53 protein-coding genes, 2 tRNA genes and 1 pseudogene (1 of these 56 cut by a window edge) are annotated in these 57671 nt (G+C 33.2%); 26 read left to right on the plus strand and 30 right to left on the minus strand.

Annotated features, from left to right (window positions below; genetic code table 11):
- The 6 genes from atpG to ACFELW_RS02090 form a co-directional block, all read right to left on the minus strand.
- On the minus strand, positions 1 to 855 hold the 5' portion of the coding sequence (gene atpG, locus ACFELW_RS02065; protein WP_341759784.1) for an ATP synthase F1 subunit gamma. Its footprint begins 27 nt before the window's first position; 855 of the gene's 882 nt are visible here — the first part of the coding sequence; its start codon is at positions 853 to 855; the stop codon falls past the left edge of the window.
- Between the two features lie 2 nt (positions 856 to 857).
- Positions 858 to 2417, minus strand: a complete 1560-nt coding sequence (gene atpA, locus ACFELW_RS02070; RefSeq protein ID WP_341759785.1) for a F0F1 ATP synthase subunit alpha — start codon at positions 2415 to 2417, stop codon at positions 858 to 860.
- Positions 2418 to 2518: 101 nt separating this feature from the next.
- Positions 2519 to 3154, minus strand: coding sequence for an ATP synthase F1 subunit delta (gene atpH, locus ACFELW_RS02075; RefSeq protein WP_375330282.1), 636 nt, complete (start codon positions 3152 to 3154; stop codon positions 2519 to 2521).
- Between the two features lie 328 nt (positions 3155 to 3482).
- Positions 3483 to 4871 carry a dihydrolipoyl dehydrogenase gene (gene lpdA / locus ACFELW_RS02080; RefSeq protein WP_375330283.1) on the minus strand — a complete coding sequence of 463 codons (1389 nt, stop codon included), beginning with the start codon at positions 4869 to 4871 and terminating at the stop codon, positions 3483 to 3485.
- A 501-nt stretch (positions 4872 to 5372) separates the two neighbouring features.
- The gene (locus ACFELW_RS02085; protein ID WP_375330493.1) at positions 5373 to 5666 is read right to left on the minus strand and encodes a transposase; all 294 of its coding nucleotides are present in this window, start codon (positions 5664 to 5666) and stop codon (positions 5373 to 5375) included.
- Between the two features lie 283 nt (positions 5667 to 5949).
- Positions 5950 to 7938, minus strand: a complete 1989-nt coding sequence (locus tag ACFELW_RS02090) for a sulfatase-like hydrolase/transferase (protein WP_375330284.1) — start codon at positions 7936 to 7938, stop codon at positions 5950 to 5952.
- Between the two features lie 491 nt (positions 7939 to 8429).
- Between ACFELW_RS02090 and ACFELW_RS02095 the strand changes: the two genes are divergently transcribed.
- The 4 genes from ACFELW_RS02095 to ACFELW_RS02110 all read left to right on the plus strand — a co-directional run bounded on the left by ACFELW_RS02095 (position 8430) and on the right by ACFELW_RS02110 (position 11447).
- Positions 8430 to 8633, plus strand: a complete 204-nt coding sequence (locus ACFELW_RS02095; protein WP_341759791.1) for a hypothetical protein — start codon at positions 8430 to 8432, stop codon at positions 8631 to 8633.
- 80 nt (positions 8634 to 8713) lie between these two features.
- Positions 8714 to 8788: transfer RNA gene (locus tag ACFELW_RS02100), tRNA-Ala, on the plus strand.
- Positions 8789 to 9114: 326 nt separating this feature from the next.
- Positions 9115 to 11169 carry a PEP/pyruvate-binding domain-containing protein gene (locus ACFELW_RS02105; protein ID WP_375330285.1) on the plus strand — a complete coding sequence of 685 codons (2055 nt, stop codon included), beginning with the start codon at positions 9115 to 9117 and terminating at the stop codon, positions 11167 to 11169.
- Positions 11170 to 11204: 35 nt separating this feature from the next.
- Positions 11205 to 11447, plus strand: a complete 243-nt coding sequence (locus ACFELW_RS02110) for a hypothetical protein (RefSeq protein WP_375330286.1) — start codon at positions 11205 to 11207, stop codon at positions 11445 to 11447.
- Between the two features lie 22 nt (positions 11448 to 11469).
- On the opposite strand, the gene pnp is transcribed toward ACFELW_RS02110, so the two are convergent.
- The 9 genes from pnp to ACFELW_RS02155 form a co-directional block, all read right to left on the minus strand.
- On the minus strand, positions 11470 to 13713 hold the full coding sequence (gene pnp / locus ACFELW_RS02115) for a polyribonucleotide nucleotidyltransferase (RefSeq protein ID WP_375330287.1): 2244 nt from the start codon (positions 13711 to 13713) through the stop codon (positions 11470 to 11472).
- Positions 13714 to 13778: 65 nt separating this feature from the next.
- Entirely contained in the window at positions 13779 to 14048 is a 270-nt protein-coding gene (gene rpsO / locus ACFELW_RS02120) for a 30S ribosomal protein S15 (protein ID WP_375330288.1), read from the minus strand.
- 20 nt (positions 14049 to 14068) lie between these two features.
- A complete protein-coding gene (gene truB, locus ACFELW_RS02125; RefSeq protein ID WP_375330289.1) occupies positions 14069 to 14962 on the minus strand; it encodes a tRNA pseudouridine(55) synthase TruB in 894 nt (297 codons plus the stop codon).
- 441 nt (positions 14963 to 15403) lie between these two features.
- Positions 15404 to 15478, minus strand: a tRNA-Thr gene (locus ACFELW_RS02130).
- A 257-nt stretch (positions 15479 to 15735) separates the two neighbouring features.
- Positions 15736 to 17718: an excinuclease ABC subunit UvrC gene (gene uvrC, locus ACFELW_RS02135; protein WP_375330290.1), complete on the minus strand. Its 1983-nt coding sequence runs from the start codon at positions 17716 to 17718 to the stop codon at positions 15736 to 15738.
- A complete protein-coding gene (locus ACFELW_RS02140) occupies positions 17702 to 19099 on the minus strand; it encodes a sodium:solute symporter (RefSeq protein WP_341758838.1) in 1398 nt (465 codons plus the stop codon). Before ACFELW_RS02140 ends, uvrC begins: the two co-directional genes overlap by 17 nt.
- A 15-nt stretch (positions 19100 to 19114) precedes the next feature.
- Positions 19115 to 19878 (minus strand): IS5 family transposase gene (locus tag ACFELW_RS02145; protein WP_375329714.1). Its coding sequence is split into 2 segments (ribosomal slippage): positions 19115 to 19543 and positions 19546 to 19878, totalling 762 coding nucleotides; the frame shifts between segments, so codons are not numbered across the junction.
- A 388-nt stretch (positions 19879 to 20266) separates the two neighbouring features.
- Entirely contained in the window at positions 20267 to 20701 is a 435-nt protein-coding gene (tsaE, locus tag ACFELW_RS02150) for a tRNA (adenosine(37)-N6)-threonylcarbamoyltransferase complex ATPase subunit type 1 TsaE (RefSeq protein ID WP_094649111.1), read from the minus strand.
- Positions 20702 to 20819: 118 nt separating this feature from the next.
- Positions 20820 to 21590, minus strand: a complete 771-nt coding sequence (locus ACFELW_RS02155; RefSeq protein ID WP_375330291.1) for a LicD family protein — start codon at positions 21588 to 21590, stop codon at positions 20820 to 20822.
- Positions 21591 to 21678: 88 nt separating this feature from the next.
- Here ACFELW_RS02155 and ACFELW_RS02160 point away from each other — a divergent pair, with 88 nt between their 5' ends.
- From ACFELW_RS02160 to ACFELW_RS02220, 13 genes are all read left to right on the plus strand, one after another.
- Entirely contained in the window at positions 21679 to 22752 is a 1074-nt protein-coding gene (locus ACFELW_RS02160) for a mannose-1-phosphate guanylyltransferase (RefSeq protein ID WP_375330292.1), read from the plus strand.
- The gene (locus ACFELW_RS02165; protein WP_375330293.1) at positions 22749 to 23393 is read left to right on the plus strand and encodes a palindromic element RPE2 domain-containing protein; all 645 of its coding nucleotides are present in this window, start codon (positions 22749 to 22751) and stop codon (positions 23391 to 23393) included. Before ACFELW_RS02160 ends, ACFELW_RS02165 begins: the two co-directional genes overlap by 4 nt.
- A gap of 4 nt (positions 23394 to 23397) precedes the next feature.
- Positions 23398 to 23712 carry an RNHCP domain-containing protein gene (locus ACFELW_RS02170; protein ID WP_375330294.1) on the plus strand — a complete coding sequence of 105 codons (315 nt, stop codon included), beginning with the start codon at positions 23398 to 23400 and terminating at the stop codon, positions 23710 to 23712.
- Positions 23713 to 23983: 271 nt separating this feature from the next.
- Positions 23984 to 26047 carry an NADH-quinone oxidoreductase subunit NuoG gene (gene nuoG / locus ACFELW_RS02175; RefSeq protein WP_375330295.1) on the plus strand — a complete coding sequence of 688 codons (2064 nt, stop codon included), beginning with the start codon at positions 23984 to 23986 and terminating at the stop codon, positions 26045 to 26047.
- The gene (nuoH, locus tag ACFELW_RS02180) at positions 26044 to 27060 is read left to right on the plus strand and encodes an NADH-quinone oxidoreductase subunit NuoH (protein WP_094649104.1); all 1017 of its coding nucleotides are present in this window, start codon (positions 26044 to 26046) and stop codon (positions 27058 to 27060) included. Before nuoG ends, nuoH begins: the two co-directional genes overlap by 4 nt.
- A 253-nt stretch (positions 27061 to 27313) precedes the next feature.
- Positions 27314 to 27868, plus strand: coding sequence for a hypothetical protein (locus ACFELW_RS02185; RefSeq protein ID WP_375330296.1), 555 nt, complete (start codon positions 27314 to 27316; stop codon positions 27866 to 27868).
- Positions 27869 to 27889: 21 nt separating this feature from the next.
- Entirely contained in the window at positions 27890 to 28819 is a 930-nt protein-coding gene (locus ACFELW_RS02190) for an Rpn family recombination-promoting nuclease/putative transposase (protein ID WP_375330297.1), read from the plus strand.
- Positions 28820 to 28902: 83 nt separating this feature from the next.
- Entirely contained in the window at positions 28903 to 29382 is a 480-nt protein-coding gene (gene nuoI / locus ACFELW_RS02195; RefSeq protein ID WP_250312165.1) for an NADH-quinone oxidoreductase subunit NuoI, read from the plus strand.
- Positions 29383 to 29398: 16 nt separating this feature from the next.
- Positions 29399 to 30118: an NADH-quinone oxidoreductase subunit J gene (locus ACFELW_RS02200; RefSeq protein WP_375330298.1), complete on the plus strand. Its 720-nt coding sequence runs from the start codon at positions 29399 to 29401 to the stop codon at positions 30116 to 30118.
- Positions 30111 to 30425 carry an NADH-quinone oxidoreductase subunit NuoK gene (nuoK, locus tag ACFELW_RS02205; RefSeq protein WP_250310654.1) on the plus strand — a complete coding sequence of 105 codons (315 nt, stop codon included), beginning with the start codon at positions 30111 to 30113 and terminating at the stop codon, positions 30423 to 30425. The genes ACFELW_RS02200 and nuoK overlap by 8 nt, the downstream gene beginning before the upstream one ends.
- A 14-nt stretch (positions 30426 to 30439) precedes the next feature.
- Positions 30440 to 32359, plus strand: a complete 1920-nt coding sequence (gene nuoL, locus ACFELW_RS02210) for an NADH-quinone oxidoreductase subunit L (protein ID WP_375330299.1) — start codon at positions 30440 to 30442, stop codon at positions 32357 to 32359.
- A gap of 319 nt (positions 32360 to 32678) precedes the next feature.
- Positions 32679 to 33809, plus strand: a complete 1131-nt coding sequence (locus ACFELW_RS02215) for a hypothetical protein (RefSeq protein WP_375330300.1) — start codon at positions 32679 to 32681, stop codon at positions 33807 to 33809.
- Between the two features lie 10 nt (positions 33810 to 33819).
- Entirely contained in the window at positions 33820 to 34134 is a 315-nt protein-coding gene (locus ACFELW_RS02220; RefSeq protein ID WP_375330494.1) for a hypothetical protein, read from the plus strand.
- A gap of 253 nt (positions 34135 to 34387) precedes the next feature.
- Here ACFELW_RS02220 and mrdA read toward each other — a convergent pair whose 3' ends face one another.
- From mrdA to dapF, 6 genes are all read right to left on the minus strand, one after another.
- Positions 34388 to 36169, minus strand: coding sequence for a penicillin-binding protein 2 (gene mrdA, locus ACFELW_RS02225; RefSeq protein ID WP_341758850.1), 1782 nt, complete (start codon positions 36167 to 36169; stop codon positions 34388 to 34390).
- 152 nt (positions 36170 to 36321) lie between these two features.
- Positions 36322 to 36843, minus strand: a complete 522-nt coding sequence (locus tag ACFELW_RS02230; RefSeq protein WP_375330301.1) for a hypothetical protein — start codon at positions 36841 to 36843, stop codon at positions 36322 to 36324.
- Complete coding sequence (locus ACFELW_RS02235) at positions 36840 to 37796, minus strand: NAD(P)H-dependent glycerol-3-phosphate dehydrogenase (RefSeq protein ID WP_341758851.1); 957 nt, start codon at positions 37794 to 37796, stop codon at positions 36840 to 36842. Before ACFELW_RS02235 ends, ACFELW_RS02230 begins: the two co-directional genes overlap by 4 nt.
- A gap of 170 nt (positions 37797 to 37966) precedes the next feature.
- Positions 37967 to 38887, minus strand: a complete 921-nt coding sequence (locus tag ACFELW_RS02240) for an Rpn family recombination-promoting nuclease/putative transposase (protein WP_375330302.1) — start codon at positions 38885 to 38887, stop codon at positions 37967 to 37969.
- A 66-nt stretch (positions 38888 to 38953) separates the two neighbouring features.
- Positions 38954 to 40216 carry a tRNA (N(6)-L-threonylcarbamoyladenosine(37)-C(2))-methylthiotransferase MtaB gene (mtaB, locus tag ACFELW_RS02245; protein WP_375330303.1) on the minus strand — a complete coding sequence of 421 codons (1263 nt, stop codon included), beginning with the start codon at positions 40214 to 40216 and terminating at the stop codon, positions 38954 to 38956.
- A complete protein-coding gene (gene dapF, locus ACFELW_RS02250; RefSeq protein ID WP_375330304.1) occupies positions 40209 to 41018 on the minus strand; it encodes a diaminopimelate epimerase in 810 nt (269 codons plus the stop codon). The genes mtaB and dapF overlap by 8 nt, the downstream gene beginning before the upstream one ends.
- 347 nt (positions 41019 to 41365) lie before the next feature.
- On the opposite strand from dapF, the gene ACFELW_RS02255 reads away from it, so the two are divergent.
- On the plus strand, positions 41366 to 41713 hold the full coding sequence (locus tag ACFELW_RS02255; RefSeq protein ID WP_341758855.1) for a hypothetical protein: 348 nt from the start codon (positions 41366 to 41368) through the stop codon (positions 41711 to 41713).
- Between the two features lie 15 nt (positions 41714 to 41728).
- The gene (locus ACFELW_RS02260; RefSeq protein ID WP_375330305.1) at positions 41729 to 42556 is read left to right on the plus strand and encodes an IS4 family transposase; all 828 of its coding nucleotides are present in this window, start codon (positions 41729 to 41731) and stop codon (positions 42554 to 42556) included.
- Between the two features lie 218 nt (positions 42557 to 42774).
- Here ACFELW_RS02260 and ACFELW_RS02265 read toward each other — a convergent pair whose 3' ends face one another.
- The 5 genes from ACFELW_RS02265 to ACFELW_RS02285 all read right to left on the minus strand — a co-directional run bounded on the left by ACFELW_RS02265 (position 42775) and on the right by ACFELW_RS02285 (position 46172).
- Positions 42775 to 43164: a carboxymuconolactone decarboxylase family protein gene (locus ACFELW_RS02265; protein ID WP_341758926.1), complete on the minus strand. Its 390-nt coding sequence runs from the start codon at positions 43162 to 43164 to the stop codon at positions 42775 to 42777.
- Positions 43165 to 43370: 206 nt separating this feature from the next.
- Positions 43371 to 45188, minus strand: coding sequence for an AAA family ATPase (locus ACFELW_RS02270; RefSeq protein ID WP_375330306.1), 1818 nt, complete (start codon positions 45186 to 45188; stop codon positions 43371 to 43373).
- Between the two features lie 139 nt (positions 45189 to 45327).
- Entirely contained in the window at positions 45328 to 45546 is a 219-nt protein-coding gene (locus ACFELW_RS02275; protein ID WP_375330307.1) for a hypothetical protein, read from the minus strand.
- A gap of 147 nt (positions 45547 to 45693) precedes the next feature.
- Positions 45694 to 46068 (minus strand): IS5 family transposase, encoded by a 375-nt coding sequence (locus tag ACFELW_RS02280; RefSeq protein WP_375330308.1) that lies wholly within the window; start codon positions 46066 to 46068, stop codon positions 45694 to 45696.
- Entirely contained in the window at positions 45984 to 46172 is a 189-nt protein-coding gene (locus tag ACFELW_RS02285; RefSeq protein ID WP_375330309.1) for a hypothetical protein, read from the minus strand. The genes ACFELW_RS02280 and ACFELW_RS02285 overlap by 85 nt, the downstream gene beginning before the upstream one ends.
- A 124-nt stretch (positions 46173 to 46296) precedes the next feature.
- Here ACFELW_RS02285 and ACFELW_RS02290 point away from each other — a divergent pair.
- Positions 46297 to 47060, plus strand: a protein-coding gene (locus tag ACFELW_RS02290; protein ID WP_375329687.1) for an IS5 family transposase whose coding sequence is annotated in 2 segments (ribosomal slippage) — positions 46297 to 46654 and positions 46654 to 47060 — 765 coding nt in all. Because the reading frame shifts where the segments join, the coding sequence is not laid out codon by codon here.
- A gap of 24 nt (positions 47061 to 47084) precedes the next feature.
- Positions 47085 to 47492, plus strand: coding sequence for an RpiB/LacA/LacB family sugar-phosphate isomerase (locus ACFELW_RS02295; RefSeq protein WP_375330310.1), 408 nt, complete (start codon positions 47085 to 47087; stop codon positions 47490 to 47492).
- Here the strand turns inward: ACFELW_RS02295 and ACFELW_RS02300 are convergent.
- Both ACFELW_RS02300 and ACFELW_RS02305 read right to left on the minus strand, forming a co-directional pair.
- Complete coding sequence (locus ACFELW_RS02300; protein WP_375329725.1) at positions 47461 to 47958, minus strand: IS630 family transposase; 498 nt, start codon at positions 47956 to 47958, stop codon at positions 47461 to 47463. The two genes, ACFELW_RS02295 and ACFELW_RS02300, sit on opposite strands and share 32 nt — an antisense overlap.
- 20 nt (positions 47959 to 47978) lie before the next feature.
- Entirely contained in the window at positions 47979 to 48464 is a 486-nt protein-coding gene (locus ACFELW_RS02305) for a helix-turn-helix domain-containing protein (RefSeq protein WP_341758975.1), read from the minus strand.
- Between the two features lie 67 nt (positions 48465 to 48531).
- Here ACFELW_RS02305 and ACFELW_RS02310 point away from each other — a divergent pair, with 67 nt between their 5' ends.
- From ACFELW_RS02310 to cydB, 5 genes are all read left to right on the plus strand, one after another.
- Entirely contained in the window at positions 48532 to 49101 is a 570-nt protein-coding gene (locus ACFELW_RS02310) for an NUDIX domain-containing protein (protein WP_375330311.1), read from the plus strand.
- A 230-nt stretch (positions 49102 to 49331) separates the two neighbouring features.
- A complete protein-coding gene (locus tag ACFELW_RS02315; protein WP_375330312.1) occupies positions 49332 to 52022 on the plus strand; it encodes a glycoside hydrolase TIM-barrel-like domain-containing protein in 2691 nt (896 codons plus the stop codon).
- A 65-nt stretch (positions 52023 to 52087) separates the two neighbouring features.
- Positions 52088 to 52363: a type II toxin-antitoxin system Phd/YefM family antitoxin gene (locus ACFELW_RS02320; RefSeq protein WP_375330313.1), complete on the plus strand. Its 276-nt coding sequence runs from the start codon at positions 52088 to 52090 to the stop codon at positions 52361 to 52363.
- Between the two features lie 133 nt (positions 52364 to 52496).
- Entirely contained in the window at positions 52497 to 53879 is a 1383-nt protein-coding gene (locus tag ACFELW_RS02325) for a cytochrome ubiquinol oxidase subunit I (protein ID WP_375330314.1), read from the plus strand.
- A complete protein-coding gene (gene cydB / locus ACFELW_RS02330) occupies positions 53872 to 54891 on the plus strand; it encodes a cytochrome d ubiquinol oxidase subunit II (protein ID WP_375330315.1) in 1020 nt (339 codons plus the stop codon). The genes ACFELW_RS02325 and cydB overlap by 8 nt, the downstream gene beginning before the upstream one ends.
- A gap of 319 nt (positions 54892 to 55210) precedes the next feature.
- Here the strand turns inward: cydB and ACFELW_RS02335 are convergent.
- Positions 55211 to 56773, minus strand: a pseudogene (locus ACFELW_RS02335) (methyltransferase regulatory domain-containing protein); the annotation flags it as partial.
- A 95-nt stretch (positions 56774 to 56868) separates the two neighbouring features.
- Positions 56869 to 57597, minus strand: a complete 729-nt coding sequence (locus tag ACFELW_RS02340) for an outer membrane protein (RefSeq protein ID WP_375330316.1) — start codon at positions 57595 to 57597, stop codon at positions 56869 to 56871.
- Positions 57598 to 57671: the final 74 nt, after the last annotated feature.

Here is a 57671-nt window from a genome sequence, read left to right on the forward strand (position 1 = left end):
TTCAATTAAATCCCGAGTAATTAAATCTTGCCTAGATCTATTAAGTGTTAGTGTTAACTTATTAATAAGCTCATTAGCATTTTTTGTGGCATTATCCATCGCTGTCATTCTAGCTCCTTCTTCACTAACTCTACTTTGTAGTAGAGCATAATTAATTTGTGCGGTTACATAAAGATTAATCATATTCAAAATAAGCCCTTCACCTTCATATTCATAGCTTGAATATTGCTTATTTGAAGATATTTGTTTTTCAATTGGTAATATTTGCTGTTTAGTGGCAATCTGTGTCATAGCATTTTTACATTTATTAAAATATATTTGACAATTGCTAATTTTAGAACTACCTACCATCTCCATTAGTTTATCTTTAACCTGAAATGCCAAATTATTATTATGATATTTAGGAAAATCAAAATAATTGTCAATATAATGGGAATATTGCCATTTTAATAGATCATAACCCTTTTTACCAATAATCATCAGTCTTACTTGTTTACCAGCATTTTCCAAATTTGTAATATCAAATTTCACTTGCTTGGATACTGAAAAATTAAAAGATCCACATAAACCACGTTCCGAGGCAACTACTATCAATAAGTGCGGTCTATTCAAATCACTTGGACATGATTCTTCTGAGAAGAATTTTTTCTCTTCTTCAGCCATATCCTGTAAATTATTTCTAGATGCCATATTAGCCATTATATCTCGTAGAGTCTCAATATAATCTTCTGAGTCCTTAATTTGGCTTTTGGCTTTGGTAAATTTGGTAGCCGAGACTATTTGCATAGCCTTAGTAATTTTTTGCGTTGATTTAACACTTTTAATACGAGATCTTAATTGTTTTAAACCTGACATAGCTACCCAACTTTATTGTCAGTAAGAAAGTTCTGTACAAATTTTTCTAAGAAAATTTTTAACTTTTCTTCCGTTTCTTTAATGATTTGTCCCTGATTTTTAATGGATAATAAAATATCGTTTTCTTTAAGTTTTATTTCTTGGAGTAATTTAAGCTCAAATTCTTTTACTAACTCAACAGGAATATTATCGAGATAATTTTTCACCCCAGCATAAAGACTAACCACTTGCTCTTCAATAGGGAAGGGGGCATATTGATCCTGCTTCAATATCTCGCTTAGTTTTGTCCCATGTGAGATAAGTTGTTTAGTTGAACTATCTAAGTCTGAACTAAACTGAGCAAAAGCGGCTAATTCTCTAAATTGTGCTAACTCAAGTTTGACACTTCCTGCTACTTGCTTCATAGATTTTACTTGTGCAGCTGATCCTACCCTACTTACTGAGATACCAATATTTACCGCTGGTCTAATACCTTTATAAAATAGCTCATTTTCTAAAAAAATCTGTCCATCAGTAATTGATATAACATTGGTTGGAATATATGCGGAAACATCACCTGCCTGGGTCTCAATAATCGGCAAAGCCGTAAGAGAACCACCACCATCTTTATCCGACATATTTGCTGCTCGTTCCAGTAACCTAGAATGTAGGTAAAATATATCTCCCGGATATGCTTCACGTCCTGGTGGTCTTCTGAGCAATAGAGAGATTTGTCTATAGGCAACAGCATGTTTACTCAAATCATCGTAAATCACTAGTGCATGCATACCATTATCACGGAAATACTCGCCTATACTACAACCAGTGTAAGGTGCCACATATTGTAACGCAACAGGATCAGAGGCGGTAGCGGCTACAACTACTGTATATTCCATTGCTCCTGAATCTTCTAATTTTTTTACTACCTGAGCGATAGTCGATTTTTTTTGACCAATAGCTACGTAAATGCAATAAATCTTATTTTTTTCATCATTGTCAAGATGAGCTTGTCTTTGGTTAATAATCGTATCGATAGCAATAGCAGTTTTTCCTACTTGCCTGTCACCAATAATTAACTCCCTCTGACCCCGACCAATAGGAATTAGAGAGTCGATCACTTTAATGCCTGTTTGCACCGGCTCTGTAACGCCTTTTCTAGCAATGATCCCCGGAGCGTTTTCCTCGATATTTCTATAGCTATCGGTTATAATTTCGCCTTTACCATCAATAGGATTAGCCATACCATCAACGACTCTACCAAGCAATGATTTACCCACTGGCACTTGTATAGTCTTACCAGTTCTTTTTACCGAATCACCTTGTTTTACTTTTCGGTCACTGCCAATCAATATGATACTTACAGAGTCTGTTTCGAGGTTAAGAGCAAGACCTTTCACTCCTGAAGCAAATTCAACTACCTCGCCAGCCTCGACATTATCGATACCATATACTCTAGCTATACCATCCCCAACTGTTATAACTTGTCCTACTTCTCGTAAATCGCTAAATTGTTCAATATTAGCAATTTCTTTTTTTAGTACTTCAGCAAGTTCAACAGCTTTTAATTTTTGGGTAGAACCCATAATTATTTACCTCGTAAATCTTATTTAATAATTTTTAATCCAAACGTCATTGCGAGACCATATAGTGGTCGTGGCAATCCATTTCTAACTATCTATATAACCTAAATCTTTGCAGTTTTTAAGGTTTTTGTTATTTTCTCTAACATTCCAGCAATAGAGTAATCCCTAACCATGCTATCATATTGTATAATAATACCACCAATAACTGACTGATTTTGACTAAATTTTATCGCAACTTTCTGCTGGAAATCATCTTCTAAATATTTAGTTAGCCATTGTTTTTCTTTACTATGCAGAATTTTAGCAGAAGTTATTGTTACCATCTTAATATTTTTGTTTCTATTAAGTAGTTGTTGGTATAATACCACTATGCTTGATAAAATAGGCATACGTGAATGCTTTAGCAATATTAACAAAAACCGCTTAACTATAGATTCAACATTAAAGTTTTTGGTAATTAATTCAATTATTTTACATTTATCAATACCCTTTACTATAGGAGAAAATATAATAGCCTTGATTTGTGGATTATCGTTGATAAATTGATCGATAATCGTAACCTGCTCAAATATTTTATCTTCCAAAGCATTAGCTAGTGCATTATCAAATAACGCGGAAGTATAATTTAGTACTAGTTTGTTGTTGTTCATTATGTTGTTATATCCAAAAATTCTAACTAAACCAAGCAATAATAAGCCACGTAAAGCCAGGAAAATAAGCCATGTAAGATTGCCCATAACACAGAATGGTTGATATTAAACGAAATAGCCATAGCCAGTGCCGAACCAAATGATACACCATGCCGCATAACAATATTTATTCGCCGCTTCCGTGGAAAAGCTTCATAATCCTCTACATTCATCTTACTCATTGCCTGTACTCTATATCTAAATAATATTACACGTCATTGCGAGGAGGCGTAAGCCGACGAAGCAATCCAGGAAATCGATAAATTTGGATTGCTTCGTTGTACTAAAGTAGCTCCTCGCAATGACAAAGTAATGTTAGCTATACTTTATAACACAATCTATCCTTACCACTAAGTATATTTTAAAAAAATTTTGCTTAAATATGAATGGACCTACCGTAAGCCTGCAATACTGACTCACCCATCATTTCAGATAAAGTTGGGTGAGGGAAAATGGTATTGATTAAATCAAGCTCTGTACCTTCCATAGTTCTAGCAATTACATAACCTTGAATTAGCTCGGTAACCTCTTCGCCTATCAAGTGTGCTCCTAACAATTCCCCAGTTTTTGTATCAAATATCGTTTTAATCATTCCTTCAGTACAGCCATCAACCAGGGCTTTCCCATTAGCGATAGATGGGAATTTGCCAATTTTCACTTGGTAACCAGCTTTTTTCGCTTGTTCTTCAGTAAGCCCTACACTAGCAATCTGCGGTGAGGAATAAGTACACCCTGGAATATTACGATTTTCTAGAGGATGAGCTTTAAGACCGGCAATAGTTTCTACAGCAATAATACCTTCATGACTTGCCTTGTGTGCAAGCCACGGGGGAGATGTGACATCACCTATTGCATAAATTCCTTGTTCATCAGTTTGCATAAACTGATTGGTAACAATATGACCTCTATCTATTTTTATATTAGTTTTTTCTAAATTAAGATTTTCCGTATTGCCAACTATACCAACTGCCATAAGCAAAGTTTCAGCTTGTATTTTGTGGTTCTTACCTTCTATCTCAACTTCAATCATAACATGATCTTGTGTTTGGCTATGATTTAACAACTTACTATTAGTATGAATTTTTATACCCTTTTTCTCAAAAATTTTTCGTGCCATTAAAGAAATTTCTTCATCTTCAGCTTGTAAAATCCTATTTTGTACTTCAATTATGGTGACGTTTGTTCCTAAAGAGTTATAAAATGAGGCAAATTCTATACCAATCGCTCCTGATCCAACTATAATCATAGATTTTGGTAATTTATCAAAAATCATAGCTTCCTTAGAAGTAATAATTTGCTTACCATCTGGTTTAAATCCATTTAAAATCCTAGCTCTTGCACCTGTAGCAATTATTATATCTTGTGCTTTAATTGAAATTTTTTGACCGTTACTATCAATATTTACCACTTTACCAACTCCAAGTACAGCAGTGCCATCAATGACCGTAACCTTATTTTTCTTTAGTAAGGACTTAATGCCAGATGTTAACTGCGTCGATATATCTCTAGAACGCTGTACTATTTTTTTTAAGTCAAAGCTTGGTTCATTGACTATAATACCATAATCTTGAGCATGCTTAATTTTCTGAAATAATTCAGCTGATTTAAGTAGGGCTTTTGTTGGTATGCATCCCCAATTTAAACAAATCCCTCCTAAATGTTCTTTCTCAATCAACACAACTTTTTTATTTAGTTGTGCCGCCCTAATTGCCGCAACATAACCACCAGGTCCACCGCCAATAATTGCTATATCATAATTTTCCATTAATATTTCCAGCTATTCATTCATTGCTTTTTTAATATAGCCTACTATAACTATAGTAATAAAAATGGCTACTGAAATTTATAATAAGTTTGATTTTTTATACCTCTATAAATTAGATGCTGTTAACAAAGGTGTAATTTAATAGCAGCAAGAGCGATAAAAGAGAGGAAAGAAAGATCATCTTTTTCATATCAAACAGCAAGCCTCCGATTTTCTTTTATTTTTCCAAAGAATCTTTCAATAGCTCCTCTAAGTTTGTATGTTTCTCTATTATAAACTAATTTCTGTTTTTCTATTTTTTCTGCCAGGGACAACGGTAATATTATTTTGAGACTCAAGGTTTATTTTTATTACTATCATATCCACGATCTTGGATAACATCACATCCAACGATGTCTGCAGTTAACTCTTCTGCTACAGCAATATCGTTCCTATTGCCAGCAGTTAAAAATCCTTCTATTATGTGCTATGATGTAGTCATAGCAAGATGTAATTTTGTACTCATTCCTCTTTTACTTTTTCCTTTGCTTTGCATCCCCCTTTTAACCTACCGCTGTGTTGATATAGTTTAAAGGTTGTGCTATCCGTAATTACTATGTTAATTAATAATTTTTTACTTTGTTGTAAGATTATTAAGATTTTCCACCATATTCCTTTTTCGCTACCTCTTTTAAAGCGTTGGTAGATGGTGTGCCAACATCCATAGCATTTTGGTAAATTCCTCCACGGTATCCCGGTTCTTAATACATACATTATTGCACAAAATACCTTATAATGGCTAATCTTTGGGGGCATCTTTTCCAAATATAACTCTTCTCTATGATTGCTTCTATTTCGTTTTCAAAAAATTCTTGTTTTACAGGAAATAATCGCGAATCCATTATATATCTATTCCTTTTTTCTTAATATATCTTAAATAATATCATATCTTCTTCTATATTCATATATCTTTGTTAGCAGTGTCTAGGAAAGTACGGCAACAATAATTTATCTCAACATACATCTATGGAGCTGCTTACAATGACGTTTGGCGAGCAGATTTTTTATTTAGTACAAAAACCGTGAACACTCACAGAATCTATTCTCTCATCTTACCCTGAATATATAAATCATAAGCTATTTGATAAAAACTAATAGCTTCTTCTACTAGACTAGGAATATTATCAATCTCTATTTTATAGTCAATTGATGAGAAATTGGGGACGGTGTCACTCGTCGCTCGACTATTACTTATAGGCGTCGCTCCATCGCTCCTAGCCCCAAATTCTCCTGAATTGACTATATCTTCATTAACTAATTTATAAGTTTTTGGTTGTTCCTGTGGGCGTAAGATAACTAAATGATTATCCTTCATAAACCCAAGCAATTGGTAAGTACTGATAAAAGCTCTGTTTGCCGGCGTATTTAATATATCTTGACCAAAAAACTTACTATTATACGAAAAATTTAATAATCCCAAAATAGTAGGGGCAATATCAATTTGACTTGCTAAATTATCAACTATCTGTGGTTTTAATATATTAGGAGCATATATTAATAGAGGTATGTGATATTTATTAATTGGTAAATCAGTTTTACCAGCACTTGACGCACAATGGTCAGCTGTGATAACAAAGATAGTATTATCAAACCATGGGCGAGTTTTAGCTAATTCAAGAAACTTACCAATAGCATAGTCGGTGTATTTAACTGCTGCATTACGCCCACCACCAGATGCCAGATCAATTCTACCTTTGGGGAAAGTATAAGGACGATGGTTAGAAATAGTCATAATTAATGAGAAAAAGGGTTTGCCTTCCTTATAATTTTGATCAGCTAACTCTAGTGATTTTATTAATATATCCTCGTCAGCTACTCCCCAAATATTAGAAAAACTTATTTCATTTGATTTTAGATTACCTCGATCAACTATATTATAACCATTACCATGAAAATAATTCTGCAAATTATCAATGTAACTATAACAAGCGTTTATGAAGTTAATAACATAACCTTCATTCTTAAAAATAGTACCTATATTAAATAGCGATTGATTCTCAGGTCTACGGATAATGGAAGAACCAGGAGTTGGTGGTACTGATAAAGTAATAGCTTCTAAACCTCTTACTGTTCTAGTTCCTACTGCATATAAATTGGTAAAAAATATGCTTTGATCAGCTAATCTATCTAAATTTGGCGTAATATTTTGTTGATTGCCAAATTTGCCCATGAATTCAGCACTTAAACTTTCCACGGTAATGAAAATAATATTATATTTCTTACTATTAGAAGAATTAGCTTTGATATAACGTGCTATAGTAGAGTCATCTGAGTATAGTTCTTTGTTTTTTGATAAACTAGTGCGAACAGTATCTAAAGCTTGGTTTTTATCAATTACTGGATAAAATTTATTATAATCTAAGCTATTATTAAAATAGGCAGAGAAAAACTCATATGGACCGTTTTTAGCAAGTTCGATAGCATATTTATTAAAATTAAAAGCAATTTTATTAGGATTATAGAAATTAAAAGCAACTAGGCTAAGCAAAAATAGCATTATCGTGCAAAGAATATATTTCTTACTATTTATTATAGTACTTGCTTGGTTAATTATGTATTTTCTAAAGAAAAAAACAATTAATAGTGTAATAACTATAATGGCTAGTAATATTTTTATATAAGGCAAAGATTCCTTTACAGTACCAATAATCTCATGGGTATAAATTAAATAATCTACCGCAATAAAATTAAATCTAACACTGAACTCATCCCAAAAAGTAATCTCGGCAATTGTAATAAATATTAAGAGAGCAATGGTACAGAAATAACTAACAAGGCAACAGCTTAAATACAACAATTTATACCGAGCCAATAATTTATGGAATCCAATGATCAGCAGTAAAATTACCGGTAAAAAATAACAAAGAGATACTAGATCATTGAGACTGCCAATAACAAAAATTGACACTAGATCAGATATGGTTATTTGTTGTTGCCATAAAGCGTATGAGCTTAATAGGCTGCGGGTAATAAACTGAAATATTAGATAAATTCTAACAATAGGAAAATTGAACAATGTTTTTATCATCTAGCAAGGTTTTTTAAATTATCAGAGATAATATCCTAACTTTAATTGCTAGGCAATTAGCAATTAAAGTTAGGAGACATAAATACTAATTAAGTTAGTTATAAGCTAGTACTTTTCAAATCATTTGAGTATATATGTTACAGCTTTTCCTTGACAAATATTAAAGGTGAGATATTTTGTAGTTACATTAGTATACTTGAATGATTTTACTAAATTTGGAATATAATGGCGATGCTAGGAGATAATTAATTAGTTATCGTAGGCAGTCTCCTAAACGTACAAAACATACGTGAGCAAAGTATACTCAAATGCTTTGAAGAATTGTTTTTAATATTAGGGATGAAGTAACATCACATACCTCATGTACGTTATACTTGCTTGCCCCTCATTTTCAAATCCAATTCTCCAAATTACTTTGAGTATATTTACGGAGCCAATTCTTTAAAACATTAGAGTAATATATAGAAAAATATTTGAGGTAATTACATAATATGTCAAAAGCTAAAACAGCGTCTAAAAATAACCCAACTTCCAGAGAGCAAGCTAAAGAGTATTTTCATAATGGACAAAAAATTAGACCAGTAAAACTTATATCCGGTAAATTTTCTTTTTTGGCAGCAGAATATGACGTCTCAGGAGACTTAGTAGTTGGTTCTGATGGTAAGGCATTACCTTGGGACAGAACAAAAATTTAACTTGAGATAGAATTTGGAAATAAGGTTATTGACCTTACATATGAAAAGGTATATAAACTACCTGTTCATTAATACGGTTTGGGGATGTAGCTCAGGGGTAGAGCATCTGCTTTGCACGCAGAGGGTCGGGGGTTCGATTCCCTTCGTCTCCACCATTCGGCACAATTTGCTACTTTTTGCATTTCTGTGAATGGAAAATCCAGAACGTAATGCAGTTTACAGCCCTCGAGTGTTAGGTTCGAAAACATAAAATTTAATAATTCCCTTTTTTCAACAATTGTCGAACCTTTAAAAGTTTCATAGGCGTTTGTGCTGATACATATAAGGTCTGCAAGCTTTTTAGAAAGCTTATCATCTACTTTGTCATAACTCTTAATTAATTCAATTAATTCATATTGTCTTTCCTTTAATATTCTGAGAATTTATATTAGTGAGGGTAAAAAATATGTTATAATAATTAAAAAATAGCAATTGAGGGATTGTGGCAGGAGAAGAGAATAATGAGGTTGTAGATGTTGCAGGTGGAACATCGCGTTACTCGGAGAAGATTGAGGATGATGCTAAATCATTTGGTTATAAAGCAGCGAATTTACTCAATTTGCGGGATGTTGTTAAGGAATTTAATGAATTACTTGCGACAAACCAAGATAGTCAATTAGGGGATAATATTATCAAGGTTCAAGTGCCAACATTTGAGCCAATAAATGGTGATATAATAAAACAGCATTTAGATACACATGCTCCGGAATGGGTAAACCTCTTCCAGGAATTTGCTGATACTTACAAAGCTCAGTCCAATCTAGACACTTTAAGTGAAGCTAGTATTGAATGTTTAAAAAAATTACAAGAGTGTATTATTAATTGTTTTAATCAACATGAGCTAGAACCGGGGTTATTTAACAAGTTCTTAGAAAAAAATAAGATTCAACCTGGTCAATTATTAATGGTACGTAGTACAGGGGTTCATGAGGATAAGGCGGATATGGCTAATCCTGGTGGCAATGAGAGTCTGCCTTGCAAGGCTAATATTCGCGAGATATCTCAGGCACTTGGTCGAGTTGCTGCTTCATATGTCGGTCCTAAATCTTTGGCACAACGTTTGATAGCTCGTGATCAGCACATTACTGACTTTCCAGTAATGCCAGGGTTAATTCAACAAATGATTGGTGAGGGAATGGGTGTTAGCCAAACTGCAGATAGTCAAAATAAAGTACCTGTATCAGGGGTGATCTATAGTAAAGACGGGGCAAGCAGGTTGCAAGTAGCTCCCGGTCATGGTGAATATGTCGTTAATAGTAAAGGACGGGTAGATAATTTTTATATTAGTACCCAAGGGACAGTATATTGTGAAATTGCTGCTAAAGATTTTCGCTTGCAGCCCAAGTTAGATGAGGATAGTCAGAAAATCAGTTTAGAGCGGCAAGAGAATCCAGCTGAGCTAAAATACCAACCATCAATTGCTAGTGATGTGGCTTATTATGCCCATCAGTTTGCCCAGTATTTGGTAGGGAAATATGGCAAGAGGATGGATATAGAATTTGTTTATAATCCTGATGATCATCAAATTAATATAGTACAAGCTCGGGCAATTCCAGAAGGGTCAAGAAAAGGGCTTGAACCATCCGCTATTTCTCCGCAATTTTTGGCTGATAATAAAGCTAATATGACTACCATACAAGGTTTGCAGGTAATTACTCCAGAAATCAATAAGGTGGCAGTTATTACTGATCCAAGTCAAGTAATAATCTGTAATACCATCGAAGAAGCTCTGACTCAATATAATAAGAACCATGATAAGATAGTAGGGGTTATAGTGCAACAACCATCGCCTGATACTTCGCATGAGGCTGGAGTGTTTAATGCTAGTGCTATACCAGTAATGCAAGTGAGTGATATTGTGGCAGTGCAGGAATTATTGAAGAAAAATAATCATTTAATCATCGATCCACAACATAGTAGTGTCTACCAATTATCAGAAGCAAAGTTTCAAGAGCTTGATCAAATAAATATTGAGAAAGCATTATATGATACAGGAATTGTTGCCAAAGGCATATATGCTTCAAGCTTGTCTGGCTATGTAACACCGATTAATTATAGTTTTTCTAAAGAAAATCTAAGTGAAAATCCAGTAACTTTAGATAAAAACCCTGGTATTGGGAAATTAGCAAACGAGGCACAAGCTGGCAATAAGCTTAGTACCGATCAATTATTATCGCTGGCTTACCAAGCTATGAATTTTAGATTACCACAAAATGTTGAAGCGCCATTTCAAGACAAGGCTGAAAAATTACGAGATAATATTGCCGCATTATCGCTACCTAAAATAGGTGAGAGTAATGAGCAAGCTAAAGAGGCACTAGGCTATAATTTAAGAGCTGTAACTGATAGCTATAAGAAAGGGACAATCTCGGCTGATCTATTTAAACAAACTATGATAGCCGGAGCTGAATTGTCGGTACTGCTTGATAAAATGCACCATCTATCTAGGATCGTAAACCTTCTATCAAAAATTTACTTCCAAAGAAGCTTTTTATAACCAAAATTAATTGGCAACTCGCGTTAAATAAGGATTTGACACTGGTTGAGTTTACTCCTCTTACTGGCAGGATGCACCAACTTCGATTCCATGCGAAAATGCTAGCTTGTCCCATATTAGGTGACAGAAAATATGGAACCTTAGAAGCAATAACTTTATCCAAGGAGATGTTACTACATGCCAAAAAAGTAATCTTACCTGAGAAAATATTTGGTAAAGAAATAATAATTGATACATCCTTACCAAGTTATTTCCGACAATATACTAACCTTTCCTGATACGAAAGGTTAGTAGTGTGAGTTAATTAAAGTATTTCCGTTCTTTAGTTACTGTTTCATCTTCATTAGATGGTTTGTTATTTTGCCATTTTTTGGCAGATTCCCGTTTATTGTTATTAATATCAGCGTTATCTTTATAAGGCTCAGATTTATGATTAGTCGTAACGTTTGGAGTAACGGTAGCGTCAATATTTTTTATGGTTAACTTGGCTTTGCCTTTATTGTCAAAACCAATAAGTTTAACTTTTACCACATCACCATGTTTTAAAACACTAGACACAGACTCAATACGTTCCTTCGAGATTTCACTAATATGGATAAATCCATCACGATTACCTAAATAATTGATAAACGCTCCGGATTCTAATATTTTGACAACTGTTCCATTGAATATGCCGCCAATTTCAGGTTCAATGGCAATTAACTTAATCTTGGCAATTGCCATATCTAGCTTTTCTTTGCCTATCGCAGAAACGGTTACATTACCATCGTCACTTATATCAATTTTAGCTGACGTTGTATCACAAATTTCACGTATTACTTTACCACCAGGTCCTATAACATCTCTAATTTTATCTTTATCAATTTTAAAGCTATAAATACAAGGAGCGTATTGGCTAACATGGTTATTGGTTTTATTAATAGCCTTATCCATTTCTTGTAGAATATGAATACGACCACTCTTTGCTTGAACTAAAGCCTGCTTCATTATTTCAAATGTTACGCCAGATATCTTAATATCCATTTGTAGGGCGGTTATACCTTCCGTACCACCAGCTACTTTAAAATCCATATCTCCAAGATTATCTTCATCCCCAATAATATCAGATAAAATTACAAATTTATCGCCTTCTTTTATCAAGCCCATAGCAATACCTGCTATAGGGGTTTTGATCGGCACTCCAGCATCCATAAGTGCCATTGAACCACCGCAAATAGTAGCCATGGATGATGAGCCATTACAGGAGGTAATTTCTGACACTACCCTAATGGTATAAGGGAATTGTTCTTTAGTTGGCAACATGCGGTTAATGGCTCTCCATGCTAGTTTGCCATGACCTATTTCTCTGCGACCAGGAGCCCTTACTGGCGTTGCTTCTCCTACTGAATAAGGAGGGAAAATATAGTTGAGCATAAAACGCTCTTTATATTCGCCGTCTAAACTATCAATAATTTGTTCATCTTGACCAGTGCCAAGTGTAGTAACTACTAAACTTTGTGTTTCTCCTCTAGTAAATAAGCTTGAACCATGTGTTTTTGGCAATATCGCAATTTCACAAGCTATGTTTCTTATGTCGGCAGGCTTTCTACCATCTATACGAGTATTTTTCTTTAATACGTCCTGACGCAGTACTTCTGATTCTACTTCTTTAAGAGCAAATTCAATTTGTGAGTTAGTAAGATTATTATTCGCAATATCTTCTGCAAAGTGCCGCTTAATTATATCATAAATGTTCTTTACCGCTAATAGTCTTTCTTGTTTTAATTTAATAGCAAAAGCCCGCTTAATATCTTCTTGCACTATGCTGCTAATTTGTTCTTTTAAGCTAGCAGGGAACAAGCTAGTAGGCTGTAATTTAGGTTTTCCAGCAATTTTTACTAAGTCATTAATCAATTCGATTACAGGCTGTAATGCCTTGTGACCAAACTCAATAGCTTCTAACATTTGCTCTTCGGACAATAGATCGGCTTCAGACTCAACCATCATAACTGATGTGTCAGTTCCTGCCACTACTAAGTCTAGTTTACTAGTCTTTAACTGGTTAAATGAAGGGTTTAGGATAAAATTACCATCTATCAAACCGACTCTGCTGGCTGCTACTATATGTTGATATGGTGCTGCAGATAAAGCTAATGCAGCAGATGCTCCAATAATTGCTAGTATATCACTATTACACTCAGGGTCATATGAAAGAACAGTACAGATTACTTGCGTTTCATTAAGAAAAGCTGGGTGAAATAATGGTCTAATTGGTCGGTCAATCAAGCGTGAGACTAATACTTCTTTTTCCGATCCTTTACCTTCTCTTTTAAAAAACCCCCCTGGTATTTTACCAGCAGCAAATGCCATTTCTTTATAATGGATAGTAAGAGGAAAGAATCCTATTCCTTCTTTTGGCTCTTTGGCACTTACGGCAGTACATAATAAGACAGTTCCTCCCATTTTTACCATAACTGCTCCATCAGCTTGACGAGCAATTTTACCAGTCGTTAATTCAAGTGTTCTTCCACCTAATTCTATTGTTTTAACTATTTCTTCAAACATTCTTTTTCCTTATTTAATTAACAAAAAAACCCGGCTAATTTTTGATTCTTTAGCCGGGTTTTATTTTACTTTCTTATTCCTAGTTTATTGATCAACGACAAATATCTGTTTAAACTTTGTTTTTTGATGTAATCTAATAATCGACGTCTACGACCAACTAACATTAATAATCCCCTTCTCGAGGAAAAATCTTTGTGATTAGTTTTAAAATGCTCTGTTAAATTGCTGATTCTTTCAGTTAGAATTGCACATTGCACTTCACTAGAACCAGTATCATTTTCTTTAGTAGCATATTCTGCAATTAATTGTTGCTTACGCTGTGTTGTAACCGACATCAGTAATCTCCATGTTTATTTTATAGGTTAAATACTCGTAAAGAATTAAAGCAATTTTCACTCAAGCTACCAATTGCCAACAGAGAGTCTTGATATCGAATCCAAACTAATTCAATCTTTTCAAGACAATCAAAATAACATTTCTGACCATAAATAATTTTTTTAGCTTGGTCAGTAGTAGCATCAAGTACCAGGATGTCGTCCAGTACTGCTTCAATTTTTATACTTCTTTTTTCAATAAATTCTTTTATTCCTTGATTTTGTTCATCAAGTTCTGTTAATTTAATAGCATTACATGCTGTAAATATTCCAACTTTAGTACGCTGTAATTTTAGCACAAATGCTAAACTTTGCAAGGATAAAGCAATATCTTCTGCTAAAGTTCTTACATACGTTCCCTTAGAGCATTCCACCCTATAGGTAGCTTGATTATTTTGATGATCAAAATTAAGACATTCCAAATTATATATTTGGATATTCCTAGGGGTTAATTCTACTGCCAAATTTTCTCGAGCTAATTTATAAGATCTAACACCGTTAACTTTTATAGCAGAAAAGGCAGGAGGACGCTGTTTAATCGTAGATATGAATTTTTTACAGATATTATGACAATCGGTTTCGTTAGGAATATGATCAGTAACAGCTATTACTTTACCTGAGGCATCTGCTGTATCAGTTTGTTTACCAAACTGCACCGTAAAAATGTAGGTTTTTTTTGCATCTACCAGAATTCGTACTAATTTTGTTGCTTCACCAATTGCCAAAGGTAATACCCCTTCCGCTTCAACATCCAAGGTTCCGCAATGACCAACTTTAACTCCTAAAAGGTTTTTTTTAACTATAGAAACAAGCTTTGCTGAGCTGATGCCCTTAGGTTTATAGATATTAAGCCAATAATTATTAAGATGAAACATTATTAGCATCCTTATATTTAGATTAGTAACTCATCTTACGCATAAATCCCGTGGCAATTTAAAAATTGTAGAAAAGTACAAGACGTCTATTAGCGAGACCACGCAAGTAAGTCGTGTCAATCCATGAAGCTTGTTATGTGGATTGCTTCGACCATTACATGGTCTTGCAATGACGATAATACCTGTATACAAGGCGTTATTGCGATGAACGGCTATAGTTAATTCAGGAGAAGTTGGTGACGTCGTCACTCGTCGCTCACCTATTACTTATAGGTGTCGCTCCATTGCTCCTGCTACCCAATCCTCCTGAATTAACTATAGTGACGAAACAATCCAAAAAAGTGACCATAAATTGATTACTTCTTGGCTTAAGCCTTCTCGCTAATAGACGTCTTGTACTTTAACTTTTTTTCTGTGAATGCTCACAAAGTTTGAGATATATGGTGCCGCTAGAAGGAATTGAACCTTCGACCACACCATTACCAATGGTGTGCTCTACCTCTGAGCTATAGCGGCATAGTTTTAGATTCTATAAAATATATGATCTTTTTGACATATTTTGTTTTATTGGTCAAGCAAAAATTTTAAAATTATTGAGCGTTTACGGTTTTTTGCTATTTTCTTATAATGAATAAAAGATCTGCTTGCCAAGTGTCTATTAGCGAGGAGCCGCTTTGCGGCGACGTAGCAATCTACTCACCAAACGTCATTGCGAGACCATGTAGTGGTCGTGGCAATCCATTAATCTTGCTTCGTCGCTACTAAAATAGCTCCTATTTATTATGTAACGATGTAAAAATGTTTTTTGCAAGGGTTTGGCTTATACCATTGACTTTAGATAATTCATCAATAGTGGCATCACATATTGCTTTATATGAGCCAAAATAATGTAACAAGGCTTTCTTTCGGGTGACACCAATTGAACTTATGTCATCTAGACTAGAAACTTTAATGGCTTTGGAACGGCGTAGCCTATGGTTTTTTATAGCAAAATTATGTGCTTCATCCCGCAAAATTTGTAAATATTTCATGACCGGAAGACTCTTATCGATTGTAAAAGCCTCTTTATTAGGCATATGAAATTGTTCACATCCAGCATTTCTGTCAGGTCCTTTTGACATACAAACAACTGGAATTTTAAGATCAAATTCTTTCATTATTTTTTGTACTACAGATAGATGCCCCTTGCCTCCATCGATAATCATTAAAGTTTTATAGTCAATTGATGAGAAGTTGGTACTTGCATGCTCATTTGGTAGATGTTCTTTTTTTAATCTAGTAAATCTTCTTGTTAAGACGATTCTTAACATCTCATAATCATCACCTTGGGAATTCCCTTGGGGAATAGATATATTAAAAATTCTATATTCTTTTTTATCGAAACCTGATTGGTTAGCAACAATCATGCTACCTACGGCAAATGTTCCCATAATGTGACTATTATCATAAACTTCAATTCTATCTGGTATGGTAGGCAGATCGAATAATTGTTGTATTTGTTGAAAGATAATTTGATTTTTAGCAAATTGTTTTAAATGCTGATTAAGTGATAACTGGGCATTAAACTCAGCATTTTCTAATAATCTTATACTCGAATGCTTTGAAGAATTGGCTCCGCAAAACTTCGGGGGATTGGCGTACTTACATACTTCATCTACGCTCCGCTCGCTCACCCCTTGTTTATTGTCCCCATTCTCCAGATCATTCGAGTATAGTCTGATGTTAAATTTACTATTCCCACTCAATTGTCTAATAGCCTTGGTTACTAATTCTAAATCAATGATAGGATGGTTTATAATTATCTCATTCGGAATTTGAGCATTTTGATAAAATTGATTTATAAATTGTGTCAATATTTCTGATTTATTACTACCATCCGTATGAAACGGAAAGTACGCTATATTCCCATAAGACTGACCAAATCTATATACAAATAGCTGAATACAATAACAATTATTCTTTTCAACAATAGCTATAACATCAGCGTTTTTAATAGAATTACTAGATAAAGTTGATTTTAGTTGGATATAACTTAGTGCTTTTATTCGGTCTCGTATTTCGGCAGCTTCTTCAAAACGTAATTGTATACTTAATTCTTCCATTTTGTGAGATAAAGTTTTTTGTAATTCTTTAGTTTTACCATTTAAGAAATTCTTTACTTGGCATACTAGTTCACTATAATTTTCTTTACTAATTTTCTCAACACATGGGGCAGAACATCGACCAATTTGGTACTGTAAACAAGGGCGTTTGCGATTGTTAAAATAATTATCACTACAAGACCGTAATTTAAAAATTTTCTGTAATTCTTTTAAGGTAGTATCGACTTGCTCTGAGGAAACAAATGGACCAAAAAACTCGCCACCAGATAAGTTCTTTCCTCTATATTTAATTAATTGTGGGTAATCAACATCTAAGCGTAATTTAATATAAGGAAAAGACTTATCATCCTTAAGTAATACATTAAACTTAGGTTGAAATTTTTTAATTAACTGGGCTTCGAGCAATAAAGCTTCAACCTCAGAATTAGTAACATTATACTCTAAATAATGCGTTAGAGAGATCATTAATATTGTTTTATTATCAAGATCAGTTTTAATATAGTTAGTAAGACGTTTTTTTAGATTCTTAGCTTTGCCTACATAGATAACTTGCCGATCAGCTTTCAGCATTTTATAAACTCCAGGCAGGCTAGGTGCATTCTCGAGGTGATATCTTATTAAATCACTGCCTATAAGTTTAGAATTTTGTAACATAACCGAGCCTTTTTCTAAGTAATCCTATGCAAAAAACTAACAAACTACACATAGTACCAATAAAGACACCCTTTAGTCGAAAATTACTAGCAAAAAAATATGTCCAAATGAAGAAAGAGGAGGCTCCACTTAATCCGCATAGAATCATCATTCTTTGTGTTATAGTGATGTTGAAAAAGGCAAATATTAGAGGAACTAATATTATTGGTCCCCAAGACCCGGTGATAAACACTACTAGATCAATTACATTATCAAATTTTAAAGCGATGATTATGGCAAAACTTCCGATTACAACATTAGTAATTCTAGTAATTAGCAATAATTTCTTTTGATTCTGTATTTTAAAAATAGGAGTCAACAAGTCTTTCACTAGAGCTATTGAGGTAACATTTAAATCAGAATCAGCAGTAGACATTACTGATGCAAGTAAGCCAATTATCACAAAGCCTTGTAACCCTGAAGGAACTATTTGATCAATTAGGTGTGGCAATGCTAAATTAGAAGAGTAGTCGGGGTAAAGATTATAGGCGATTAACCCATTTAAGGTTATAAATATTAAAAATATAGCATATATACTTGATTTTATATATATAGCATTACTAGTCTTTTTGGCATTATTGTTAATTAAAGCTCTTTGAATAAAAATAGGATATAAGTTCATTACATAAAATCCTAGCATAGCGGTTATCGTATTAATAAATAGCTCACTGGCAAAATTATTATGATGAATAAAATATACTTTTTCAATAGGTAATTGGTTGATAAAATCACTAATACCAATTTTGTTAAGACCACATATTGCAATAATTGGCAAAGCAATTATCATCGCGAAGAATTGTAGTAAATTAGTAAACATAATTGATTGTAACCCACCAATAGTTGTGTAGATAATAACAATCCCATAACTTAATAGAGTTCCTTCTAAGTAGTTAATTTTTAAAATATATTGAAAAATATATCCACTAACACTAATTTGGGCAGCAACAAAGCCTATAGATACCATAATAGTTGTGATGCCGGCAATAAAACGTCCTGTTTTTCCATAATATTTTTCCATTATATCGCCAACACTTTCTGCTCCATAATGTTTAGTTATTTGGGGCACAAGATAAATAGCTATTAGTATATCGACTGGCAGAGAGAGTATCAGTCCATAACTATACGATAAATCACCAGAAAAAGCTTTTTCTGCAATACCCAAAGTAGTAGCTCCGCCAACCGATGAAGTAAAAATAGTTGCAACTAATAATATCCTGCTATTTTTAATCTTGTCTTGAACGGTAGCATAATTGGCAAAACCTCTAAGTCTAGATCTATAGTAGATACCAATAACAAGTATCGATATCAAATATAGTAATACAATAATATTATCAATGGTCATTACTAGGGCGTGTCATCAATTAAGTAATATTACAGAAGAAGCCAAATAAATTGCTCCCAGAAAATTCTGAGCTAGTTTATCATAACGCGTAGCAATGCCTCGAGATTGTTTAAGTTTTGCAAAGAAATTTTCAATTAAATGACGATACTTATAAAGCTCTACATCATATTCTACAGGAAATTTACGATTCTTCTTGGATGGAATTACAGGAGTGCAATTCTTATCTTTTATCTTATTCCTCATTCTTGCCTTAGCATCATAAGCCTTATCTGCAATTACGGTATCCGCTTTTGTCAAAGTTTCCATTAAAGCATCAGAACCTTGTAAATCATGCGACTGACCAGGGGTTAAATAAAAAGCTGTCGGATTTCCTAAAGCATCAACAGTTGCATGAATTTTAGTTGATAAACCACCTTTACTACGACCTATTGCTTGGTCATCTACTATGACTTTTTTTTAGCTCCGGCACTATGTTGATGTGCTCTAACAATCGTTGAATCAATCATACTATATTCATTATCTGCATCTTGTGCAAGTAGTTCAAAAACCTTCTTCCATACATCTTTTTGGCTCCAACGTGTATGTCTTGTATGAATTACTCTAAAATCTCCAAATCTTTCTGGTAAGTCTCTCCACGGTATACCAGCACGATATCTATATAATACAGCTTCTACGAATAATCTATTATCTTTGGCACTTGCTCCTACGTCTCCTTCTTTTCCAGGTAAAATATCCTTTATCCTTTCCCATTGATCATCTCTTAAAGCATATCTGCGCATTGGTCACCTTCTTATTTTTTTACCAATATCTAATTTGCCTCATCCTAATATTTATGTCAACTTAATTGATGACACGCCCTAATTATTTTTTGTTGAATTGAAACTCAAACATACTTCGTATAACCTGAATTAGTGTCGAATAAGTACCCATCATGCTGTCATTGCGAGGAGGCATAAGCCTCCGAAGCAATCCATTTCTACTCGTTTTCTGGATTGCTTCGTTGCTACTAAAGTAGCTCCTCGCAATGACTCTGAGGTTAAATACTAATCAGATTTATAACGTTACCAACTTCTCATCAATTGACTATAACAGATATTTTTGCTCCACTAATAGCTGTATTCATTATTTTTGTGATATTGCTTATTTTTATCCCGAATTGAGGTTAGATTATGAGAAATGATAAATACTACAAGATCGTTTATTATCTTCGAGTATTTGTAGATGAATTTTAGTTATAGGTGGCGGTAATATTTCTTCAATTATTTCTGGCCATTCAATTAGACAAATATTGCCCTGCAAGGCTTCTTCTATACCTAGTTCATAAATTTCTTCTAAATAATTTAAACGGTAGAGATCAAAATGATAAATCATAAATTTTGAAGTCTTGTAGATTTGTAACAAATTAAAAGTAGGGCTGCTGATATTAATATCAGATTCACAAAAATGCTTTATAATCTCTCGACAGATAAATGTTTTTCCACAACCTAAATCACCTGAAAAAGTTATAATTTTATTAGACTCTAAATTTTTAGCGATAGTTTGTGCAAACGATATAGAGTCTTGTTCGTTATTTAAAATAACCGACTCTTTTTGAAACTTCATTAAGCCTTCAAATTTTGATGTTTAATCCACAAGTAAGTATAGTCTAACATATTAATCCTATAACATCAAATATTAACAGTGTTTATTCTAATTCCTCGATTCTGTTGAATTCAACTAACTATTTAATTAATGGTTTGGGAATTACCCGATTTTCTAAAGGGCCAGTTGGTTTAGCTGGTTCTAATAATTTCGGAGTTAAAATAAATTTAGTCTTTTGTTCAATAGGTGAAAGGGTAACATGAAAATTATGCGGTTGTTGAATTACAGCATATTTATCCCATTCCGGATAAGCTCTATCTAAATTTCCTTTAGATTCATTAGGACCATAAATTTCAATCTCACCAAATTGATATTTTTTCAGTGGAAATAATTCATTTATATAAAAGAAATCATTGGGAAATCTATGTAGTGTTCTAAAATTACTATATAAAAATTTGTTACCTTTTTGGCGAAAGATAAATATATCTATACATCTCTTATCACATATTGTGTAAAAATCTTGATGGCGAACTTTATAACCTAACTCTGTGAAATCCGTTAATATGTCTTGTAATCTGATTTCATCAGCATGCATTATGCCAATATCTAAGTCATCATCAAAAGGTATAATACCTTGGTGTCTTACTGCTCCAAGAAGCGTGCCGCCCTCAATCCAATAATTTATGTTATGTTTAGTCAATATTTCATGAGTGTCTTTCATTAATTGGTATAAGTGTAGGGCTGTATCTGCACTAATTGTATATTTCTGTACTTGTTGGTCGGTAGGAGTCACATACCTCCATTGGTGATCATAAAACTCTACATAACCTCGATACAAACCATAGATAATTATAATTATCCCAACTACTTTAAAGAAAAATTTATTAGTTTTTTTATTTTTTTTGTGCATACAGGTTTCTTATATTTATTTTTAGTAGACTTGTCATATATTTTATACTATTAATTGAATTAGTTGGAAATTAATACAATTAATAGCGATGAAAATAAAACCAGTAATTATGGCTGGTGGTCTAGGAACAAGATTATGGCCATTATCGAGACAAATGCAACCTAAACAATTCATCAGAATATTTGATAATTTTAGTTTAATCCAAAAAACTTTGATTACCAATAAAACTTTAGGCAAACCAACTTTAATAATTGCTAAGGATTATGAATCAATAGCACAGGAGCAACTTAGAGAGCTAAATATAGAAGCAGATTTAATAATAGAACCTGTGGCTAAAAATACAGCATCATGTGCGATTATATCAGCTATTCAAGCAAAGAATAATGGCTATGATACGATTATATTGCTGCCTTCTGACCATTATATACACAATGTTAATAACTACTTAGATACTATTAATAAATCTTTGAATTATTTGGCAAAATTTGGTATTTGTACTATTGGCATTAGACCTAGTTTTGCAAATAGCGAATATGGTTATATTAAAATAAAGAAGTTATTAGCAGATGGAATTTATAAAACTGAACAATTTGTAGAAAAACCTACTATTCAACAGGCACAAAATTATTTAGAAGAAAATGACAAATATAAAAATAGCAAATATTTTTGGAATTCAGGAATTTTTATTTTTAATATAGATTTTATTTTAGAGCAGGCTAAATTATGGCAAAAGGAACTATTTAAACATGCATATAAAGCATATTATTCTGCAACTAAAAATTGTGGTAATATAACTCTTGCTTTAGAACCATATCTACATATTACACCAATTTCTTTAGACTATGCTATAATAGAAAATATTAGGCAAATGATTATGATAGAAGCCAATTTTAGTTGGAATGATATTGGTAATTGGCATTCTTTATGGCAAATGCAAGAGAAAGATACAACCAATAATTACTGTGAAGGTGATGTGATCAACATTGATAGTACCAATTCATATATTAGCTCTAATAATAAGCTTACTGCGGTAATAGGAATGGATAATATAATAATTATTAATACTAAAGATGCGTTACTGATCTCAAATAAGTCAGAAATCAGAAAAATAAAGCAGCTGGTAATAGAAATGACCGAAATTGGACGAAAAGAAATATTATGAACTTGCGTGAGAATATAAAAAATTATGTCAGCAATTTTCAAGAAGAAAATGAGTATAAACAAAGGATGTTAGACTTTTTAGATAATTGTGAAAATCCTTTTAGTAGAGAGACAAAAGAAGGGCATTTTACTAGCTCAGGATTTTTGCTTAATTCTAATAAGACAAAATTCTTATTAATGCATCATCGTAAATTGGGTAAATGGTTGCAGCCAGGAGGGCATTGTGATGGTAATAAGAATCTTTTAGCTGTAGCAATTAAAGAGGCTCAAGAAGAGTCTGGAATTTTAGATATTGAGGCAGTTTCTAAACAAATTTACGATATAGATGTTCATTTTATTCCTACTATAGTCAATTCAGGAGAATTTGGGGCTAGGAGCGATGGAGCGACGCCTATAAGTAATAGGCGAGCGATGAGCGACGACGTCCCCAACTTCTCATCAATTGACTATAATGCTAAAGAGCAGGAGCATTATCATTATGATGTGAGATTTTTATTAAAAACCGTTTGTAACGATTGTTTTGTAAAAAATGCCGAATCACATGATTTAAGGTGGCTAGATTTTGCTGGCAATCACCAAGAACTCCTGCTGGATGATTCAGTAAAAAGGATGATTAAGAAATATATCCAAATAATAAGTTAAGTTAATGGTAGCAAAAAAGTTTTATAGAAATAAAGAAGATTTTAATTGCGAGATGTGTGGTGAATTTATCCAAGGCAATGGTTATACTAATCATTGCTCAATATGTTTCTACAGTAAGCATGTAGATATTAATCCTGGCGATAGAGCGTCTGAATGTAATGGGCTAATGCAACCAATTTCTTATAAAATAGATGGTAAAAAAGGTTTGGTCTTAACCCATAAATGCCTTAAATGTCGAGAATATAAAAATAATAAACTTGCTGATACTGATAATGTAGAAAATTTGCTAAATATTTTTAGTTATAAGTTATTTTTGTAAAATTGAAAAATTTAGATTAGTGACTAGTATATAATATGGTATACTTCAAATAGTTTGAATTATAAGGGTAATAAACAAGGGGAGATCGCATAGCGGAATAAACCTTGTCTCACACACGAATATCCCGAAGTTTTGTGAAGCCAATTCTTCAAAATTGTAGTCAATTCAGGAAAATTTGGGGCTAGGATCGACGACGTCACCAACTTCTTATCAATTGACTATAGAAGAATATATAATTTTGACATAATGTAAAACTATAATATGAACATAAATGATAAAACTTACTATAGATGATATTGAAATTGAAGTAGAAGAGGGTACAACCGTATTTCGTGCCTGCAGCAAGCTTGGTATAGAAATCCCCCATTTCTGCTTTCATGAACGTTTGAAAATTGCTGGTAATTGTCGTATGTGCCTGGTAGAGATGGAAAAATCTCCCAAACCTATCGCATCTTGTGCTACGCCTGTTGCCCCAGGTATGGTGATCCATACTAATACTATCGGCGTTAAAAAGGCTCGTGAAGGGGTAATGGAGTTTCTATTGATCAATCATCCTCTAGATTGTCATATTTGTGACCAAGGAGGTGAGTGTGATCTACAGGATCAAGCATTTAAATATGGTGGAGCACGTTCTAGATTTTTGGAGAATAAAAGGACAGTCAAAGACAAATATATGGGACCTTTGATTAAAACCCAAATGACTAGATGCATACAATGTACAAGATGTATAAGGTTTGCCACTGATATTGCTGGAATTGAGGAAATAGGAGCTCTTTATAGAGGAGAGCATATGGAAGTTACCTCTTACCTTGAGCGTAGTCTTGCTTCAGAGTTGTCAGGCAATATTATCGATGTTTGTCCAGTTGGAGCATTAAATTCAAAGCCTTATTCTTTTAAAGCTCGTAGTTGGGAATTAAAGAAAACTGAATCAATAGATGTATTTGATGCCCAAGGTTGTAATATCAGGATCGATAGTAGGGGGGAGGAAGTAATGAGGATATTACCTAGGGTTAATGATGACATTAATGATGAGTGGATATCCGATAAAGCACGATTTGCTTATGATGGTTTGAAATATCAAAGGTTAGATTCTCCGTATATCAGACAAAATGGTAAATTAGTTGAAGCCTCTTGGAATGACGCTATTGCCATAGTAGCACAAAAATTACAATCGCTTGCCGGTGATCAAATGGCGGCGATCGCTGGAACACTCGCCTGTACCGAATCAATGTTTTTATTAAAAACATTGTTACAGAAGCTAGGATGTAATAATTTTGATAGTAATCAATTTAATTATAAAATAGACCGATCTAGTAGAGGAAACTATCTATTTAACACAACGATTTCTGGACTTAAAAAAGCTGATCTTGCTTTGTTAATTGGGGCAAATATTAGGCAAATAGCTCCAGTCCTTAATGCTAGTATTGGTATATTACAAAGAGAGGGTAGGTTAAAAATAGCTCGAATTGGTAATATTAGCGATCAAACTTATTCTATCAATGAATTAGGTGCTAGCCCTGAAATAATTAAAGCAATAATATCAGGAGACCATCAATTTTCTAAGGAGTTGGCAGCCGCAAAAAATCCAATAATAATCATTGGTGATGGAGTATATTCTCGGGAGGATGGTTATGCTATTTTGGCACTCATTCATCAGATGGTGGATAAATATAAGATAGTTAGAGAGGATTGGAATGGTTTTAATATATTGCATAACCATGCGTCAATGGTCGGTAGTTTAGATATAGGTTTTAGCCCTAAAAATTCTAGTGCTAAGGGTGATGGTAATGGGGTTTATGAAATTTTACAAAAGGCAGAAATAGGTGATATCAAATTTGTCTATTTACTAGGTAGTGATGAGATTGATATGAGTAAAATCAAATCATCTTTTGTTGTATATCAAGGGCATCACGGTGATAATGGAGCAAATGCAGCAAATGTTATTTTTCCTGCTAGTAGCTATACAGAGAAAGATGCTATTTACCTAAATTTTGAAGGAAGACCACAATATGCTAGGGCGGCAACTAATCCAGTAGGACAAGCAAAAGAAGATTGGCTTATTATAAATAACCTAGCCAGTGGTTTAGGGCTAAATCTTGGTATGAATAATTTAGTTGAAATAAGAAATAAGTTGGCAGCAGAGTTTCCAGTATTTGACAATATTTCTGAAATAATGAGTGGTGACTTTATAAAATTTACCTCTACAGATAAATTACTTAACTATGATATAGTTACTAAACCGATAAATTATTACATGACAGATTCAATTAGTAGGGCATCTATTACTATGGCAAAGTGTTTGGAATCAAAACAAGAAAGGGAAAAAGTTGCATGATATCGTTATTTCAACAATATCTATTGCCGTTAATTATTGTGGCATTGAAAGTCCTATCTATCACTATTCCTCTTTTGCTGTGTGTAGCATATCTGACCTATGCTGAGCGAAGAGTAATAGGTTTAATGCAGTTAAGAAAAGGTCCAAATGTCGTTGGATATTTTGGGTTGTTGCAACCAATTGCTGATGCAGTAAAACTATTATTTAAAGAAACAATTATACCAAAGCAAGCTGATAAAATATTATTCACCTTGGCTCCTATGGTTACCTTTGTGCTTAGTTTAATTGGTTGGGCAGTGATACCTTTTGATAAAAAACTGGTATTAGCTGACATCAATGTTGGTGTTTTATATATTATGGCAATCTCATCATTGGGGGTTTATGGTATAATCATAGCTGGTTGGGCAAGTAATTCGAAATATGCTTTCCTTGGGGCTATTCGTTCGTCGGCTCAGATGATTTCATACGAAGTATCTATAGGGTTGGTGATTGTTACTGTACTTTTAACGACTGGAACTCTTAATCTTTCAGAAATCATAGAAAGGCAACAATTATTGCCTTGGTGGGTTGATTTGATGTTGTTACCTATGGCAGTAATATTCTTCATATCAGTACTTGTAGAAACTAATAGATTGCCTTTTGATTTATCAGAGGCTGAATCTGAGCTGGTTGCTGGTTATAATGTTGAATATTCTTCGATGGGTTTTGCCTTATTTTTTCTTGGTGAATATGCTAATATGATTTTAGCTAGCGGTATGACCACAACATTTTTCTTAGGTGGTTATTTCCCGCCTTTTGGCATTAAATTCTTGAATTTTATACCAGGATTTATTTGGTTTATAGTAAAAGTTGGGTTGTTATTATTTTGTTTCTTATGGATAAGAGCGACATTACCTAGATATCGTTACGACCAGTTAATGCGTTTAGGTTGGAAAGTATTTTTACCTTTTACTTTATTTTGGGTGGTGTTAGTATCAAGTGTTTTAATGTTTACTGGTAATTTACCAAACTAGCTAAAATAATTCACCTTACGCATGGCATTTAAAAGTCATAGGGAAAACAACCTGACACTATTAGCGAGGTGCCACTGGTGGTGGTGGACAAAGCAATGAATGTGGATTGCCACGACCTACTTGCGTGGTCTCGTAATGGCGTCTTGTACTTAATTCTGCAATTTTTTAATTGCCACGGGGTTTATGCGTAAGGCGAGTAAGTAATGAATACCTTTATTAGTTAATTTATAAATGAATTTTATAGGAGAATTTTATGGGAACATATTTAACCGTTGGCATAGTGCAAAATATTGCAGTCGATAAGAGACGCATAAAGTATCCAGATATAACAGTTGAGCATATTACCAGGCGATTAAACGATGAACTAAATCTTGATTATTATAATTATAGTGAAGATAATGACGTATATTACTGGGAAATTAAACCACAAACTCTTGAAGGAAACCTAGTGGATTTTCTAGATGCTCAATTCCAAATGTACACAAGTAAAAAACATAGCAATATGCAAGAGGTTATTGAAAAATTAACAAAAACTAAGAACGGCGAAGAAATAATAAAATTAGCCGCAGATGAACATTTTGTTAATTTTCAGTTAGTTGAGCAAATAATTGAATATGTAGAGGTAATCCGTGACAACGGCTTTAGCGAGCATATCTGCCTATGTTACAGTTTAATCTCGTATTTTATGGATGGAAAAATCATCATGGAAGGTTACGGTGGGATGTTCAGATATTTTGAACATAATATACGTTTGCAAAGAGAAAAATACCCTTTAGCAGATTGTATAAAAGTCATGATTACTAGTTAAAATAAATATAGAGTTAGATTTATGTCAAATATTAGTCCTAGGGTTGATATTGCTTTTAAAAAAATCTTTGGAGTTGAAGAGAATAAGGATTTACTTATTTCGCTAATCAATTCGATTGTATCTAGAGAAGACCAAGTAACAGAAGTACAACTTCTCAATCCATATAATCCAAAAAATTTCAAGAGCGATAAATTGTCAATTTTAGATATTAAAGCTCAAGGAAAAGATGGCAAAAGATTTAATATCGAAATGCAAATTACTGATGCGGATGATTATGACAAAAGGGCTCTATATTATTGGGCAAAGTTATATACTGAGCAATTAAAGAATGCAGAGGATTATGCTACTTTATCGAAAGCCATTGGTATTCATATATTAAACTTTACCTCTATTTTACATGAAAATAAATATCATAATGTGTTTCATATAGTAGAAAAAGATAGTGGTTTGTTATATTTCAAAGATTTAGAATTGCATACTATTGAGCTAAATAAGTTTACTAATAATCCGAAGGAACAGCTGACAGACATAGTAAAAAAGGTAAAAACCTCTCTTGATAGATGGAGTACTTTTTTAACGAGACATGATTTGCTGAACAAAGATAATTTACCTAAAGAGTTAAATGATGCTAGCCTAAAAAAAGCCCTGACAGTTCTGGATGTGATGAATTTCACTAAAGAAGAACGTGATTCATATGAAGAACACCTGAAATGGCTACGTATTGAAGCTAACACTCTCAAGAAAGCACGGAGGGAAGGCAAAGAAGAAGGTAGAGTAGAAGGTATCCAAATTGGTGAAGTCAGAGGTAGAGAAGAAGGTAAAGCTAAATTAATAAAAATGATGATAGAAAATGGCAGTTCTATTGAGGAAGTAGCGAAAATGACGGGTCTATCTGTTACCAGAATTAATGAATTATTGGAAAATAAAAATGACCCTGGATATCTTTTGTAATTAAATAAATTAACAAACTAACAAGAAAATAAATTGTAAAACATACTTAGTGCTACAAATTTTTGGTGTATAATGAAATGAAAATAATTAATTACCTGAAGTCTTTTTTGTTATTTGAAATACTATCAGGGCTTAGTCTAACTTTGAGGTATTTCTTTAAACCTAAAGTAACGATAAATTATCCCTATGAGAAGGGGCGGATAAGCCCAAGATTTAAGGGTGAACATGCATTAAGGCGTTACGCTAATGGTGAAGAGCGTTGTATTGCCTGTAAGCTTTGCGAAGCAATTTGTCCAGCTCAGGCTATTATTATTGAGGCAAAAGAAAGAGCAGATGGTAGTAGGCGTACTACTAGATATGATATTGATATGACTAAGTGCATTTATTGTGGTCTATGCCAAGAAGCATGCCCAGTTGATGCGATAGTGGAAGGTCCTAACTTTGAATTTGCTACTATTAGTCATCAAGAATTGCTTTATGATAAAGAAAAATTATTGAAGAATGGTGATATGTGGGAGCAAGAATTAGCAATTAAGCTACATAATGATTATAAATATAAATAATTATGGGTAGATAATTATGGAAATGTTTTTTTATTTATTTGCCGGGCTAATGGTTATAAGTAGTGTTTTGGTGGTCATGAGTAAAAATCCTGTTTATTCTGTGTTATGGCTGATCTTTACTTTCTGTAACGGTTCAGGGCTAATGATTCTATTAGGAGCAGAATTTTTAGCAATGATGTTGGTTGTAATATATGTTGGAGCGGTAGCAGTATTGTTTTTGTTTGTTATAATGATGTTGAATATTCGTTTTGTGGATATTATTGTACAATTCAAAAAAAACTTATTGATCAGTATGACTGTAGCACTCATTATGTTTGCTGATCTTGTTTTGATAATTTGCTTAGGTGTACAAGGTATAGTGTTAGATAATATGGACTCTTCAGAGATAGCTAACCATACTATAGTCAATTCAGGAGAATTTGGGGCTAAGAGCGATGGAACGACGCCTACAAGTAATAGGCGAGTAACGAGCGACAACGTCTCCAACTTCTCATCAATTGACTCTAATACTCATGCTATTGGGCAGGTACTATATACTGAATATATGTTACCTTTCCAAATTTCAGGTATTATTCTATTTATGGCAATGATATCTTGTATTACTCTAACTATTAGGCATCGTAGTGGAGTTAGGAGGCAGGATATTGCCAAGCAACATGCTAAAAACAAGGATAATTGTATATTAATGGTTAAACCGCGTTTAAGTGAAGGAGTGGAAGAAATTCAATATGATTAGTACTATTACTTTGGAACATTATTTAATTTTGTCGGCACTGATTTTTAGTATAGGAATGGTCGGTTTGTTTATGCATCGTAAGAATGTCATAACAATTCTGATGTCGATTGAATTGATGCTGCTAGCTGTCAACATCAATTTTGTCGCATTCTCTGCTTATGCCCATGAGATATCGGGTCAAATTTTTAGTATAATAATCTTAACAATAGCAGCTGCCGAGACTTCTATAGGTCTTGCAATATTATTAGTTTATTTTAGAAATAAAGGTTCGATAGAGCTGAGTGATATGAATCAGATGAAAGGGTAATTTTAGGAATTGGTATGGTAAATGCATTAGCAATATTCACGGTAATGTTACCATTAATATCTGGTATGATTAATGGTTTGTTTTGTCAGTGTTTTAGCAAGAAGCAAGCAGCTTGCATTGCCACTATTGCAATAAGTTTAGCGGCAATATTCGCTAGCTTTATATTTTATAATGTGGCAATAAACAAAGCCATTATTCATCTAATTTTAGCAAAATGGCTAGTAATTGGTGAGATGAAGATAGATTGGGCAATTTATGTCGATCAGCTGACCGCTATTATGTTTATAGTGGTTACTTGGATTTCAGCGGTGGTACATATTTATTCTCTTGGCTATATGGCAGATGATCAAGGGTTACCTAAATTTCTATCATTTTTATCATTATTTACCTTCTTTATGCTAGCTTTGGTATCAGCCGATAATTTTGTCCAATTATTTTTTGGTTGGGAAGGTGTTGGTTTATGTTCGTACTTATTAATTGGTTTTTGGTATCAAAAAGAAGCGGCAAATAAAGCAGCAATTAAAGCCTTTATCGTCAATAGGATAGGGGATTTTGCCTTTATAGTGGGGATTATTACCATTATTGTTTATTTTGGGGTAGTTGATTTTGCTAGTGTATTTGATAAAGCCCAATTATTGTCTAATATACAATTGAGTATATGGGGTTTTACAGTATCGATAATTGACATAGTCTGTTTGCTATTATTCCTTGGATGTATGGGCAAGTCGGCTCAAATTGGCTTACATATATGGCTACCAGATGCTATGGAAGGTCCAACGCCAGTCTCAGCACTTATTCATGCTGCAACTATGGTAACAGCTGGAGTATTTTTAGTAGCTAGGTGTTCTTATTTATTTGAATATAGTGTAGGGGTATTGAGCTTTATTGCTATTATTGGCGGTATTACCTGTATATTTGCGGCAACTATTGCCATAGTGCAGAATGATATAAAAAAAATTATTGCCTATTCCACTTGTAGCCAGCTTGGCTATATGTTTCTTGCTTGCGGTGTATCAGCTTATAATGCTGGTATTTTTCATTTAGTTACTCATGCATTTTTTAAAGCTTTATTATTTTTATCAGCTGGTAGTGTTATTCACGCTTGTCATCAGCAAGATATTTTTAAGATGGGTGGTTTGAAAGATAAAATGCCAGTTACTTACTGTAATTTCTTAATCGGCTCACTGGCACTGATCGGTATTTATCCTTTAGCTGGATTTTATTCAAAAGATGCTATTTTAGAGCTAGCATATAGTAGCGGTGGGGTCATAGGTACTACAGTGTTTATTCTTGGAATTGTGGCGGCAATTTTGACTGCTATTTATTCTATGAAAATTATCTTATTAGTATTTCATGGCAAAACTAGATTAACTATAGAGCAATTTAATCACGCTCACGAATCACCCAATATTATGAATCTGCCACTTAATCTTTTAGTGGTAGGTAGTTTTGTTGCGGGGATGATAGGTCATTATATTCTTGCTCTTGACAAACCAAATGGTTATTTCCTTGATAGTATATTCAATATTCATATTTATCAAAGATTAGCAAATCATCCACCTATTTATATAAAATTATTGCCAATGGTTTTGGGATTAATGGGTATTGTTTTGGGTATTTATTTGTATAAGAATATTATTGATAAAGTGAAAATAACATTTATGAGGAAATTGTTGGTACATAAATATTATTTTGATGAAGTGTATGACTTGCTGATAGTAAGATTAGTTGCCAACTTAAGTAAGCTATTGAATTTGATCGACCAAAGAGTCATTGATAGATTTGGTCCAAGTAATTTTGCCAAAACAGTAAATTACTTTGGGATTTTGGTAAGTAGATCGCAAACAGGCTACATATTTAATTACACCATGTATATAGTTTTATTTGTAGTTGCCTATATTACTTTTTTTATAGTTTTACAGCAGATTTATTAAAATATAGTTTGTGTTGAATAGTAATTATGCTACAATATATATTATTAAAATTAATAGTATTGTTATAAAGCCCAAAACGTCATTGCAAGGGAGCGACGATGCGGCAATCCAGGAAAATGATTAGAAAGGATTGCTTCTTGGCTTAATCCTTCTCGCTAATAGACGTTTTTTACTTTAACTTTTTTTTGTGAATGTTCACACCCGATTAGCTATATTTGTACATAGGAACAATCATATGAAAATAATGTTAAATTTCATAAAATCCATAATTTCACTAAGACTCATTACTCCACTATTATTAATTTGTAGTATATTTAATATGCAAACTCACGCAGACACTGTAAAAACAAATGAAAATAATCATTATCTCATTACACGTGATTATTACAATAGTTTAATCACCTCTAATGCTCTTCCTATAGCAGAGCTTGGTATGTTGGTAAATATATTGCCCAAGGGTGGTGATATTCATCATCATTTTATCGGTGCTATTTATGCTGAAACTTTATTAGATTATGTTAAGAAGGAGGGATTTTGTATTGATCCTAACAGTTATGAAATTCTTAAAAAACCTACGAAAAAATGTATGACTGTAGATGAGATACGTGCTGATATACACAAATATAATCAGCTCGTGTCACTTTGGTCAATAGAAAATTTTAACAATCATTATCACAAACAATTATCACCAGATGCTAGATTTTTTGATTGTTTTAACTATTTTGCTTGGTTAGAAGACTATATTATTAAAGATGGTTTGATAGATTTGAAGAATAGGGCAGAAGCAGAAAATGTGCAATATATAGAAACTATATTTCCTTTTGCTCCTATTAGTACAAACGTTGCTTTAGATGAGATTAATAAGTTAACAAGTAATACAGATGATTCTGCTATTAATCAGGTTTTAGCAAAAGCTATGTTATTATTAGAGCAGGATAAAGTTATACACCAAGCTATTACTCGCTATTCAACAATAGTAACAGATGCCTCGAAAGATATTGACAATGATCACTTTACTCTGCGGTTTCAACCATATGTACTCCGTGAAAGTAAGCCATCTATGGTATTTTCTGGTTTGTATTCAGCCTTTTCTTTAGCACAAAATAATCCTAAAATAGTTGGGGTGAATATAGTCGGTACAGAAAACTCAGTTGTTGCGATCAAAGATTATATATTACATATGAAAATGTTTCGTTTTCTTAAACAAAAATTTCCTAATGTTAAATTATCTTTGCATGCTGGTGAATTAGCATTAGGGCTAGTTCCTCCAGAAGGGCTACGTCATCATATTCGGGATGCAATATTTATAGCCGGGGCAAATCGCATTGGTCACGGAGTAGATATTATGCATGAATCTAATCCTTACCAACTAATAAGAACATTAGTGGAAAAGAATATACCTATTGAAATTAATTTAAGTAGTAATGAATTTATTTTAGGAGTTAGGTGATGACCATCCTATCAAGCTATATATGCGTTATGGGGTGCAAATCGCAATCTGCACTGATGATGCAGGAGTATTACGCAATAATTTAACTCAAGAATATTTATTATTTATTAGTCGTTATAAGCCATCTTATGATCAATTAAAACAAGTCGTCTATAATAGTATTAAATATTCTTTCTTAACGGAAGAGGAAAAGAAAAAACAACTTAATTTGCTTGATAAAAAGTTTATTCTTTTTGAAGAAAATATAGCTTTTCATAGCAGTTTTTTGACAGGGAGACTTCAGAACTCATTTGGAGAATTGGAACGTAAAATAAGGGGTGAGTGAACGGAGCGTACAACTAGGTTCTGTGAACAAAATTTTAATTGTCTAGATTTTGACTCTTTTTAGCTGCAAATGATAACATGTAGTCAGTAAAGAAAATTCAATTTTTAGACATTGTACCGCATACTAATCCCGTCTCGTAGCATAATTTTTTCTCCTCTCCATCTGGAAGATAAGACGCGAAGGTAGCAGGCTTCGTTTCTCCTAAAAATCCTGAGGGTTTTTTTAGACTTATGCAGGAAGTCTAATAATTGAGTTAGCTATATTTATCAAGTACCATAGTCATAATTTTTTTAGCTATAGGAGCTGCCACCCTGCCTCCACCTCCGCCATGATCGACAAAGACCAGAATAGAGTAACGAGGTTGTTGATAGGGAGCGAACCCGGCAAATATAGCATGGTTACGCCTTTGCCAAACAACTGATTTACTGCTTAAATCATCATCTATATTAGCTTTTGCTTGCACTTGTGCGGTACCTGTTTTACCAGCTAATTGATGTCCTTCTGCTAAAATCCTACTATAATAGGAAGTTCCTCCTTCAGTATTAACTGCTTTATACATGCCTTCTTTTAAAATATCTAAGTATTTTTGATTGATGTTAACCTGATCAAATACCGATATATCTTTAGCAATTCTAGGATTATACAATTTCCCATTATTAGCAATTGCTGTTACAAACCTAGCTAACTGGATTGGAGTAGCTGATAAAAATCCCTGCCCTATCGATAAGTTAAGAGTATCACCAATTGTCCATTTAGAGTTAAATTTTTTCATTTTCCATTCTTCTGAAGGAAGGAAACCTGAGGCTTCTCCAATCAAATCAATACCAGTTTTTGTACCGAAACCAAAATTTCTTGCCATATCTAATATTTTTTTATGACCTGTTAAGCGAGCTATTTCATACATATAAGAGTTACAAGAATGCTTAATGGAATTATACATATCCACTGTGCCATGACCATGACGACTCCAGCACCGAAAGCTATTAGTACCTAATACCGAATCCCCAGTACAATTAACCGTTTTATCCGGTTTAATTCCACTCTCTAAACCAGCTAAAATTGTAATAATTTTGAAAATAGAACCAGGTGGATAAGTACTTTGTATGGTTTTATTAATTAACGGCTTATAAGGATCATTAATTAAACTTTGCCAATAATCTTGAGACAATTTTACAAAATTATTGGCTTCAAATACCGGCGACATAGCCAGCACTAAAACATTACCGTTATTTGTATCAATAACTATCGCCGAACAGCCTTGTTTAGTTAAATAAGGCTGCACTCTTTGTTGTAACTCTGCGTCAATATTTAGATGTAAGTCCTCTCCTTGTTGACTTGGAAGATTGGTAATTTCTCTGACTTGTTTGCCTAAAGCATTTACTTCTATCTGCTTATAACCAAATTTCCCACGTAACTTTTCTTCATAATATTTTTCTACACCAGATTTACCAATATTAAAATCCCCTAAATTATTGATTTCTAGCTCTTGTTTCTCTTGCTCATTAATCTGTCCAGTGTAACCTATTACATGACAAGCAGCTTCTGAAAAATGGTAAAATCTTACATAACCGACATCTACAAAAATAGAAGTTAAATTTAACTTTTGTTCCTCAATGAGTGACATTTGTTGCCAGCTAAGATTATCTAATATCAGTAAAGGAACACGTTTATTGGCTTTTTTTATTTTTTGATTAATGTAATTTTGTTTTTCTTCAGTTAGTTGCAAGATATTTGCTACTAGAATTAATTCCTGTTTGTAATTAGTAGCCTCATGCATATCCAGTAATAACCTAAAACAAGTTTGGTTGGTAGCTAGAACATTACCGTTAACATCATAAATTTGTCCCCTGAATGGCGGAACTAGAATAAAACTTATACGATTTTTATCAGATAAAGTACGATATTTATCACTTTCAAATAACTGCATGTAAAACATTTTTCCAGCCAATAATGAAAATAATGTTAGTTTTCCTGAACCTATCAGAAAAGACCGTCTTGATATTAACTGGTTATGTAATATTTTATTATTTAGCATATTTTTTTGATAGCGATTCCTATTATGTTTTTGTAGTACTAGATACCAAACGTCATTGCGAGACCATGTAATGGTCGAAGCAATCCATTTCTAATACTTTTCTGAATTGCTTTGTCGCTACTAAAGTAGCTCTGAGCCATGACGTTTGGGGGTTAAACCTCCTCGCAATGACGTTTGGGGAACAATGCCTTATCAAGAGGAATTCGTAGCAAATTATAGGAAAATATCGTAGTAAGATAGTGCATTAACATCGTAAGATACCCTTGGGAATATAGACCTTTAGTTAAAATTAGCAAATATCTAAAATGTAATATAAAAAAATAATATAACCCAAAAATCAGGAAATTTGTTAAATAACTTCTAACTATAAAGAATTTTCCAGCAAATTGTAAAATTATGTGAGCAGTTACAAGAACCAAGGAATTTGTACCAATTGGCATAGAATATAATTGGTCAAAAATTATTCCTACTAAAAATATTAGCCAAAAACCAATATGATAAAATGTAGCAAAATAGTAAAGTAAACTAACTTCAAAAGCTGGAAAAATAACAGTTTCTGTGTTAATTCTAAAATTTTCTAGTGGAAAAATTACTAATAACAAACAACATTCTAATAATATTATTTTACTAACTATTTGTGATAATGTTTGTGGTAATTTGCTAAAGAATTTCATATTATTTTCAGTTCTTTAATTACTGATTCAATAATAGGCAGTACTAGGTCATACTTTCTTATGAGATCCAATACCAGTCTAGCAGATTCTAGCCCTTCCACTAAGTATAAATTTTGATTTAAAAAATTTCCAACATCTAAATGTTTACCAAGCTCATAACCAAATCTAGTATTTCGTGATTCCTTAGAATAACAAGTTAGCACCAAATCCCCTAATATACCTGGAGCACATAAAATAGAAGCATCTCCAAGCTCTCCATCAATAGCCTCAGATAAAATTCTTATTTCTTGAATTGCTTGAGTTATAAGCCCGGCTTTTGCATTTTGTCCGTAACCTTTTGCATCATACCAACCACTCTTTATTGCTATAATATTCTTAACAGCCGATGCCACTTGCATCACTACCATATAGTCAGTTATGGTCAACTTAAATTGTTGAGATGCCAAGCTAATTGCTAGTCGTTTGGCAAGATTAACATCTAAAGAAGCAATGGTTACTGAAGTTAATAAATCTTGAGCAACTTCTTTAGCGAGGTTAGGTCCAGCTATAAAGGCTAAAGGATTAGCTGGTAATATGGCTTTTACTTTATCAGATAATAACTCCGTAGGGTCTCTGCCAAATCCTTTAGTTGCAACTAATAACGCTACGCTTTCAGATATCCCAGCGTTTTTTAATATCTTCAAAGTTTCCTGAAAAACAAAAGATGGTACCGCAATAATTATTACTTCTTTGTCTAGTAAAGCTGACAAATTATCACAAGGAACTAGATTGGTTGGTAATGTAATATCAGAACCAAGATATTTGCTATTAGTTCGATTATTTAATATTTCCTCGATAATATTATTCTCACGTACCAATATCGACACATCCTCATAACACCTTGCCACTTGACAGGCTAGTGCAGTTCCCCAGCTACCGCCACCATAGACAGCAATGCTTTTAAATTTTTTCATAGCAATTATTTATATAGTGAATTAACTTAAATTGGCAACGTTATAAATCCGATTAGTATTTAGCCTTAGCGTCATTGCACATAGGCGGCAACCTAAGGAAATAGTAGTTAAAAAGACGTCTATTAGCGAGTCCTAGTTAGGTGGCGTGGCAATTGTAAGAATACTTATATTTATTCTAATTCTTCAATTTGCTCTTTAGTTAACCCAGTAGATTGAGATATTATCTCAATCGATATTCCAGCTTTCTGAAGATTTCTTGCCACTTCGAAATTTCTTCTAGCTTCGCCTCTAGCTTCGCCTAGCTGGATACCTCTAGCTTCACCTTCCTCAATATATTTTTGTGCAACAGTTCTCATAATGTTCCCTTTTTCTTCTTCTGACAAATACTTAGCTAGTAGCTCTTCTAATTCTGATTGTCTTGCCTTAGGTAATTTTATGTCATTGTACCATAAAAACGATCTTAAGTAAATATAACCATTCTCTTTATCAATTAATATCTCTAATTTAAATCTCTGCAGAAATTCTTCCCAAAGCTTTATCATATCTCGTTGATGGATATGTTTTAGCATATATTCTAACATCCCAATATGCTTCTTCTTCATTATTTCATCATCAGACATGCTTTGTAAATCGACCAATTGATAATCTTCTGTCATCACTTTCTTGGCTATAATTGCATCGGTAAATAAGCTCCATAAATTCCTAGGGGCAGTATAAACTTCTTTACCATTATAAATTACTAAATTATATACTAATGGTAATTTCTTTCTTCCTTTTTTATGCCTTTCACATAATAACAATGTGTATTTCCATAATCGTAGAGCTGTCCAATAATCAACGCCCGACTGAGCCTCAATCAACACATACACAAAAGCCTTACCCTGATTCTTGGTAGCAACTCCATATACTATATCACTATATTTCTTGTTTAAAGATTCTTCTATGTAGCTTTCTTTTTCTACTGTTATTTTTGATAAATCTACTAAACTCTTAAAATCATTCGGCAAATAATATTCCAAAAATTCTTGAGCTGCTACAGGATCAGCCATTATTGTTTTGACTAATGAATCATGCTTTAACTTTTTTGTCATAAAAGAATATTAATTTGATAAAACTACATAATATCTCTATCAGATTTTGACTTATGCTAGGTAAGTCTATACCAAAATTTCTGGAATCATATAATTATCCTCTATAGCAACTAACCGAGCTTTAATAATTTGCCCAACATCAAAATTACCTTGCAACTTTACCGGAATAAAATTTTCTGTATGAGCTATGTTATTTTGTTCTACAAGTAATTCCACTTCATGCCCTATATTCCTTTGGAAAAATTGTTGTAATTGCTGCTCCCCTGTTACTCTTAAAATTTCTGCTCTAGCTTTTCTAACAGATTTTGCTACTTGCGGCATTCTGGCAGCTGGAGTTTCCTCACGCTCAGAATACGGAAAAACATGTAAATATTGCAAATCTGCCTCAGAAATAAGTTTTCTTGTATTCTCAAACATTACCTCATTTTCCGTCGGGAACCCAGCTATAATGTCTGCCCCAAATGATACATTTGCTCTTAAGTTACGCAATTTATGACAAAAATCAATAACATTTTGACGATTATGACGACGTTTCATACGCTTAAGTATCATGTCATCACCAGCTTGTAAACTAATATGAAAATGTGGCATAATTTGTGGAGCATAAGCCATCAAATCAAACAAATCATCATCGATTTCAGCTACATCAATGGAAGATAATCTAAGTCTTTTTAGTTCCGGAACCAACCCTATAATCCGTCTAATCATTTGGGCAAAAGTTGGAGCTCCTGGTAAATCTGGTCCATATGCCGTAACGTCAACTCCGGTAAATACTACTTCATTATACCCATTAGCTACTAATGTCCTTAACTGCTGTACTATCACTCCCATTGGGACTGAGCGACTATTGCCTCTAGCATAAGGTATAATGCAGAAGGTACAACGATGATTACAACCATTCTGTACTTGAATAAAAGCCCGAGATTTGCCATCAAAGCTAGCTACCAGATGATTAGCAGTTTCCGTAACAGACATTATATCATTTACTGCTACTTTTGCGTCAGTAAATTGATAATTGCTAGCAATCAATTTTTCCTCATTACCAAGTACTTTGTCGACCTCAACCATATTAGCAAAAATATCTGGGTTATTTTGAGCAGCACAACCAGTAACAATAATTCTTACCTTAGAGTTATTTTTCTTAGCTTTACGAATTGCTTGACGTGATTGTTTTACAGCTTCCTTAGTGACAGAACAAGTATTAAACACCATGACATTTTCTAAACCAGAAAGAGCTAGGTTAGTTCTAATCACTTCACTTTCATAAATATTTAATCGACAACCAAAAGTTACAACCTTTTGAGTTACCACTTCTTGTGATTCAGTCATAAAAAAACTCTCCACGTACCACTAGAGTGGCAGAACCAACCATTATTATATTCTCACCTTGTTTTGACATTTGCAGACTACCTAATTGAAATACCACTTGACAAGGAGAGCTAACAAAGCCAAGCTTTACCGCCGAAGCAAAACTAGCACATGCTCCGCTACCACAAGCAAGAGTTAAGCCTGTCCCTCTTTCCCAAACCGATAAATAAATTTTATTATCCTTGATTGAAGCAAAACTAACGTTAACCCCATCAGTAAACAACTCTTTTTCTTGTAATTTTTCTCCGATTATTTCTTTATCCTTAGTAGCTAAATCACTAAAAATAATAAAATGTGGATTACCAATATCAGCACAAATAACTTCCTTGATATCAATCATATAACGTTCCATAATTGGCCAAATCTTTTCGGCCGAAGGCATCCAATCTTCCTCAAAACTAACTATCCCCGTATTCACCTCGATCTCGTTGTCACTTAATATCTTACAAGACAATTCTTTTCCGTATATTTTTAAAGTAACTTCTGTTATACCGAAATCAAGATATAACAATTTGGTAAGACATCTTGAAGCATTCCCACATAATTTGGCACTTGAGCCATTCTGGTTATATACAGCCATTTCATAGTAATTAGCTTTTTGATCGTAAATAATAAACTGATCACAACCAATACCAGTACGACGATTGGAGATATTTAGCGATAATTGCTGTAAATCACAATTTATAGGTAAATCACGCTGATTGATAATCACAAAATCATTACCTAATCCATGCATTTTAGCAAAATTGATTTTTTTAAACACGAGAATATCTTTAGATTATACAAAAGTCTATTATACTAAATATATATAAAAATATGTAGTAAATAAATAGACCTCTTGCATAACTGTTGGTAAATGGTTATATTTTTTGTCTGTACTTGATTAGTATTACTGTCATTGCACTCCAATCGTCATTGCAAGGAGACCGTGGATCAACGAAGCAATTCAAATCTAATGAATGATGGATTGCCACAACCTACTTGCGTGGTTTCGCAATGACATATATGGTCAACGTCATTGCGAGCTGATGTATTCCCACGAAATTGTTGCAAAATAGCAAGAATTGATAGAATATCTTCATTATTTAATGATGATGGAGATAGTAGGTTATGGATGTAAAAACAGTATTAAATGAAGTAATAAAAGAACATTGTCCTTTTATACATAATAATCGTTTAAATGCGTTACTTGATGTTGCAGAAGGCTTGCGATATAGTCAGAATTTGTCTTTGAGTGCAATTGGCAGGAACTTGAGTGGTGATAGTAAAGTAAAACATAAAATAAAAAAAGTTGATAGATGCATAGGTAACAAACATTTATATAACGAGGTTGATAGTCTCTATAGTGCTTTATCATATTTCATATTTGAGTTTATCAAGCATTCTAATGATGAAAGCGTTGTGATTGATTTATGTTATCTTAAAGATGATCGCATGGTACAAATGCTAAGTACTTAATTTTGTACAAGAAGGATGAGTTTACCTTTATATCAAGATGTGTTTGAAGAAGGTGAATTAAAGGGCAGAACGGTAGAATTTCTAAATAAATTAAAGAGTATAATACCTGATGGAAAAAGGGTTGTTGTGATTATGGACGCTGGCTTTCATATTGAATGGTTTAAGGAAATAGAAAAACAAGTGTGGAGTTGGGTGTGTCGGGTACGACGAGGAAAAGATTTAAAATTAGCTAAGAATGAGGATTGGATATCAGTTGAAAATTTCATACTATCAATTGGTTCAAAAACGATGGAATGTGGTACGATTCTGCTAACCAAAGCTCATAAATATTCCTGCAGAATGGTTACAACTTGCAAAGTCCCTAAGGGGCGAGTGCAGAAGGTTAGCAGGAATCGTACTAGCAGTAAAACAGCAAATGGTTCATATAACAAAGCTGCAAAAGAACCTTGGATATTGGTAACTAACTTAAGTTCTGATGAATATAAGGGAGCGGAAATAGTGAGGTTATATAGCAAACGTATGCAAATAGAGGAAACGTTTCGAGTGATAAAAAATCATCAAATTGGTCTTGCTGGAAGATATATTAGAACTTTAGATGTGAATAGATGGGGAGTTTTAATGTTACTATCTGCCATTGTTATTATAACATATTGGGTTATAGGTGTGGTAGGCTATAGCCAAGGTATGCAAAGAATTTTCCAACCTAACACAGTAAAAGATAAAAAGATTTATTCGTATTTTACCCTTGGGAAATTTATTATTGAATTTAATTATCTGCATGCCATAAAACCATTGCTAGAACCCCTGGCATCTATTATAAAGACGGAGCTTTGTCGTGCTTAATTTCGTGGGGATATATCAGATTACGAGGAGGGCGTAAGCGTAAACACGATGAAGCAATCCATTTTTAATTATTTTTTGGATTGCCCGTCGCCATTAAAGTGGCTCCTAGCAATGACTCCAGGCTATTTTCCCTATGACTTTTAAACACCATGCGTAAGGTAAGTAAAATACTGATGTTTAAAGACTTCTCTAGGTTTTTTAATCCAGAATTCGGGTTATTAAAGCGTTTTTAAACTTATAGCTATTCTATTTAAAGCGTTCATAATCGAAATACAAATAGTAATATCCACAATTTCCCTCTCAGAAAAATGTTTGAATATGTCATCTTTAATTTCATCAATCTTTTCAAATGAGCTACATGTTATGGATTCACACCACTTTAGAGCTATAATTTCCTTTTTACTAAATACCTCTTTAGTAGAGAACCAAATTGGTAACAAATCTAGTTTCTTTTGAGGAACATCATGCTTTCTGGCGTCTGAAAGATGTAAATTACAACAATAGAAGCAACCATTTATTTGCGATACCCTTAGTTCAATTAAGTATCTTAGCCCTTTATCAAGGGGGGAGTTATCAAGACTTTTATAAGATTCATATAGGCATGACATTGTGTACTTAGAGATTTCTGTATAGTGCATGTTTTTCCTTTTAATTTAGGGCGTGTCATCAATTAAGTTGACATAAATATCTAGCTTTTCCATTCACAGAATTGCAAAAAGTAGCAAATTGTTTCGAATTGGCGGGGCGTAGTGAACAATTTCCGAACCCAGTCAGATACCAAATTGCTCATTATACAAGTGCTTACGTTTTATTATTAGAGCTTCGTTACCTCATATTGCAACTCCATATTTTTTCCACAAAATGCCATCGAAATTTTTAATATTTGTTTTACATGTGAATACTCTTTTATTTTACTATCATATTTTCTATTAATAATTTGTTGTAAGCCTGCTTTGGCTATATCTGCTAGCTCTTCTGAGGATTTAGCGATTTTATACTCGATAATCATCGCTTTATCACCTTTGCCAATTTTTGGAATCATCACAACGTCAGCTCTGCCATCCCCTGATTCTTGTTCACTTGATATTATATAATTAGGAGTTAACATATTAATAAAGCCAAGCATAAAGCCACTATAAAATAATTCGGCTTTTTTCTCTCCTGTTTGATGAAAACTAGTAGAATTAAGTAATAATTCTTGCAGACGCTCTTTGAACGCCTCTATTTTACCATCTGGTAATAGAGTAACAAAAGAATAATAGCCAGAATTATCAATTTTTATTTGTTTAGTAACCCATTGCAGCATTCTCTTTTCATAAATATATTTCACCTCGTAGTTAGGAGCAGATAAATCATAAATGTCTCTTTCTGGCATCTTGGTAGTTGTGTTTAGGTAACCACTAAATAATAATAAGCTAAATAACCCTTCTGGTTGGTTAATATCAGCAAAATTTATATGTTTAGTAATAGAAGAAGTAATCGTTTTTCCTGCAACTAAAGCCTGGATATTTTGTTGCATCTCATCTGAGAGCAGTATATGATCAATCCAATCAGTCCCACCACTATCAATCCAATAGTGATCAAGCTTGCCTTTACTTGCCAAACATTGCATAATTGACCATGGATTATAAATGACTTCTCCACCAAAATTATAGCCATTATACCAATTTTTAATTTCTTCTGGCTTTGTAGTGGTTGGTACTTTAGTTAATAATTCATCAACTTCTGCTTGAGTAAACCCGTAACTGCTAGAAAATCTTTCATCTAGTAAACTACATTCAGTTAAATTATTCAAATCTGAAAACAAATTAGCCTTAGCAACACGCAATATGCCGGTAATGATGCCTTTTTGTAATGAATCATTGGTTTTAAGACTATTACCAAATATTGCCCGGAATAGAGCTAATACTTCCTCAAACTCTTCTAGATTATTGCCAAATTTCATATAGGCACTATTAATTGGCGTATCATACTCGTCAATTAGTATGTAAACTTTTTGATTAAAATGTTTATAAAGTAAATCGCTTAAAAATTTCAAACTATTCTCAAGCTCTACTTTATTAAACTTTCCAGAAAAATATCTAATTAATTGCCCTTTTTCCGCTTCTTCCAATGAATATTCTTTCTCACTTACATAACGTTTTAAATAACGATAATTACTAAATAGCCTAGTTATTTGATAGCTGATTTTACTTTCAATTTCTTCATAACTACTACCCCTAACGCCCTTGAAACTTATAATAATAACTGGAAATTGACCTTGACGTTTCATAGAGTTTACTACATTAGCAATTTTTAATGGCTTTAGTTCTTTAGTCTCATCAAATCCTAAATCTACCTCTCCACCAGCAAATAGTTTATAGTTCACTCTTTGTTCTTGTGGTATAGGATTGCCATGTTGATCTACCTCTATCTCAAAAAATCTCCGCACCATATCCATATTCAAGCTCTTACCCCACCGCCTTGGGCGGGTGATTAAGGTGACATCTCCAGTATCAACCAATAGTTCTTTGATCATTAAACTCTTATCAACAAATACGTTGCTATTAAGCAATAATTTCTTAAAATCATCAGTACCAACTAGCATGGTTGGTTGATCATCAACATTATTTTTGTTTATTTCTTCTACCATTGTTTTCACGTGTTCCTTCCAACTATAATATCCATTATACTACTTTTTTATTCTCCACTAATAGCTAATTAGCAAAATTTTTATAATTTTTTGTTTTTTTATAGTGAATTAACCTGAATTAACACTCAGTACGATATAATTATGCAGCTTTAGAAAATGTTATAATTTCAGTGCCGTTGGCAGTTATTATGTGCAACTCTGCTTTATCCACTTGGCTCGGTATAAAAATCTTTCCGCCCAAATGAAATTTAGCAATATCCGGTAAATGATCGCTATTACTCGCGTAAACATTTTTCATGATTTTTTTAAGGTTTTCGATATCTTGTAACTTGTTAAATTTGACAGCAATCTTTCTCATATAAATCCCCTGTAGTATCTGTATTTTGAGGGAATTATTATACCATAAAAAATCACAATTTGCATCATATTTTGTGATATTTTTACATCGTATTTTTAGTATATTTAGTGATGCTAAAAAAATCACAACTCTTACTAGAGTGTGTCGTCACGAGATTTGAGTCCACATTAGTAAAGCCCTTAAGCAAAGACCCGCCATGTATGATTTTGTATTTTTAGCATATCTTGTTGCTATACCACGCCATTCTTTAAATTTTTGAAATGTATTTTCAATAATGTGCCTTAGCTTATATAGATATTTATCTATCTCTCTTTGAATCTTCCTGTTTCTTTTTGATGGTATTACAGGAATTATGTTTGCATTCACAGCCGATTCTATTATGGCGTTTGTATCGTAAGCTTTATCAGCCATAAGATGTTGTGCCTCCATATTCTGGATTAACTCACAAGCTTGAGTACAATCATTTCTGGAACCTTCTGTAACAATAATTCTGACCGGCATACCATACGCATCCACGGCCATATGTACCTTTGTATTGAGCCCCCTTTTGTGCGACTAACCGTTTGATTCCCGCCTTTCGCTCCAAGTCCTGCTTTGTGAGTTTTTACAAATGTAGAATCTATCATTAACCATTCAAAATCAGGAGCATTTATAAAAATATTTAGGGTATGTCGTCACGAGATTGTGATTGCATAATTTTATGTGATTTGTTATTATAATTGTAGTAATAAAAATAGGCGATAAGAAGCAATGAGTTTAGCACATAGAAGACATGATATAAGCGATGAGCTTTGGAATAAGATAGAAAGTAATTTACCTGGTCAGAAAGGTTGTTGGGGAGGTATTGCAAGAGACAATAGAACTTTTATAAATGCAGTGATGTGGATATTTAGAACGGGAGCTCCATGGAGAGATTTGCCTCCTGATTATGGCAATTGGAAGAATGTACACAGAAGATTCTGTAGATGGCGTGATAATGGGATATGGGAGAATTTGCTAAATATTTTTATAAATGCTCCTGATTTTGAATGGTTAATGATAGATTCTACATTTGTAAAAACTCACAAAGCAGGGCTTGGAGCGAAAGGCGGGAATCAAACGGTTAGTCGCACAAAAGGGGGCTCAATACAAAGGTACATATGGCCGTGGATGCGTATGGTATGCCGGTCAGAATTATTGTTACAGAAGGTTCCAGAAATGATTGTACTCAAGCTTGTGAGTTAATCCAGAATATGGAGGCACAACATCTTATGGCTGATAAAGCTTACGATACAAACGCCATAATAGAATCGGCTGTGAATGCAAACATAATTCCTGTAATACCATCAAAAAGAAACAGGAAGATTCAAAGAGAGATAGATAAATATCTATATAAGCTAAGGCACATTATTGAAAATACATTTCAAAAATTTAAAGAATGGCGTGGTATAGCAACAAGATATGCTAAAAATACAAAATCATACATGGCGGGTCTTTGTTTAAGGGCTTTACTAATGTGGGCTCAAATCTCGTGACGACACACCCTAGGAGAATTTGTAATGAGTAGAAAGTTGGTATATGCTAGCGATTATCGTGGCATAGAATTGCGTAAAGCTCTGATAGATCAGCATAATTTAAGTGGTTTTGAATCTGAGGATTTAGGTATTGATGATGATTCTCCACTAGATTATGTTGATATTTCTAGATTGTTAGCAGATAGGCTCCGAAATACAGAAGACATAGGGGTGATGATATGCGAGAGTGGTCAAGAAGTAGCTATTGCACTCAATAGATTTACCCATATAAGGGCAATTATATCACGATCAACGGAAGACTCTATACAAACTAGGCAAAAGCTTAATGCAAATGTTGTATGTTTAGGTAGCCAAAACTCCTCTTTAGAAGAATCTCAGGATATAATACCAATTCCCGAATTTAATTTAGTAAATGATTCATGCAACAAATAGATTGAATTAGCAAGGTATTTAAATTTTTAATAGAGGAAGATACTACTATTTCTAATTGTTCAATTGTATTGTATACTTTATTCTTTATAGTCTCAGACTTTAAATGTTCCCATAATCGCTCCGCAGGATTTAATTCAGGAGAATATGGTGGCAAATAAAGAATTTCTATATTAGCAGGAACCACTAAGTCCTTAGCCTTATGCCATCCAGCACAATCCATAACAACAATGGCTTTTTGATCGCCTATATGTTTAGACATTTCCGCAAGAAACATGTTCAAAGACATAGTATTAACATTTGGCATCATTAAGCTAAAATCATCTCCTGTTATTGGGTTAACAGCACTGTAAACATAAAAATTCTGAAAACCTATTTTGATTTTAACTTGAGTTCTGATACCTTTGCGAAACCAACCATGACCTAATTTAGAATGAGTTCCAAAACGCGATTCATCAAAGAAATACAAAAAACTTCTTGGATTGCTTGTTATTTTTTCTTGAATTTTTTTTTAAACTGTTCATGAGTTTCTTTATTCTGTTTGTAATGCACTGGTCTTGGAGTAATGTACGCAAACTTAAGCTTGTGCAATGCCCTGTGTACAGCCGATTTACTTACATTAATTCCCAAATTTTCTTTAAGTTTTATGACGATACTTTTTATTGTTATGTTACAATCTTCTTGTATCCATTTGTTTATTGCTTCATAGCAGCTTTCCGTTAAATCGCTTTTCCTTCCCCTACCTTTTTTATATTCAAGATTTTTATCATCGCCTTGGGCAAAGCTTTTTATCCAGTTTCTTAGCGTATTAGTTGTGATATCAAATATTTTAGACACCATACCAATACCATGTTCTTTTGCAGCTACTATAGCTCTTAACCTAATAGCGATCCTATTCTCTTTGTTCGTACTTGCAAGTTGAGCTATAGCCTGTTTGTATAAATCTTCTGTTATTAATTTTTGATGAGTACCCATTACATTCCTAATTTTATCTATCTTTTACATTATAACCTATTTTTCTCATCTTTATACTAAATTAAATTTGGGAATTGGTATTATTGAAAAATTTGTTACAGAAAACTTCACTGGTGAAAAGCATACAGCATGTGTACAAAAATTAGAATTATCACAAACAAAACACATTGATACTGGTATCAATGTAATAGTACGTGGAATAATTATTCATAATAATCACATATTGCTTACTACTGCTACATCTGATAATCCAAATTTTCCACCAAATATTTTTTTCTTGCCAGGTGGGGATGTTGAATATAATGAACCATCTTTACAAGCTTTGAAACGAGAAATATGGGAAGAAATGAATCTAGAGATAGAGGAATCAGAGTTTGCCGGTATATTGGAATGCAGTTGGAAGCGTAAAGGATCAATTTATCATGAATTAAATATTGTATATAATATTGATATTAAGGGGTTAGATTTATCTCATCCACCTGTAGCAATGGATCATAAATTCCATAGTTTCATTTGGAAGCCCATAGACCAAATTGATAATATAGTTATTCTGCCAGAAAGTCTAAAAACTATTATAAAAAATTATGTTGAGCAAGGTTCAAAGATGGATATTTTCTCACAAATCCTAAATGCATAAAAATAAGATAATATAGAGGATGTATGCTTTATAGCTGATCGAGCGATGTTTAGTAAAGCTAATCTACAAGCTCTTAATGAGTCGTTATAGTCAATTGACGTATGTAAGGTGGTTAAGAGGTAAATTTTAGTTTTAACAAAAAAATATAAATTAAATGAGTAGATACACTTAGTGCAGAGATATTATGTGATATAGTATCTTATATTAACTAAAAAATATAAGATATTAATATGTTTAGTCAGATTCTAGGTAACATAGGAAGTAGCATAGGTGGTGTTTTTGGTGGAGGTATATTATCAACTATTGGACGATTTACAGGTAAGACATTAGGTGATTATTTAGAATATTTAAATCATCAACCCGAGGAATATTATCATTTTAAAAATATTAGGGAAAGTTTTGTTCTATCAAAAGCCGTTTATGGACATCCAATAGCGTTAGTTTTTGGTACAGCAAGGGTCAATGGTAAAATAATTTGGGCAAACCAAATTAAGGAAGTGCAGATTACCAGTGTTGCACAGCCAGGCGTATCAGATACTCAGGGAACTGCCGCCATCCATAATTTAACAGAATGCGAATATTATTTATCCTTTGCAGTTGGCATATGTGAAGGTGAAATTGCTGAAATTAGTAGAGTATGGGCTAATGATCAGTTGCTCAATCTTGAACAATATACATTCAGGCTTTATTTAGGGTCAGAAGAGCAAATAGCCGATCCTTTAATTGCTGCAACTGATCCTCAAGGGCAAGTACCAGCTTTCCGTGGGTTAAGCTACGCGGTATTTGAAGAGCTACCATTAGCTGATTTTAATAATTCTATACCAAATTTCTCCTTTGAAGTAACCAGAAAGGCTAATATTCCTGATAATATTGAAGGCAAGAGCGTAGAAGATTTGGTTGAGGCGATTGACATTATCCCAGGTTCAGGGGAATTTGTTTATGATTGCCTAATACAGTATAAAACCATTACCAATTCTTTGGGGGGTATCATCAGTAAAAAACCAATAAATTCCAATAATTATCATAACATTGCTGATAGTGTTTATAGTCTGGATCAAATGAAAATTATATGTCCTAATATCAAATGGGTTGCACCAGTTGTATGCTGGTTTGGCGATAGTTTGGATATTAAAAATTGTATTATCAAACCTGCCGTAGAATTTAATGATCCGCATACCCAATACTCAGAACAATGGCAAGTTAGTAAATATTTACGTGATACGGCAAGATTAGTATCACGAGATGTAGATAATTTCCCTAAATATGGTGGTACAGTCAATGATGCGAGTATCATACGTTACTTACAGGAATTAAAACGTAGAAACTTTAAAATCATGTTTTATCCAATGTTTTTTTTGGATATTTGGCAAAAACCATGGCGGGGTCATTTGACAGGTTCGATAAGTTCGGTAGTAGATTTTTTTAATAAAGATCAAGGTTATAATGATTTCATTCTACATTATGCTGAGTTAGTTAAGGATCATATTGATAGTTTTGTAATCGGGTCTGAGTTAATAGGTTTAACTAGTATCAGAGATAAACATAATAATTTTCCTGCTGTTATGGAACTGATAAAACTAGCAAAATTAGTTAAAAATATCGTTGGTGATAATGTACTTGTGACTTATGCCGCAGATTGGTCAGAATATCACCATACCAAAGACGGATGGTATAATTTAGATAAGTTATTTGCCTCAGAATATATAGATTTTGTTGGTATTGATGCTTATTTTCCTGTAACAAGAACGGTAAATTCCAGAATTTCGTCAGAAGAAATTATTAAAGGTTGGCAATCAGGCGAAGGGTATGATTACTTTGTAGATGACAATAATAGTCAACGTCAATTATCAGCAGATTATGCTTGGAAGAATTTAAGATATTGGTGGGAGAATTATCATCGCAATCCTGATGGGATAACAACAGAATGGCAACCAAAAATGAAGAAAATTTGGTTTACAGAGTTTGGTTTCCCTTCTATTGATAAAGCAACTAATCAACCTAATATATTCTTTGATCCTTTATGTATTGATGGCGGAGTACCAAAATATTCTACTGGTGAAGTTGATTTTTCCATTCAGCGTAAAGCTATACGGGGATTTATTGAATATTGGCAAACACAAGAATATATCGAACAAATGTTTTTATGGACTTGGGATGCCAGACCTTATCCAGCTTGGCCCCATAATAATATTTGGCGAGATGGTAACTTATGGGCAAAAGGACATTGGGTGAATAATAAGTTTGGGGCTTGTAATTTAGCGGCAATAATTCTTGAATTGTCTTATAGATGCAATATTCCACTAAAGAACATCGACATATCTACTCTTGATGAAGCGGTAGAAGGGTTGGTATTAAATAAAGCGTTATCTTGCATTGATATTATTAACTCTCTAAGGATTATATATTTCTTTGATATCATAGCTTATCAGGAACAAATTAAATTTATCAAGCGTGGATATTCACCTCTCTGTAAGGTTAGTTCAAAAATATTGGTTAAATTATCAAGCAATAGTTATTTAGAACAAATGGAAATTTCTAAAACTAGCATTATTAGTAAATTAGGGCTAAACTTTATTGATCGATGTGATAATTATAATAATGGTTTTTGCCAAATAAATAGTGAGAATTTTTCACATAGAGCTATTCCAGTCTTAAGGCTACCTATTATACTATCTTGCCTGGAAGCGGAAAGATTAGGGCAGCTAATCCTAAAAAATGCTGCTACTGAAACTAAAATTTTAAGATTTATCATGCCGGCAAATTTTATCAAATATCAACCGGGAGATTTTGTCTTATTGTATTATCGGAATTATCAATATCAAATTAGGATTATCTCCATGAAATTATCTCGTTTAACAGTAGAAATACAAGGAATTATCGATGAAGTTGAAAATTATGTACTAGGATGCTGCCTACGATAATTATTAAAGATAGATTTTTTTATCAAAACTATTATAATAAACTAGACAAGAAACTAGTAGGTTATATGCAAAACTCAATATCAGCCTTTGATGCAAAAACTCATTTTTCTAAAATACTAGATCGGGCAAGCAAAGGTGAAGAAATATTAATTACCAAAAGAGGTAAAGTAACTGCAAAAATAGTACCAGTAAGTCTCGTAAAAGATATTGATAGTGCCCAAATGGCAGCTATAAGAATTAGGAAATTAGCTAAAGAAATTAATTTTCAATTATCCGATTGGGAAGATTTTTTAAGCTATAAAGATGTGGATAGAGTGTTCACGAAAAAAAAGTTAAAGTAACAAGACGTCTATTAGCGAGGAGCTACTTTAGTAGCATTGATGCAATCCAAAAAATAACCAAAAATGGATTGCTTCGTCGGCTATTCCTTCTCGCAATGACGTATGCACCTGTAATATCAATTGAAATAATCATATGGAATTTGATCCTAATCTACTATCTCGTATACAATTTGCTTTTACTATAAGCTTCCATATAATTTTTCCGTCCTTCACAATTGGTCTTGCTAGCTGGCTGGCTGTAGTAGAAGGGTTATGGCTCAAAACTGGCAATAATATTTACCAAGAAATATATAAATTTTGGATTAAGATTTTTGCTATTACCTTTGGTATGGGGGTAGTATCCGGCGTTGTTCTGTCTTACCAAATTGGTACTAATTGGTCAGGTTTCTCTGATAAGGTAGGTAATGTACTTGGACCACTTCTCGGTTTTGAAGTGCTTGCTGCCTTCTTTTTGGAATCGTCTTTTCTTGGAGTGATGTTGTTTGGTTGGAATAAAGTTAGTAAGAAAATGCATTTTGCTGCTACTTTAATCGTGGCAATTGGTACAATTATCTCTGCCTTTTGGATTCTGTCAGCTAATAGCTGGATGCAAACTCCTACTGGTTATGAAGTACGAGCCGATAATATTTTATATCCGACAAATTGGTTAGAAATTATTTTTAATCCTTCATTTCCATATCGTTTCTGTCATATGATTGTTGCATCATACTTAACTACAGCCTTTGTTATTGGTGGCGTCGCTGCTTGGTATCTTGTACAGAGAAAATTTGTTGCCCATGCTAAAATCATGTTTGGTATGGCAATGTTGATGGCAGTATTTGTTGCTCCAATACAGCTTTTTATTGGCGACCAACACGGGTTAAATACCCTAGAACATCAGCCTGCAAAAATTGCTGCTATGGAAGGTATTTGGGATACAGAAAAAGGTGCTGCCCTTAGGGTCTTTGGCTGGCCATCAGATCAAGAAGAAACAACAAAATATACGATAGATATTCCAAAAATTGCTAGTTTAATACTGACCCATAGCTTAGATGGAGAAGTACAAGGGCTAAAAGAATGGTCAAAAGAAAATCGCCCCCCGGTATTAATAGTATTTTTATGTTTCCGAATAATGGTAGGAATCGGTATGTTGATGATAATTACTGGGGTGATTGCCGTAGTCTTATATTTACGTAAAAGATTGTTTGATACTAAATGGTTCCAATATTGGTGTATGTTGATGACGCCAACTGGCTTTGTGGCCGTGCTATCCGGATGGTTTGTTACGGAAATTGGTAGGCAACCTTATATAGTATATAATATAATCAGAACATCTGAAGCATCTTCACCAGTACTAGGGCAATATATCTTTACTTCATTAATTGCCTTTGTGATAGTTTATGTTTTTATATTTGGCAGTGCCACTTATTATATTATAGATTTAATAAAGAAAGGACCTACTATAATAATAAAAGAAGAGACATATGGTTTCCACAGTTTAGGAAATCCAATAGAGGAGGATAACAACCATGCTTAACTTTGCCCCCTATATAGATTTACCTTTAGTTTGGGGTGGACTAATTGTCATAGCAATATTTCTGTATGTATTACTAGATGGTTTTGATCTGGGGGTTGGTATATTATTTCCATTTGCTCCTACTCAAGATTGCCGCAATAAAATGATGAATTCCATAGCACCATTTTGGGATGGTAATGAAACTTGGTTAGTTTTAGGTGGTGGTGGATTATTTGTTGCGTTCCCACTGGCTTATGCAATTTTGATGTCAGCCTTCTATATACCAATTATCGCAATGCTTTTGGGCTTAGTTTTTCGCGGGGTAGCTTTTGAATTTAGATTTAAAGCCACTCCAAAGGATCGCTACATATGGGATTATTCTTTCCATTTTGGTTCTATCATTGCCACCTTATTTCAGGGAATTATGCTGGGAGCTTTTATCCAAGGCGTTAAAGTGGATGGCAGGGTATTTGCTGGCGATGCTTTTGATTGGCTCACCCCTTTTTCTCTGATGACCGGTATTGCTCTGGTATTTGGTTATGCCCTACTTGGTTGTACTTGGCTTATCATGAAAACTGACAAAGATACGCAAATATGGGCTCGTAAATCTGCAGCATATGTATTAATTTATGTTATGTTATTTATGGGGCTAGTAAGTTTATGGGTACTATTTTTAAACGAGAGAATTCGTATATTTTGGTTTACTATGCCTAATTTTGCATATCTATCATTCATTCCTATTTTAACTATTTTTACATTATTTATGTTATTCACCACTCTTTATAAAAATAAAGAATACCAACCTTTTTGTTACTCAGTTTTACTTTTTACTCTGGGCTATTTAGGGCTAATTTTAAGCATTTGGCCTTTTACCGTACCATATCAAATATCTTTATGGCAATCGGCAGCAATAGCCGAATCACAATCTCTAATGTTGGTAGGAGCTGCGTTACTTTTACCGATAATATTAGGTTACACAATTTATTGTTATTATATATTCCGTGGAAAATCAACTCATCACCCAATGTATTAGTAAATTGAGAAAAATTTTTATTTCTCAGAAATGCAAACAATGGCTTTGGTTTGTAATTTTATACTTAGTGGGGCTAATATTTGTGCTATCATTATCCTGTATAATTAAAGCTATCTTTTTTATATTTGGATAAGCAATATTACTAGGTGTGAAAAAAATTTTAATTGGGTCTAGATTTTGACTCTTTTTAGCTGCAAATTATAAGATTTTTTTGAAATAGATACACTATCCTTGCAAAAATCTTATTAATTTTTGCTTAAAAACACTCGAAATCTAGACAATTAAAATTTTATTCACAGAACCTAGCAATATCCTATCTTTAAATCAGCAAAGCATTAGCGACAAACTTAGTTAATGTAGGCTGCAAGAATGATGCTAATTCTTTATTGATTTCATCAATATTCTCAATTTTATTACCATCACGACTTAAGGTCATCTCACCAGAAGTAACATGCTGCATGACAGATTCAATTATTTGCTTGTGGTCGTGCTTACCGTCCATATATCGTAGAGCAAATTTCTCAAAAAGATTGATAGCTACCACTTCATGTCTTTGGTTTGTTACCCACATATTGGATGTATGAGTTACCTGATATGAAATAAGCTTTGATGTTTTAGGTTTATCAAGATTTACTTCTTTCCTAGTATTTTGTAAGGTGATATTAATATATCCTTGCAACACTAACTTCATGGCATTAGCTAAAAATTCAGCCTTTATTTCATTCAGTTTTGCTCCTTGCAATTTTTTATTACTACTAACAGCAATTTTATCAAAACTCATCGGATTATTGATATTCTCAGAGAAAGTATAGAGTACCGCTTTCATATAAGGAGAAGATGTTGATAAACTATTATCCTTATTACCATTATAAAAAAATTTCTCTGGTTCAAGTGAGTTAATATCTATATCAACAAAAGGCTTTTCTGGCACTATATTAAATGTCATATTAAATTTAGTAATATCTTCGTTATTGATAGACCTATTTAATTTAACACTATTATGGCAAAGTAAGGTCGACCTAAATCGACGATTGGTAATGAAATCCATATATTGTTCTGTTCTAACAATATCATTTATTGCTTGTAATTTTTCCACTGCTTTTGCTGGCATATTTCCTAAATACATGGTAGAGACACTACAATCAGACAGATATTGCAAATTATTTTTCTTAGCCTCATCCATAAACTCATGAAAATAATATTGTACATTATCTTCTTCTAAATGGTCATGACGCAAATAATGATCATTTTGTTTGGCAAGCAAACTAGCTTCAGTTTGTAACACTTGAGCATAAGGAGAGTTGGAAGCTTCCAAGCTATCATTAATGAATTCAAGTAATAATCTAGATTGAGCAATTTTATCTTTAATGTTATTAAAGGTATTTGAGTGATAAAGCATCATATCTCTTATAGTACGAATCATATTCCAGCCGGGTAAGGTATTATAACTAATATATACAATACCATTATCTGATAAATTTTTATTACCTACTTCAAAAATTTTATCCTGAACAAATTTTGGCACCCAAGAGATTACCCCATGACAAATTATATAATCAAATTTACCAAATGATTCATCAATATCTGTAATCGAACAATGTCGGAATTCTATATTTTTAAGATTTAATCCTTCTTTATGTTTATTAGCTTCATCTATTTGTACTTTAGATAGATCGACTCCAATAAAGTGTGCTTTAGGATAATTAACAGCATGAGGTATTAAATTACCGCCTGCAGCACATCCTAGCTCCAAAACTCTAGCAGTTTCAACAGCCGGTGGTTTTATACCAAATAACACAGCAAGTGTTTGTAGGTGGTACGGATCGGTTAAAGCATACGGATAGCTTTCATAAGGTAGTTCATCGTATGTATTATGAGAGGCTGAGGTAAGCTCTAAATCAGTAGTCATATGTTCTCCACACTAAATTTAAATGCATTATATACTAAAAAACTTAATACACTAATAGTCTTTTTACATTAAATTGGTAATCTATAAGTAAATCCTATACCAAACTCTCCAACCCCTATGGTTTTTTTGATAGGAATTGCTGGGATAAATTTCTGAGTTTGCATATCCAAAGTATCATAATTAATCTTTATGGAATGAGCAGCTTGTAATTTTACTGCTATATCAACGCTAAAATTACTAGATAAATCCTTAGAAATCCCAAGACCTACTTGCCAAGCAAAACAATTACTACGAGTGTTTCTAATTCTAAAATACTCTACATCCATTAAGTTCCAACGAGAGGAAGCGGAACTAACTTTTACTTGGGCAATCCCAGCCCCTAATATGATAAAAGGAGTTACTTCTTTAATTTTGTCAAAATCATATACAATATTAAGCATATATAAATTGGAAATTATCTTAGTGGCACCTGGAGTTTGTGGTATAATTAAACCGGCAACCTCTTGTTTGGGTAAAACATAATTTAGCCGGTATTGTGGATGATGTGTTGCTGAAAACTCAATAGCCATTTGTGGGTAGAAGCTGTAACCAATCTTACCGCTATACATCTTAGACCTTTTTAAAGTAAAGTCAGTACCCGAATCATGGCGAAATTTCTCTACCACCGGCTTTACTATGCCAGCTTCCGCCCCAATATAAAAAAATCTCTGATCAGCCTCAATCTCATCTGCCTGAGCTTTGGTAAAAAACAAGAAATATATACAAATTATAGATAATATTTTTGGTAATTTATTCATTATACAATTTTATCTTTATAGAAACCGTGGATTATATAACCATCCACTGATAGGTCAACATAAAAAATTTTTTG

This window comes from Candidatus Tisiphia endosymbiont of Nemotelus uliginosus, assembly GCF_964264755.1.
Classification (GTDB): domain Bacteria; phylum Pseudomonadota; class Alphaproteobacteria; order Rickettsiales; family Rickettsiaceae; genus Tisiphia.

What these genes read in the sequence shown, in the direction of transcription:
- atpA (WP_341759785.1), bottom strand. Translation starts at nt 2,417, where the DNA reads ATGGGTTCTACCCAAAAATTAAAAGCTGTTGAACTTGCTGAAGTACTA.
- atpH (WP_375330282.1), bottom strand. Translation starts at nt 3,154, where the DNA reads ATGGGCAATCTTACATGGCTTATTTTCCTGGCTTTACGTGGCTTATTA.
- lpdA (WP_375330283.1), bottom strand. Translation starts at nt 4,871, where the DNA reads ATGGAAAATTATGATATAGCAATTATTGGCGGTGGACCTGGTGGTTAT.
- ACFELW_RS02085 (WP_375330493.1), bottom strand. Translation starts at nt 5,666, where the DNA reads ATGCCCCCAAAGATTAGCCATTATAAGGTATTTTGTGCAATAATGTAT.
- ACFELW_RS02090 (WP_375330284.1), bottom strand. Translation starts at nt 7,938, where the DNA reads ATGATAAAAACATTGTTCAATTTTCCTATTGTTAGAATTTATCTAATA.
- ACFELW_RS02095 (WP_341759791.1), top strand. Translation starts at nt 8,430, where the DNA reads ATGTCAAAAGCTAAAACAGCGTCTAAAAATAACCCAACTTCCAGAGAG.
- pnp (WP_375330287.1), bottom strand. Translation starts at nt 13,713, where the DNA reads ATGTTTGAAGAAATAGTTAAAACAATAGAATTAGGTGGAAGAACACTT.
- rpsO (WP_375330288.1), bottom strand. Translation starts at nt 14,048, where the DNA reads ATGTCGGTTACAACACAGCGTAAGCAACAATTAATTGCAGAATATGCT.
- truB (WP_375330289.1), bottom strand. Translation starts at nt 14,962, where the DNA reads ATGTTTCATCTTAATAATTATTGGCTTAATATCTATAAACCTAAGGGC.
- uvrC (WP_375330290.1), bottom strand. Translation starts at nt 17,718, where the DNA reads ATGTTACAAAATTCTAAACTTATAGGCAGTGATTTAATAAGATATCAC.
- ACFELW_RS02140 (WP_341758838.1), bottom strand. Translation starts at nt 19,099, where the DNA reads ATGACCATTGATAATATTATTGTATTACTATATTTGATATCGATACTT.
- tsaE (WP_094649111.1), bottom strand. Translation starts at nt 20,701, where the DNA reads ATGAAGTTTCAAAAAGAGTCGGTTATTTTAAATAACGAACAAGACTCT.
- ACFELW_RS02155 (WP_375330291.1), bottom strand. Translation starts at nt 21,590, where the DNA reads ATGCACAAAAAAAATAAAAAAACTAATAAATTTTTCTTTAAAGTAGTT.
- ACFELW_RS02160 (WP_375330292.1), top strand. Translation starts at nt 21,679, where the DNA reads ATGAAAATAAAACCAGTAATTATGGCTGGTGGTCTAGGAACAAGATTA.
- ACFELW_RS02165 (WP_375330293.1), top strand. Translation starts at nt 22,749, where the DNA reads ATGAACTTGCGTGAGAATATAAAAAATTATGTCAGCAATTTTCAAGAA.
- ACFELW_RS02170 (WP_375330294.1), top strand. Translation starts at nt 23,398, where the DNA reads ATGGTAGCAAAAAAGTTTTATAGAAATAAAGAAGATTTTAATTGCGAG.
- nuoG (WP_375330295.1), top strand. Translation starts at nt 23,984, where the DNA reads ATGATAAAACTTACTATAGATGATATTGAAATTGAAGTAGAAGAGGGT.
- nuoH (WP_094649104.1), top strand. Translation starts at nt 26,044, where the DNA reads ATGATATCGTTATTTCAACAATATCTATTGCCGTTAATTATTGTGGCA.
- ACFELW_RS02185 (WP_375330296.1), top strand. Translation starts at nt 27,314, where the DNA reads ATGGGAACATATTTAACCGTTGGCATAGTGCAAAATATTGCAGTCGAT.
- ACFELW_RS02190 (WP_375330297.1), top strand. Translation starts at nt 27,890, where the DNA reads ATGTCAAATATTAGTCCTAGGGTTGATATTGCTTTTAAAAAAATCTTT.
- ACFELW_RS02200 (WP_375330298.1), top strand. Translation starts at nt 29,399, where the DNA reads ATGGAAATGTTTTTTTATTTATTTGCCGGGCTAATGGTTATAAGTAGT.
- nuoK (WP_250310654.1), top strand. Translation starts at nt 30,111, where the DNA reads ATGATTAGTACTATTACTTTGGAACATTATTTAATTTTGTCGGCACTG.
- nuoL (WP_375330299.1), top strand. Translation starts at nt 30,440, where the DNA reads ATGGTAAATGCATTAGCAATATTCACGGTAATGTTACCATTAATATCT.
- ACFELW_RS02215 (WP_375330300.1), top strand. Translation starts at nt 32,679, where the DNA reads ATGCAAACTCACGCAGACACTGTAAAAACAAATGAAAATAATCATTAT.
- mrdA (WP_341758850.1), bottom strand. Translation starts at nt 36,169, where the DNA reads ATGCTAAATAATAAAATATTACATAACCAGTTAATATCAAGACGGTCT.
- ACFELW_RS02230 (WP_375330301.1), bottom strand. Translation starts at nt 36,843, where the DNA reads ATGAAATTCTTTAGCAAATTACCACAAACATTATCACAAATAGTTAGT.
- ACFELW_RS02235 (WP_341758851.1), bottom strand. Translation starts at nt 37,796, where the DNA reads ATGAAAAAATTTAAAAGCATTGCTGTCTATGGTGGCGGTAGCTGGGGA.
- ACFELW_RS02240 (WP_375330302.1), bottom strand. Translation starts at nt 38,887, where the DNA reads ATGACAAAAAAGTTAAAGCATGATTCATTAGTCAAAACAATAATGGCT.
- mtaB (WP_375330303.1), bottom strand. Translation starts at nt 40,216, where the DNA reads ATGACTGAATCACAAGAAGTGGTAACTCAAAAGGTTGTAACTTTTGGT.
- ACFELW_RS02255 (WP_341758855.1), top strand. Translation starts at nt 41,366, where the DNA reads ATGGATGTAAAAACAGTATTAAATGAAGTAATAAAAGAACATTGTCCT.
- ACFELW_RS02260 (WP_375330305.1), top strand. Translation starts at nt 41,729, where the DNA reads ATGAGTTTACCTTTATATCAAGATGTGTTTGAAGAAGGTGAATTAAAG.
- ACFELW_RS02265 (WP_341758926.1), bottom strand. Translation starts at nt 43,164, where the DNA reads ATGTCATGCCTATATGAATCTTATAAAAGTCTTGATAACTCCCCCCTT.
- ACFELW_RS02270 (WP_375330306.1), bottom strand. Translation starts at nt 45,188, where the DNA reads ATGGTAGAAGAAATAAACAAAAATAATGTTGATGATCAACCAACCATG.
- ACFELW_RS02275 (WP_375330307.1), bottom strand. Translation starts at nt 45,546, where the DNA reads ATGAGAAAGATTGCTGTCAAATTTAACAAGTTACAAGATATCGAAAAC.
- ACFELW_RS02280 (WP_375330308.1), bottom strand. Translation starts at nt 46,068, where the DNA reads ATGGCCGTGGATGCGTATGGTATGCCGGTCAGAATTATTGTTACAGAA.
- ACFELW_RS02285 (WP_375330309.1), bottom strand. Translation starts at nt 46,172, where the DNA reads ATGATAGATTCTACATTTGTAAAAACTCACAAAGCAGGACTTGGAGCG.
- ACFELW_RS02295 (WP_375330310.1), top strand. Translation starts at nt 47,085, where the DNA reads ATGAGTAGAAAGTTGGTATATGCTAGCGATTATCGTGGCATAGAATTG.
- ACFELW_RS02305 (WP_341758975.1), bottom strand. Translation starts at nt 48,464, where the DNA reads ATGGGTACTCATCAAAAATTAATAACAGAAGATTTATACAAACAGGCT.
- ACFELW_RS02315 (WP_375330312.1), top strand. Translation starts at nt 49,332, where the DNA reads ATGTTTAGTCAGATTCTAGGTAACATAGGAAGTAGCATAGGTGGTGTT.
- ACFELW_RS02320 (WP_375330313.1), top strand. Translation starts at nt 52,088, where the DNA reads ATGCAAAACTCAATATCAGCCTTTGATGCAAAAACTCATTTTTCTAAA.
- ACFELW_RS02325 (WP_375330314.1), top strand. Translation starts at nt 52,497, where the DNA reads ATGGAATTTGATCCTAATCTACTATCTCGTATACAATTTGCTTTTACT.
- cydB (WP_375330315.1), top strand. Translation starts at nt 53,872, where the DNA reads ATGCTTAACTTTGCCCCCTATATAGATTTACCTTTAGTTTGGGGTGGA.
- ACFELW_RS02340 (WP_375330316.1), bottom strand. Translation starts at nt 57,597, where the DNA reads ATGAATAAATTACCAAAAATATTATCTATAATTTGTATATATTTCTTG.